Genomic DNA, 57,671 nt, shown 5'->3' on the forward strand with positions numbered 1-57,671 from the left:
CAACTTTTGTTCCGGAGAATGGGAAAAAAAGACGACAAACAAAAAAGTTCGCCCGACGCCGCAGGCGCGGGGAGTGTCCCCCCCCCCCCCCGGCGGCCCCCCCCTTCTCCGTGTGCGGGTCCCGGATCAGGACTTGACGCGGACTTCCTTGCGGAGCTTGGCGGTGAGGGCGGCGGCGTCCTCGGGGGCGCCACCCGTGCCCGTGAGAGCGGAGGCCATGTCGAGCGGAACCACGAAGCCCACGGTGCTGTGGTCCGCCCAGACGCAGATGGTCATGGTGAACGCCGGCGTCGACGAGGCGGCGTCGGCCTCGCTCTTGGCCTGCTGGCACTTGAGGACGGCGCCGTCGAGCTCGGCGGGCTCGTAGGACTTCGGCTCGCCGACCAGGGCCGGCTCGCCCTTCTTGCCCTTGTCCTTGTCGGCCTCGGTCTTGATGGTGGCGAAGACGGTGTCGATGACCTTCTCGGGGTCGTCGATCTCCCCGTAGAGGCCGCTGAAGGAGAGGACCTTGCCCGCGAGGGGGTTGGACTTGTTCTCCACCTGGTAGGAGGCGTTGACCTTCTGGGCGTTCTTGACGCCGTTCTTCTCGGCCTCCTTCAGGGTGTCCTTGTCGGACGATCCACCCTTGTCGGGAGCCTTCTTGTACTCGCTGAGCACCGTCTCCGGGGTGATCAGCTTGTGCGGACCGTCGTCCGCGACGGAGGAGCCGCCACCGCCGAGCACGAAGTACGCGCCCACGCCGATCGCCGCGACCACCGCGACCGCGCCGATGATCCAGCCCGCCTTCGACTTCTTCGGGGCCGGCGGGTGGGGGACGTAGCCGCCGGGGCCCTGGGGGGCGCCGTACGGGGGCTGCTGGCCGTAGGGGCCGGGCTGCTGGGGCTGCTGCTGCGGGTAGCCGTAGGGGGGCTGCTGCGGCGGGACGCCCTGCGGAGCCTGCTGGGGGTAGCCGTAACCGGGCTGCGCGCCGTACGGTCCCGGCTGCTGCGGCTGCTGCCCGTACGGTCCCGGCTGCTGGCCGTAGGGCCCGGGCTGCTGCGGCTGCTGGCCGTACGGGCCCGGCTGGTTGTAGCTCATCGACAGGTTCCCCTCACAGGATGTTTATGCCTACCGAACATCCTGGCGGAACCGCAGGGGCGTCAGTGCGGCGGGGGCCACACCGTTACCGAACCAAAGCGTTTCAGGACAGCACTGCGACACCCCTAAACTGGCCCCGTGACCGAGAACACTCAGCAGCAGACAGCGCCCACCACCGAACTGCCGACCACGTACGCGCCGGCCGAGGTAGAGGGGCCGCTGTACGAGCGCTGGGTGGAGCGCGGGTACTTCGAGGCTGACGCGAAGAGCGAGAAGCCCGCGTACACGATCGTCATCCCGCCGCCGAACGTCACGGGCGCCCTGCACCTGGGCCACGCCTTCCAGGTGACGCTCATGGACGCCCTCACGCGCCGCAAGCGCATGCAGGGCTTCGAGACGCTCTGGCTGCCCGGCATGGACCACGCCGGCATCGCCACCCAGAACAAGGTGGAGCAGCAGCTCGCCGAGGAGGGCAAGTCCCGCCACGACCTGGGCCGGGACGAGTTCGTCGACCGCGTCTGGCAGTGGAAGGGCGAGTACGGCGGCCGGATCCTCGGCCAGTTGCGCCGTCTCGGTGCCGGTCTCGACTGGTCGCGCGAGCGCTTCACCATGGACGAGGGTCTCTCCAAGGCCGTCCAGAAGATCTTCAAGGACCTCTACGAGGACGGTCTGATCTACCGCGCCGAGCGCATCATCAACTGGTGCCCGCGCTGCCTGACGGCCATCTCCGACATCGAGGTCGAGTACCAGGAGGACGCCGGCGAGCTGGTCTCCATCCGATACGGCGAGGGCGACGACTCGCTGGTCGTCGCGACGACCCGCGCCGAGACGATGCTCGGAGACACGGCCGTCGCCGTGCACCCCGAGGACGAGCGGTACAAGCACCTGGTCGGCAAGCAGATCAAGCTGCCGCTGACCGACCGTACGATCCCGGTCGTCGCCGACGAGCACGTCGACCCCGAGTTCGGCACCGGCGCCGTCAAGGTGACCCCGGCGCACGACCCGAACGACTTCGAGATCGGCCGCCGCCACGAGCTGCCCTCGCTCACCGTCATGGACGAGCACGGCATCATCACCGTCCACGGCCCGTTCCTCGGCCTGGACCGCTTCGAGGCCCGCTCGGCGATCGTCGGCGCACTCAAGGAGCAGGGCCGGATCGTCGCCGAGAAGCGCCCGTACATGCACTCCGTCGGGCACTGCTCGCGCTGCAAGACGACCGTCGAGCCGCGTCTTTCGATGCAGTGGTGGGTCAAGGTCGGCCCGCTGGCGCAGGCCGCCGGTGACGCCGTCCGCGACGGCTCCGTCGAGATCCACCCGAAGGAGCTCTCCAAGCGCTACTTCGACTGGGTCGACAACATGCACGACTGGTGCATCTCGCGCCAGCTGTGGTGGGGCCACCGCATCCCGATCTGGTACGGCCCCGAGGGCCAGGTCGTCTGCGTCGGACCGGACGAGGAGGCGCCCGGCACCGAGGCCGAGGGCTGGACCCAGGACCCCGACGTCCTGGACACCTGGTTCTCGTCCGGCCTGTGGCCGTTCTCCACGCTCGGCTGGCCGGAGAAGACCCCGGACCTGGCGAAGTTCTACTCGACCGACGTCCTGCTCACCGGCCACGACATCATCTTCTTCTGGGTCGCCCGAATGATGATGTTCGGCCTGTATGCGATGGACGGCGAGGTCCCGTTCAAGACCGTCGCCCTCACCGGTCTCGTCCGCGACGAGTTCGGCAAGAAGATGTCGAAGTCGAACCCGAACGCGGTCGACCCGCTGGACTGGATGGACGCGTACGGCTCCGACGCCGTCCGCTTCACCCTGGCCAAGGGCGCCACCCCGGGCGCGGACGTCCCGATCGGCGAGGACTGGGTCCAGGCGTCCCGGAACTTCGCCAACAAGATCTGGAACGCGACCCGTTTCGCGATGATGAACGGCGCCACGATCGAGGGCCCGCTGCCGGACGCCTCCGAGATGTCGGCGACCGACCGCTGGATCCTGTCCCGCCTCAACGAGACGGTCGCCCAGGTCGACGCGTACTACGACGACTTCCAGTTCGCCAAGCTCAGCGAGTCGCTCTACCACTTCGCGTGGGACGAGGTCTTCGCCTGGTACGTCGAGCTGTCGAAGACGACGTTCTTCGCGGGCGGCGAGGGCGCCAAGGTCTCCGGCCGGGTCCTCGGCGAGGTCCTGGACGTCATGCTGCGGCTGCTGCACCCGATCGTCCCGTTCGTCACCGACACCCTGTGGACCACCCTCACCGGCGGTGAGTCCCTGGTGATCGCCGACTGGCCGAAGGACAGCGGCTTCCGCGACAAGGCCGCCGAGCAGGAGATCGAGCTCGTCCAGCGGGTCGTCACCGAGGTCCGCCGCTTCCGCAAGGAGCAGGGCCTCCAGGACGCCCAGAAGGTGCCGGCCCGCCTCACCGTCGACGGCACCCCGCTCGTCGCGCACGAGGCCGCCATCCGCCAGATTCTGCGCCTCCAGCCGGAGGGCGAGGGCTTCGCCGCCACCGCCTCCCTGCCGGTCGTCGGCGCCACGGTCGCGCTCGACCTGTCGGGCACGATCGACGTGGCCGCGGAGCGCAAGCGTCTCGCGAAGGACCTCGCGGCCGCGGAGAAGGAGAAGGCCCAGGCGAACGGAAAGCTCGGCAACGAGGCGTTCCTGGCCAAGGCCCCGGACAACGTGGTCGACAAGATCCGCGGCCGCCTCGCCAAGGCGGACGAGGACATCGCCCGCATCGAGGCCCAGCTGGCGAACCTGCCGCAGGCCTAGTACGGCATGACGTAGGGGCCCGGAACCGTGACACGGTTCCGGGCCCCTACGCGTACGCCCGCCGGTACGCCTTCCCGGGGGAGCTGTCGCGAGCAGTGCGGCGGCGAGCGACAGTTGCTCCGGTGATGCGTCGTGCACGGTTCCGAGTGAAACAGGAATAGGGACGAAGTGCCCGATCTCACAACAGACGGGACTTCAGGTCCGCGTCGTCGGGACGAAAGACCTTGGATGATGGAAGGCATGCTCCGCCTCCCCACCGTCCCCGCGCTCCGCCGATGCGTGGACCGGTGGGCGGGCTCGCCCCGCGCCCTCGACGTCGTCGCCGCGCTCAGCGCCTTCGGCCTCATGTGCCTGGACGTGCCGGGGCTCGCCCGCGCGGACAACTCCCTGACCGGCGTCACCGCCACCCTGGTCCTCGCGGCCGGGGCCGCCACCCTGGTGCTCCGGCGCCGGCTGCCCTGGGTGCCGTACCTGGTGGCGCTCGCCCTGATGGGCTGGCTGCACGAGCTGACCATGATCCAGTTCGCGCTGTACTCGATCGGCCGGTACCGGGGGCGCCGCGCCGCCGTCCTCGCCACCCTGCTGTACGTCGGTGTCGCCTACGGCCTCTTCCTGACACCCGGCTGGCCCGCACGGCACGGCGACACCCTGAGCGACTTCCTGAGCCTGGTCGTCCCGATCGGTGTCCTCGCGGCGGGCGTCGGCATCGCCGCGTACCGGCAGGACCTCGTCCGCGCCCTGGAGGTCCAGCGGCGCGAGGCCGCCGCCCGGCAGGCCGTCCAGGAGGAGCGGATCTCCGTCGGCCGGGACGTGCACGACCTGGTCGGCCGCGAGCTGACCGTGCTCGCGGTGCGGGCCGAGGTCCTCGCCGTGCGGGCCAGGGGCGAGGCCCACCGGAAGGACTTCGAGGAGCTCGCGGACACCGCGCGGCGCGCCCACCTCATGCTCAACGAGACGATCGTGCGCCGCGCCGACCGGGACGCGGCCACCCCCGGTCTCGAAGGGCTCGCCGAGCTCGCCGCGGAGAGCGAACGGATGGGCAGCCCCGTCGAGCTGACGGTCGCCGAGGAGGCGAAGGCCCTCTCGCCGCTGCGGCAGGCGGCCGTGCACCGGGTGGTGCGGGAGTGCCTGACGAACGCCGCGAAGCACGCCCCCGGGCTGCCCGTGACGGTCGTGATCACGGTGGAGGGCCCCGATCTGCGCATCGAGGTCCGCAACCCGCTGCCGACGACCCCGCCGGACCCGGCCCCGGTCTCGACCGGCACCGGGCTCTTCTCGATGGAGGAGCGGGTCACCAGCATGGGCGGCACCCTGAAGGCCCGCCGGGAGGGTGGCGGCTACGAGGTGACGGCACTGCTGCCTACGGGCCTCGCCACCCGCTGACGCGTCCGGCGCGCCGTCCCCGCCTTTCCCGCCGCCCGCCGCCGCCCGAAAGGGCCGGGTCCGTGGTCCTGTCGGTCGTGGTGTCGGAACCCGTCCGTAGACTGGGCCCGTGAGTGAGCCGAGCGACCAGAGCGACGACCAGTTCGACGACATCGTCGACACCGAGACCCAGCGCGACCCCGACCTGGCGGTGATCGAGGCCGGCAGCCGCACCCTGCGCACCCAGGGCGGCCGGCCCCAGGGCGACCCGGTGCCGAGCCGCCCCGAGGACCCGGAGCTCGACAAGGCGCTGCGCGAGGTCGAGACCGAGCTGTCCACCCGCTGGGGCGAGACCAAGCTGGAGCCCTCGGTCACCCGGATCGCGGCCCTGATGGACGTCCTCGGCGAGCCGCAGCGCGCGTACCCCTCGATCCACATCACCGGCACCAACGGCAAGACGTCGACGGCCCGCATGATCGAGGCCCTGCTCGGCGCCTTCGAGCTGCGCACCGGGCGGTACACCTCGCCGCACGTGCAGACCATCACCGAGCGCATCAGCCTGGACGGCGCCCCGATCTCCGCCGAGCGGTTCGTCGAGACGTACCAGGACATCAAGCCGTACGTGGAGCTGGTCGACGCCCGGGAGGAGTACCGGCTCTCCTTCTTCGAGGTCCTCACCGGAATGGCGTACGCGGCCTTCGCCGACGCCCCGGTCGACGTGGCCGTCGTCGAGGTCGGCATGGGCGGCACCTGGGACGCGACGAACGTCGTCGACGGCTCCGTCGCCGTCGTCACCCCCATCGACCTGGACCACACGGACCGGCTCGGCTCGACGACCGCCGAGATCGCCGGCGAGAAGTCCGGGATCATCAAGCAGGGCGCGACCGTGATCCTGGCCCAGCAGCCGGTGGACGCGGCGCAGGTCCTGCTGAAGAAGGCCGTCGAGGCGGACGCCACCGTGGCCCGCGAGGGCATGGAGTTCGGCATCGTGGCCCGCGAGGTCGCGGTCGGCGGCCAGCTCCTCACCCTGCGCGGCCTGGGCGGCGAGTACGACAACATCTTCCTGCCGCTGCACGGCGCCTACCAGGCGCACAACGCGGCGGTGGCGCTGGCGGCGGTCGAGGCCTTCTTCGGGATCGGCTCGGAGCACGCGCGGACCCTGGACCTCGACACGGTCCGGCAGGCCTTCGCCCAGGTGGCCTCGCCCGGCCGTCTGGAGATCGTCCGCTCGTCCCCGACGGTGATCCTGGACGCCGCGCACAACCCGCACGGCGCGCGGGCGACGGCGGAGGGCGTAGCGGAGGCCTTCGGCTTCTCGCGGCTCGTCGGCGTGGTCTCCACGAGCGGCGACAAGGACGCCAGGGGCCTCCTGGAGGCCTTCGAGCCGATCTTCGCGGAGGTCGTCGTCACGGCGAACTCCAACCCGCGGGCCACGGACGTGGACGAGCTCGCCGCCGTCGCGGTCGAGGTCTTCGGCGAGGACCGGGTCGTCGTGGAGCCGCGGCTGCCCGACGCCCTGGAGGCGGCCGTCACCCTCGCGGAGGAAGAGGCCGAGTACGGCGGCGCGGGTGTCCTCGTGACCGGTTCGATCTTCACGGTCGGCGACGCCCGGCTGCTGCTGCGAAGGGGCTGAACCCGATGCGTACGCTCTGTTCCTCGACCCTCATCGGCGAGTTCTTCGTGATCGGCTTCGCCGGTCTCGTCGCGATGAAGGACGACAGTCTCGCGATGTCCACCGTCTGGTGGGTCTGCGGTGTCGCGATGGTCGTCTCGGTGCTGCTCTGTGGGATGGTCACCCGCCCCGGCGGTGTGCAGCTCGGCTGGGCCCTGCAGATCGGTCTGATTCTCAGCGGCTTCGTCGTGCCGACGATGTTCTTCCTCGGGGCGGTTTTCGCCGGTCTGTGGTGGGCCTCTGTTCACTATGGGCGACGGATCGACGACATCAAGGCACGGTGGGCCGAGGCCCAGGCCGCCGGGGCCTCGGCAGGGCCTGACGCTGCGTAATCGAGGGGCGTGCGGGGCCTGTAGCCTCGGAGGTCCCGCACACCGCTTTTCCGAAGGAGTTCCCCCGTGAGCCAGCGCACGCTCGTCCTGCTCAAGCCCGACGCCGTCCGCCGTGGCCTGGTCGGCGAGATCATCGGCCGTATCGAGCGCAAGGCCGGCTGGACCCTGGCGGCCCTGGAGCTGCGCGAGCTGGACCAGGAGACCCTGGAGCAGCACTACGGCGAGCACAAGGGCAAGCCCTTCTACGAGCCGCTGATGGGCTTCATGTCCTCCGGCCCCGTCGTCGCGCTCGTCGTCGAGGGCGAGCGGGTCATCGAGGGTGTCCGCCAGCTGGCCGGTCCGACCGACCCGATCGCCGCCGCGCCCGGTTCGATCCGCGGCGACTTCGGCACCATCGTCCGGGAGAACCTGATCCACGCCTCCGACTCGGAGGAGTCGGCCCTGCGCGAGCTGAAGATCTTCTTCCCCGGTCTGGTCTGAGCCGACCCGACGTCGCTGACTCGGCGTCAGCCGAACGCAGCAGCAGCCTGTGGGGCGACCGAAGGAATTCGGTCGCCCCCAGGCATATGAACGCCGATCCCGGGAACGGATCGCCGCGTCCTACCGTCACCTGTACAGAGGTGGACCACCGCGCGGTATCCGGGCGGGCGGCACTACGATGGAAAACTCCACGCCGCACCACCTTCAGCCACCCATTTCAGCCACCGTTTCGCCTGCCTGAGAAGCCGTCAACGCTCGCTGGGGAAGGCCCGAAGCATCCTCATGGGAAACAAGGGGAACTCAATGTCGTTCATCGGCCGTGACATGGCTATCGACCTCGGGACTGCCAACACGCTGGTGTACGTCAGGGGGCGTGGCATCGTCCTCAACGAGCCGTCCGTCGTCGCGATCAACACCAACACCGGCGGCATCCTCGCGGTGGGCGCCGAGGCGAAGAAGATGATCGGCCGGACCCCCGGCAACATCGTCGCCGTCCGGCCCCTGAAGGACGGCGTGATCGCCGACTTCGAGATCACCGAGCGGATGCTCCGCTACTTCATCCTCAAGATCCACAAGCGCCGCTACCTGGCCCGCCCCCGGGTCGTCGTCTGCGTGCCCTCCGGTATCACCGGAGTGGAGCGCCGCGCCGTCATCGAGGCCTCGACGCAAGCAGGTGCCCGCCAGGTGCACATCATCGAGGAGCCCATGGCGGCGGCCATCGGCTCGGGCCTCCCGGTCCACGAGGCCACCGGCAACATGGTCGTGGACATCGGCGGCGGCACCACCGAGGTCGCCGTCATCTCCCTCGGCGGAATCGTCACGGCACAGTCGATCCGGGTCGCCGGCGACGAGTTGGACAACGCGATCATCCAGCACATCAAGAAGGAGTACTCGCTCCTCCTCGGTGAGCGGACCGCCGAGCAGATCAAGATCACCATCGGCTCCGCGTACGACCTCGACAAGGACGAGCACACCGAGATCCGCGGTCGCGACCTCGTCTCCGGTCTGCCGAAGACCGTGGTCATCTCGGCCGCCGAGGTCCGCAAGGCCATCGAGGAGCCGGTGAACGCCATCGTCGACGCGGTGAAGACCACCCTCGACAAGTGCCCGCCCGAGCTCTCCGGTGACGTCATGGACCGCGGCATCGTTCTCACGGGTGGCGGCGCCCTGCTCCGCGGCCTCGACGAGCGCCTCCGCCGCGAGACCGGAATGCCGATCCACATCGCCGAGGACCCGCTGGACTCGGTGGCGCTCGGCTCCGGCAAGTGCGTGGAGGAGTTCGAGGCCCTCCAGCAGGTCCTGGACGCCCAGCCGCGCCGCTAGCACCACCCGTACGGCCCACGCGAGCACCACCGCACGGCCGTACGACCGCACAGTCGAACAACCGAACCACGAGGAAAGGCACGGCCGCCGCACGTGAGGGACACACGAGAGAGCCGGCTGCTCCTGGTGCTGCTGATCGCCATCGCGTTCGCACTGATCACGGTGGACATCCGCGGCGGCCAGGAGTCACCCGTCGACGGTGCCCGGCAGGCCGCAGCGGCGGTCTTCGGTCCGGTCGAGAACGGTGTGGCGGCCGCCGTCGACCCCATCGGCAACGCCATAGGCGCGGTCAGGGACTCCGGCGAGCGGCACACCCGGATCGCCGCTCTGGAGAAGGAGAACGCCGAGCTCAAGGCGGAGCTCGGCAGCGACGACCGCAACCGCAACCGGCTGCGCGAACTCGACTCCATCCTGAAGACCGCCGGCGCCGGGCAGTACGGCATCAAGGGCGCGCAGGTCATCGCCATAGGAGCGGCCCAGGGCTTCTCCTGGACCGTCACCGTCGACGTGGGCGCGCGCGACGGCATCAAGCGGGACATGACCGTGCTGAACGGCTCCGGGCTGGTCGGCCGCGTCACCACCGTCGGCCCGTCGACCTCCACGGTGCTGCTCGCCAACGACCCCGACTTCACCGTCGGCACGCGCATGGAGAAGTCCGACGAACTCGGCTTCGCCACCGGCCAGGGCGACCGGCCGCTGCTCGTACAGCTCCTCAACGGCAAGGCCAAGGTGAAGCCCGGCGACCGGCTCGTCACCTTCGGCTCGCGCGCCGACAAGCCCTTCGTACCGGGCGTCCCGGTCGGCGAGGTCGTCCGCGTCGACCCCGCGGGCGGCGGCCTGACCCGCAACATCTACGTCCGCCCGTACGTCGGCTTCACCAAGCTCGACATCGTCGGCGTCGTCGTCCAGGCCCCCCGCGCCGACCCGCGCGACATGGTCCTGCCGCAGAAGCCCAAGCCCGCGCCGACCGTGACGGTCACGGTGACACCACCGCCACCGGACGGACAGCAGGCCGCCGACGGACAGCGGAATCAGCAGGGCCGGAACCAGCAGGGCCAGGACCAGGGGGACGTGACACCGTGAAGTTCAACCGGATCCTCCTCTCCGCCACCCTGATCGTGGTGGCCCTGGTCGTACAGGTCTCCGTGCTCGCCCGGCTCCAGCTGCCCGGCGCCGTCCCCGACCTGGTCCTGCTCACCGTGGTCGGCCTGGCCCTGGTGTACGGACCGGTCAGCGGCTCGCTCATCGGCTTCAGCGCCGGCCTCCTCGCCGACCTGGCCCCGCCCGCCGACCACGCCGCAGGCCGCTACGCCCTCGTGCTCTGCGTCATCGGCTACCTCGTCGGCCTGGCCCGCCCGGAGAACGGCCGGCTGACCTCGGCGGTCGGCCCGATGGCCGTCGTCGTCGCGGCCGCCGTCGGCTCCACCCTGCTGTACGCGGGCGTGGGCGCACTCGTCGGCGACACCGCCGCCCGCCATGTCGGCCTGGGCTTCCTGCTCTTCACCGCGGCCGTGTACGACCTGCTCCTCGCGCCCTTCACGGTGCCGCTCATCATGGCGCTGGCACGTCGCGCGGAGAACGACCCGCTCGCCGACGCGGGCGGCGGCAACAGCGCCGACGTCGCCTCCGGCTGGCTCTCCTCCGGCACCGGCCTGAGGATCGGCAACCAGCGGGGCGGCCTTCGGGTGAAGACCGCCCGGAGCCGCGCCTCACGGGCCGGACGCATCAAGGGAGTCAAGCGACTGTGACCGAGGGGGCACCGGCGGTATGAGCAACATCCCCGAGACAGGGCGGACCCCGCGGGTCCAGATCCGGCTCGTCGTCATCCAGATCCTCGTCTTCTCACTGCTGCTGACCCTGGGGGGCCGGCTCTGGTACCTCCAGATCCGCAACGGCAAGGAGTACACGGACGAGGCGAAGAACAACCACGTCCAGCAGGTCGTGCAGCCCGCCGTGCGCGGCTCCGTCCTCGACGCCCGCGGCGTCCCGCTCGCGGACAACGAGACCCGGCTCGTGGTCTCCGCGTCCCGCACCGAGATGATGAAGATGAAGGACCGCGGCAAGACGGTCCTGACCCGGCTCGCCGACGTCCTCGACATGAAGCCCGACGACGTCATCAACAAGATCCGGCTCTGCGACTCCAAGACCCCGAAGCCCTGCTGGAACGGTTCGCCCTACCAGCCGATCCCGGTCACGGACGAGGCCACCACCCAGCAGGCCCTCCAGATCCGCGAACGCGCCGAGGACTTCCCCGGCATCACTGCCGAACCCACCGCCGTACGCCGCTACCCGGCGCCCGGCAAGTCCCGCACCTCGCAGGTCCTCGGCTACCTCTCGCCCGTCACCGACGGCGAGATCGAGAAGGCCAAGGACACCGACTCGCCGTTCCTCCGCTCCGACCAGATCGGCCGCTCCGGCCTGGAGCGCACGTACGACAAGGAACTGCGCGGCAAGGCCGGCGTCACCCGCTACGAGGTCGACAACCTCGGCCGGGTCATCGGCCAGGCCCAGAACGACCCCGCGGTCCCCGGCTCCAACGTCGTCACCTCCATCGACGCCCGCGTGCAGGCGGTCGCCGAGTGGGAGCTGCACAACGCGATGGTCGAGGCCCGCAAGGTGCACGACAAGAACACCAGCGAGAACTACAAGGCCGACTCCGGCGCCGTCGTGGTCATGGAGAACAAGACCGGCCGCATCGTCGCCATGGCCTCCCAGCCCGACTACGACCCCAACGCCTGGGTCGGCGGCATCTCCGCCAAGGACTACGCGGCCCTCACCGGCAAGGGCTCCAACTTCCCGCTCCTCAACCGGGCCATCCAGGGCCAGGCCGCCCCCGGCTCGATCTTCAAGGTCATCCCGACGACCGCCGCCGTCAACGCCGGATACGACTTCAACGGGCGCTACCCGTGCCCCTCCTCGTACTCCATCGGCAACCAGGTCTTCAAGAACTTCGAGTCCCAGGGCCACGGCTCCATCACCCTCGGCCAGGCCCTCGAGGTCTCCTGCGACACCGTCTACTACGCCCTCTCCCACCAGCAGTGGCAGAAGGACGGCGGGATGAAGCCGAAGAAGGACGCCAAGGACTGGTTCTACAAGACGGCCCACCAGTTCGGCCTCGGCGCCGAGACCGGCATCGACCTCCCCAACGAGGTCACCGGCCGGGTCCCCGACCGGAAGTGGAAGCAGGACTTCTGGGCGGACAACAAGGACTACTGGTGCCGCATCGGCAAGAGGGGCGGCACGTACGTCCAGCAGCTCTCGTACGAGAACTGCCTCGAAGGCAACCTGATGCGCGCCGGTGACTCCGTCAACTACTCCATCGGGCAGGGCGACACCCTCGTCACCCCCATCCAGATGGCCACCATCTACGCGGCCATCGCCAACGGCGGCACCCTCTGGAACCCCACCGTCGGCAAGGCGATCATCAGCCCCGACGGCAAGAAGGTCACCGAGATCAAGCCCAAGGCGCACGGCAGGCTCCCCATGGACACCAAGACGCAGTCCTTGATAGAGGAGGCCCTCGCGGGAGTCGCCACCCGCGGTACGGCCGCCTGGCGTTTCGGCGGCTGGCCGCAGGACAAGATCCCGATGCACGCCAAGACGGGAACCGCCGAGGTCTACGGCAAGCAGACGACCTCCTGGTTCGCCACGTACACCAAGGACTACGCGATCGTCATGACGATCGCCCAGGGTGGTACGGGCTCCGGTGCCTCCGGCCCCGCCGTCCGCAACATCTACGACGCCCTCTACGGACTCGACGACGCCGGCAACCAGGACCTCAAGCGGGCCCTGCTGCCGCAGCCGCAGAAGGCCCTCCCGAAGATCGAGGCCGACGGCTCCATCGACGCCCCGAAGATCAAGCCGTACGACCCGGAGGTCGGGAAGGTCGACCCCGACGCGCCCCTGAACACGCCGGACGACACGCAGCAGCCCGACCCGGCCGACCCGGACCGGGCCGACCCCGACAAGCCCGACCAGCAGGAACTCGCGGGCCCGCCCGCCGCCTGGCGGAGGGACTGAACCCATGACCGCACCCCACGGCTTCTCCGTCTCCCGGTACGCCCCCGAGCGCGGCACGCTCGCCAAACTGGCCGCCCGCGACTCGGTGGTCCGCCGGCTCGACTGGCCGATACTGCTCTCCGCGCTCGCGCTCTCCTTCATCGGAGCGCTGCTCGTCTGGTCCGCCACCCGCGGCCGCACCGAGCTCAACAACGGCGACCCGTACTACTTCCTCTTCCGGCACGTGCTCAACACCGGCATCGGCGTCGCCCTGATGATCGGCACGATCTGGCTCGGCCACCGCACCCTGCGCGGTGCGGTCCCGGTCCTCTACGGACTCTCGATCGTGCTGATCCTCGCCGTCCTCACCCCGCTCGGCGCCACCATCAACGGCGCCCACGCGTGGATCGTCGTCGGCGGCGGCTTCTCGCTCCAGCCCAGCGAGTTCGTGAAGATCACGATCATCCTGGTGATGGCGATGCTGCTGGCCGCGAAGGTCGACGCCGGCGACCAGATCCACCCCGACCACCGCACCGTCGCCAAGGCCCTCACCCTGGCCGCGCTCCCCATGGGCATCGTCATGCTGATGCCCGACCTCGGCTCGGTCATGGTCATGGCCGTCATCGTGCTCGGCGTGCTGCTCGCCTCCGGCGCCTCCAACCGCTGGGTCCTCGGACTGATCGGCGCCGGCGTCGGCGGCGCCGTCCTCGTCACCGCGCTCGGCATGCTCGACGAGTACCAGATCAACCGCTTCGCGGCCTTCGCCAACCCCGACCTCGACCCGGCCGGCGTCGGCTACAACACCAACCAGGCCCGGATCGCGATCGGCTCCGGCGGCCTCCTCGGATCCGGACTCTTCAAGGGCTCACAGACCACCGGCCAGTTCGTGCCCGAGCAGCAGACCGACTTCGTCTTCACGGTCGCGGGGGAGGAGCTGGGCTTCGTCGGCGCCGGCCTGATCCTGCTGCTCCTCGGCGTCGTCCTCTGGCGGGCCTGCCGGATCGCCCGCGAGACCACCGAGCTCTACGGCACGGTCGTCGCGGCCGGGATCATCGCCTGGTTCGCCTTCCAGTCCTTCGAGAACATCGGCATGACGCTCGGCATCATGCCGGTCGCCGGCCTGCCGCTGCCGTTCGTCTCGTACGGCGGCTCGTCGATGTTCGCGGTGTGGGTGGCGATCGGACTGCTCCAGTCCATCAGGGTCCAGCGGCCCATGACGGCCTAGAGGACAGCCGGCCGATCCCCCAGGGGATTTCCGGACAGGCTGATGGGCGTACTCCCGCGGAGTTCACTTCCCGTCTAGATTCGATTCATGGCGGACACGAAGCGCGAGATCGAGCGGAAGTACGAAGCCACCTCCCGGACCGGCCTCCCGGACCTGACCCGGGCGGCCGGGGTCGCCTCGGTCACCGACGAGGGCGTCACCGAACTCGACGCCGTCTACTACGACACACCCGACCTCAGGCTCGCCGCCGACGACCTCACCCTGCGCCGCCGCACCGGCGGCGCGGACGCCGGCTGGCACCTGAAGTTCCCCGTCGCCCCCGGCATCCGCGACGAGATCAGAGCCCCGCTCTCGGACACGCTCCCGCGGTCCCTGGCGGGGCTCCTGCGGTCCCGCGTCCGGGACGCCGAGGTCGTCCCCGTCGTCCGCCTCCGCTCCTCCCGTGACGTCCGCCACCTCCGCGCCGACGACGGCACCCTCCTCGCCGAACTCTCCGTGGACACCGTCCACGCCGAGGGCCTCACACGCGGGGGAGAGGCCGCCTGGACCGAGATCGAGGTCGAACTCGCCGACGACACCGACCCCGCCGTCCTCGACGCCGTCGAGAAGCGCCTCAGGAAGGCCGGCATCCGGCCCTCGGACTCCCCGTCGAAACTGTCGCGCGCGCTCGCCGAGACGGGCGTGGAACCCGAGGCGCCCGCGGCACCGCCGGAGCAGCCCGGTGCACCCGGCACCGCCGGAGCCGCCGTCCTCGCCTACGTACGGGAACAGGTCGAGGCGATCGTCACGTACGACCCCGCCGTACGCCGCGACCTGCCCGACGCCGTCCACCAGCTGCGCGTCGCCTGCCGCCGACTGCGCAGCGCCTTCAAGACGTATCGGAAGGTCCTGGACCGCGAGGCCACCGACCCGATCGGCGAGGAACTGAAGTGGCTCGCCGGAGAGCTCGGCGTCGCCCGCGACCAGGAGGTCCTCGATGCCCGCCTGCGCGCCCGCCTCGGTGAACTGCCCCGCACCCTGGTCCTCGGACCGGTCCGGGCCCGGCTGCGCCGCCGTGACGCCGCCCATGGCAGGAACGCCCGCCGCCAGGCCCTCGCCGCCCTCGACTCCGCCCGCCACCTCGCCCTGCTCGGAGCCCTCGACGCGCTCCTCGCCGACCCGCCGCTGAGCAAGGACGCCGCCGGCGACGCCCGGACCGTCCTCGCCCGCGCCGTCCGCAAGGACCACGACCGCCTCGCCGGCCGGATCGGCCGCGCCCTCACCCTCGAACCCCAGGACGCACGCGACCTCGCCCTCCACGAGGCCCGCAAGGCCGCCAAACGCGCCCGCTACGCGGCCGAGGCCGCCCGCCCCACCCTCGGGAAGCCCGCGAAACGGCTGGCGAAACGCGTGAAGGCCGTCCAGACCCTGCTCGGCGAGCACCAGGACGCCGTCGTCGCCAGGGGCACCCTGCGGGAGCTCGCGATCGTGGCCCACGGGGCCGGCGAATCGGCCTTCACCTGGGGACTTCTGTACGGACACGAGGAAGCCGCGGCGGCGGCCGCCGAGCGGGCGCTCCCCGAGGTGTGGGCCAGGGCCTCGGCCCCGGAACTCACGGCGTCCCTGACCCACTGAGCACCGGGGTACGCTTGAGAGTCGCCCCCCTGCCAGCTCACGAAGGTTCGAGATGTCTGCTGCCGAGTCTGTCTTCCCGCAGCTCGAAGCTCTGCTCCCGCACGTGCAGAAGCCGATTCAGTACGTCGGTGGAGAGCTGAACTCCACGGTCAAGCCGTGGGAGTCCGCCGATGTCCGCTGGGCGCTGATGTACCCGGACGCGTACGAGGTCGGTCTGCCCAACCAGGGCGTCATGATCCTGTACGAGGTGCTCAACGAGCGCGAGGGCGTCCTCGCGGAGCGCACCTACAGCGTCTGGCCGGACCTCGAGGAGCTGATGCGGGAGCACCAGGTCCCGCAGTTCACGGTCGACAGCCACCGCCCCGTCGGCGCGTTCGACGTCTTCGGCCTGAGCTTCTCCACGGAGCTCGGCTACACGAACATGCTCACCGCCCTCGACCTGGCCGGCATTCCGCTGGAGTCGAAGGACCGGACCGTCGACCACCCGATCGTGCTTGCGGGCGGCCACGCGGCCTTCAACCCCGAGCCGATCGCGGACTTCATCGACGCGGCGATCATCGGCGACGGCGAGCAGGCCGTCCTCGACATGACCGAGATCATCCGCGCCTGGAAGGCCGAGGGCCGGCCGGGCGGCCGCGAGGAGGTCCTCTTCCGCCTCGCGAAGACCGGCTCGGTGTACATCCCGCGCTTCTACGACGTCGAGTACCTGCCGGACGGCCGCATCGGCCGTGTCGTGCCCAACAGGTCCGGCGTGCCGTGGCGTGTCTCCAAGCACACCGTCATGGACCTCGACGAGTGGCCCTACCCCAAGCAGCCCCTCGTGCCGCTCGCGGAGACCGTCCACGAGCGCATGTCCGTCGAGATCTTCCGCGGCTGCACCCGCGGCTGCCGCTTCTGCCAGGCCGGCATGATCACGCGCCCCGTGCGGGAGCGAAGCATCACCGGCATCGGCGAGATGGTCGAGAAGGGTCTCAAGGCGACGGGCTTCGAGGAGGTCGGCCTCCTCTCGCTGTCGTCCGCGGACCACTCCGAGATCGGCGAGATCGCCAAGGGCCTCGCCGACCGGTACACGGAGGACAAGGTGGGCCTGTCCCTCCCGTCCACCCGTGTCGACGCCTTCAACGTGGACCTGGCCAACGAGCTGACCAGGAACGGGCGCCGCTCCGGTCTCACCTTCGCCCCCGAGGGCGGCTCCGAGCGCATGCGTAAGGTCATCAACAAGATGGTCTCGGAGGAGGACCTCATCCGGACCGTCTCCACCGCGTACGGCAACGGCTGGCGCCAGGTGAAGCTGTACTTCATGTGCGGCCTGCCGACGGAGACCGACGAGGACGTCCTCCAGATCGCCGACATGGCGATGAACGTGATCGCCGAGGGCCGCAAGGTCTCCGGCCAGAACGACATCCGCTGCACCGTCTCCATCGGCGGTTTCGTCCCCAAGCCGCACACCCCGTTCCAGTGGGCCCCGCAGCTGTCGGCAGAGGAGACGGACGAGCGGCTGCGCAAGCTCCGCGACAAGATCCGCGGCGACAAGAAGTACGGCCGCTCGATCGGCTTCCGCTACCACGACGGCAAGCCCGGCATCGTCGAGGGCCTCCTCTCCCGCGGCGACCGCCGCATCGGCGCCGTCATCCGCGCGGTCTACGAGGACGGCGGCCGCTTCGACGGCTGGCGCGAGCACTTCTCGTACGACCGCTGGATGGCCTGCGCCGAGAAGACGCTGCCGGAGATGGGCGTCGACGTCGCCTGGTACACGACCCGCGAGCGCACCTACGAGGAGGTCCTGCCCTGGGACCACCTGGACTCCGGTCTCGACAAGGACTGGCTCTGGGAGGACTGGCAGGACTCGCTCGACGAGACCGAGGTCGAGGACTGCCGCTGGACCCCGTGCTTCGACTGCGGCGTCTGCCCGCAGATGGACACCCACATCCAGATCGGCCCCACCGGCAAGAAGCTGCTGCCGCTGTCGGTCGTGAAGTAGCCCACGGAAGAACCCGCCGGGTTCCGCGCCGAAGACGGTGCGGAACCCACGAAGAGGCGCCCGGAGCGAATCCGCTCCGGGCGCCTCTTCGTGCGTCGGGCCGCCGTCCTACCGGTCGGCGCGTGCCGTGGCGAGCTCGTCCTCGTCCGCCCGCCGCGGCGGGACCGGTGCGGCGGCCTCGGCCACCCGCGGCGACGGGGCCGGGGTGCGCTCGGCGACGGGCACCACGGCCGGCCGCAGCCGCTCCTCGCCGAGGAAGACCCGGCGGACGACCCGCTCGGCGGCGAAGCCGTCGTCCCAGGAGCAGAAGCGCTCCCGGAAGGCCTGCCGCAGGGCGGCGGCCGGCTCGGCCTCCCAGGCGCCGCCGCGGAAGGCCTCGATCAGCTCGTCCTCGGTGGTGGTGATCACACCGGGAGTGTCACCGGGCTCACCGGAGAGCAGGTCGAAGGTCACACCGCGGCACGTCCGGTACATCTCCCAGTCGTCGGCGTACGTCACGATCGGCCGGTCGAGGTTGGCGTAGTCGAACATGATCGACGAGTAGTCGGTGATCAGGGCGTCCGACGCGAGGCAGAGCTCCTCCACCGACGGGTACCGCGACACGTCGATCAGCGCGCCCCGCTCGGCCAGGGCGTTCAGCTCCGGGTCGCCGCCGTAGAAGTAGTGGGCACGGACCAGCAGGACGAAGTCCGGACCGAGTTCACGGGCGAAGCGCGCGAAGTCGAGGCGCGGGACGAAGGCGTCCTTCTGGTGGTCGCGCACGGTGGGGGCGTACAGGATCGCCTTCTTGCCGTGCCCGATGCCGAGTTCGCCGCGGATCCGGCGGACGTCCGCGGCGGTGGCGCGGTAGTAGACGTCGTTGCGGGGGTAGCCGGTGTTCAGGGTCTGGAAGGCGGCCGGGTAGACCCGCTCCCAGTGCTCGGTGGAGTGCAGGTTCGACGAGACGCTCCAGTCCCAGCGGTCCACCCGCTCCAGGAGCTTGTCGAAGTCCATGCTGCGGGCGACGGCCGGGTACTGCTGCTGGTCGAGGCCCATCCGCTTGAGCGGAGTGCCGTGATGGGTCTGCAGGTGCACCTGGCCGGGGCGCTTGATCACGGAGTCCGGGAAGTTCACGTTGTTGACCAGGTACTTGGCCCGGGCCAGCGCCTTCCAGTAGCCGAAGGTGGCCGGGGCGATCCGGGTCAGACCGGCCGGCGTGCCGGCCGCGTACGCCTGGTTCACGACCCACACGCCGCGCATGCCGGGCGCGAGCTTCTTGGCGGCCTCGTGCACCGCGAGCGGGTTGCAGCCGGGGGTGCGGCCCCAGTACGCCGAGTAGACGGCGAGGTTCTCGTCCAGCGGGAGGCGGCGCTGCACACCGTAGTAGGCGCGCAGGGCCTTGCGGCCGCCCCAGCGCTTGGTCCGGCCGAGGGCGCCGAAGGCCGTCTCGCGGGTGCCGTTGACCGTCTTGAGGGCCTCGAAGGCGGCGTACGAACCGGTCCGCAGCACCTTGAACTTCAGGCCGAGCATGCCGGGCGGCGGGGTGAAGCCCGCGGGCTCGTTCCGGCGGTAGGTCTTGCCGGCCTGCTTCAGGTAGGCGCGCCGATGGCTGCGGGGTATTCGGAAGCCGCGGGCGAAGGTGAAGAGGAAGTGGGCGACCATCCGCTCGAAGACGAGCCTGCGGTACGCGTCGAGGCCGGGTCGGCCCTCGAGGTAGTCGAAGACCCGCTGGTACTGCTCGAAGATCACGAAGTGCTTGCGCGGGGAGCTGCTGCGCATCGAGCTGCCCTGGCGGCGCTGGCGGTACTCGACGACCACGTACTCCAGGCCCGCGACCCGCTGGGCGGCGGCCATGGTCGTGTAGACCATGAGCGCGTCCTCGTACAGACCGTCGGTGAACGTGTAGCCCTCGCCGGTGAAGAAGTCGCGGCGGTAGACGCGGTTCCACACCACGGCGAAGATCCGCAGCAGTTCGAGCTCGTCGACGGGGCGGACCACCCGGTCGCGGATGGCGGCCAGGTACGGGCCGGTCTTGCTGGTCTCGACGCTGCCGTCCACATGGGTGCGGACGTGGTCGAACAGCAGGATCTCGGGGTCCTGGGACGCGTCGAGGCGGTCGGCCATGGCCTGCAGGGAGCCGGGACGGATCGAGTCGTCGCCGTCGATGAAGAGCAGGTAGTCGCCGCGGGCGTGCTCGACGCCGGTGTTGCGGGCGGCACCGATGCCGCCGTTCGCCGCGCGGTGGACGGCGCGGACCCGCGGGTCGCGGGCGGCGAACTCGTCGATGATCGCGCCGCTGCTGTCCAGGGAGCAGTCGTCGACGGCGATGACCTCGAAGTTCTCGTAGCCCTGTGATGTCACCGACTCGAGGCACTCACGGATGTAGCCCTCGACCCCGTAGACAGGGATGATCACGCTGAATCTGGGGGTAGCTGCAGCCGCCATGCCTTGTTGTCTCCTCAGTCGAACCGCTCAGATGAAGTATGACAGGAGCGATTCCGCGCCCCCGAGGCCGCGGGCGACGACCGCGGCGCCGTTCCCGCCCACGTCACCGCCGTTTCAGCCTCTGGGGGACCCTCTGCCCGATCGGTGATATGGCGACGAGGGGGTGATCCCGGACACAACGGCAGGAAAACGCCTGTGGTACGGATCGTCTATTCTGGAGTGCTGCGGCGGCCGGGGGGTCGCCGCAGAGTCGTATAGGCCGAGCGGAACCAGGTCTTGCCGAGGGCTGGGCGGGTTTTTCCCGGAGGGCGGAGACGCCCTCGTCGGTCCGCAGGAAAACCGAAGAGCACGCCCCGTCACCCCTCAGGCGCTCGAGCTTGTCGAGCGGGTCTGAAACGGAAAGGAACGCAGAACTACATGGCACCCCGGCTCAGCGTCATCGTCCCGATCTACAACGTGGCGCAGTACCTGCCCGCCTGCCTCAACTCGTTGGCCGTGCAGACCTTCCAGGACCTGGAAGTTCTCATGATCGACGACGGCTCCACCGACGAGTCCCACTCGATAGCGGCGGAGTACGCGGCAAAGGACGCCCGTTTCCGGCTCATACGCAAGGAGAACGCCGGCCTGGGTGCCGCCCGTAACACGGGTCTCGACAGCCTGGCCCCGCAGAGCGAGTTCCTGGCGTTCGTCGACAGCGACGACATGATCCCGCCGGACGCCTACCGGATGATGATCAGCAGCCTGGACGAGACCGGCTCCTCCTTCGCCACCGGCAACGTCGAGCACATCAACTCGACCAAGGTGTGGCAGTCCCCGATGCACCGGTTCCTTTCCCGGGGCGCGGTCAAGCGCACGCACGTCAGCAAGAAGCGCCAGCTCCTCACGGACCGGATCGCCTGCAACAAGGTGTTCCGGCGTGACTTCTGGGAGCAGCACGCGCTGCGCTTCCCCGAGGGCGTGCTGTACGAGGACACCCCGGTCATCGTGCCGGCCCAGTACCTCGCCGAGTCCGTCGACATCATCAGCCAGGCCACGTACTACTGGCGCCTGCGCGAGGGCGAGGCCAGCCCCTCGATCACCCAGCGCCGCAACGAGCCCAAGGCCGCCCGGGACCGGGCGGCCGCCGTGGAGTCCGTGAGCCGCTTCTTCGCCGCGCAGAAGGAGCCCGTCGCCGACTCGCTGAAGCGTGAGTACGACCACACCGTGCTCACCGGCGACCTGCGCATCTTCCTCAACGTGCTGCCCGACGGCGACGAGGAGTACCGCGCCGAGTTCCTGCGCGTGGCCAACAAGTACCTCGACCAGGTCGACATCAAGGCCCTCGACCGGCTGCCCACCGCGCTGCGCGTCAAGTGGCTGCTCGTCCGCAAGCACGCCATGGCCGAGATCCTGGAGTTCATCGAGGCGGAGCGGCTCGGCGAGCCCGTCGAGCTCGGCGGTGTCATCCGCAAGTACGCCAAGTACCCCTCGCTCGAGTCCCACGCGAACCTGCTGCCCAAGAAGTTCCTGCGGGTCGACAAGGACCTCCAGCTCCGCTCCCCGCTGAAGGAGCTCTCCTGGGAGAACGGCAAGCTGCGGCTGGCCGGTCACGCGTGGATCGACCGCGTCGACCAGACGGGCAAGCGCAGTGTCGTCAAGCTCCTGCAGCTGAAGAAGGACGGCACCCAGCGCCGCATGCTGCTGCCGCTGGCCAACCTCTTCAACCCCGAGGCCACCACCGGCTCCGGCCACAAGGGGCGCGGTCACAGCTTCGACTGGGCCGGCTGGGAGACGGTCATCGACCCGGCCAAGTTCCGCAAGGGCGACCAGTGGCAGGAAGGCCTCTGGCACGTCGGCATGCGCGTGCTGTCCGGCGGTCTCGTGCGCTCCCGTTCCGTGCACTCGTACGGCTCCGACCGCCTGACGTACCCGCCCTACCAGTGGCTCGACGACGACTACCGGATGGTCCCGGAGATGCGGCGCGCGGCGCTCAAGCTGCGCATCGAGAAGGTCCCGGTCCTGATCAGCGGCTTCGAGCGGTCCGGTGACGACATCCTCGTCGAGGGCGACCTCCGCGAGACCGTCGCCCCGGGCGCCGAGATATCCCTGCGCGTCGCCAACCAGAACAGCGGCGAGGTGCTCCTCTACCCGGTGGAGCTCCTCCCGGCCGTCGGCGGCCGTACGCCGCTGCGGATCCGCGTTCCCCTGCGGGACGTCGCCCTGCTGCCGGAGCACCTGGACACCGCCGCGGCCCGCGCCGCCGGTGGCGCCGACCCGGCGAAGCTGATGCGCCGCAACTGGAGCACGCAGATCCAGATCGACGAGCCGGAGAAGGACCCGCGGAAGATGCGGGTCGTCGTCCGGGACGGTCTCGCGGACCTCCAGATCCGGCTGCCCGAGACCTTCGGCGAGGAGGCCTCGCTGAACGAGGTGGCCGTCCTCTCCGGTGCCAACGGCTACCTGAAGTTCTCCGGCCGCCCGCTGCGCGCCACGATCACCGAGGTCTCCGAGGCCGACGGCACGTTCACGATCCGCGGCACGGCCTCCGTCGAGCTGTCGGGCCACCACCTGGTCGTCAGCGCCAAGAACCGCTTCGACGAGAAGACGGTCCCGCTGACCGCCCTCCCGGACGGCGGCTTCGAGGCGACGTTCCGTCCCTCCACGATGTCGGGTGCCGACGGCAGGCTGCCGCTGAAGGCCGGCCGCTGGGTGTTCCGCCTGGACGGTGGGGAGGACGAGCCGTCGATCCCGCTCGTCGTGGACCGCCTCGCCGCGACCCAGTTCCCGCTGGAGGGCACGCACAACGGCCGTGAGTACCAGCTCGAGGTCCACTGGCAGGACCACCCGCAGCTCAACTGCATGACCGACCTCACGGCCATGGAGAAGGGCGCGAACCGCCAGTACCAGCTGCGCCAGGAGGTCTACGAGGCCGGCCGCGAGCTGCCGCTGCGCGACTCGGTGCTGTACATCAGCTACAACGGCAAGCAGTACTCGGACAGCCCGCGCGCCGTCCACGAGGAGCTGCTGCGCCGCGGCGCGGACGTCGAGCACCTGTGGCTGGTCCGGGACGGCCAGGTCGAGCTCCCCGACACGGTCAAGGCCGTCAAGTTCCAGGGCCGGGACTGGTACGAGGCGCTGGCGCGCTCGCGCTACATCGTCACCAACGCCCACCTCCCGCACTGGATCAAGCGGCGCGAGGGCCAGGTGATCGTGCAGGCCTGGCACGGCACGATGCTGAAGAAGATCGGCCTGGACATCGATGCGCCGAAGTTCGACCCGAACTACCACGAGCGGCTGGTCCAGGAGGCGGCGAACTGGAACATCCTCGTCTCGTCGAACCGTTTCAGCACCCCCATCCTGAAGCGCGCCATGGGCTACAACGGGCTGATCGCCGAGACGGGTTACCCGCGCAACGACTACCTCTACGCCGAGGACCGCGACGAGCGGGCCCGTGAGGTGAGGGAGAAGCTGGGGCTGCCCGAGGGCAAGAAGGTCGTGCTGTACGCGCCGACCTGGCGCGACGACCTCTCGCACAGCCGCGGTCAGTTCAAGTTCGACCTGCGGGTCGACCTCGAGGACGCCCGCCGCCGGCTCGGGGACGACCACGTCTTCCTCATCCGTCGCCACTCCAACATCGTGGACAGCATCCCCGGTGCCGGGAACGGCTTCGTCTTCGACGTCTCCGAGTACCCCGACATCGCGGACCTGTACGTGGCAGCCGACATCATGATCACGGACTACTCCTCGGTCATGTTCGACTACGCGCACCTGCGTCGTCCGATGCTGTTCTTCACGTACGACCTGGAGCACTACCGGGACAAGCTGCGTGGGTTCTACTTCGACTTCGAGAACGACGCCCCGGGCCCGCTGGTCGACAACTCGAACGACCTGCTCCAGGCCATCCGTGAGATCGACGAGGTGGCGGTCGAGTACCGGGAGAAGTACGACGAGTTCCACCACCAGTTCTGCGACCTGGACGACGGCCACGCGGCCGGCCGTCTCGCCGACCTGATGTTCAAGATCGCCGAGGACGGCGCGCCGCTGTAGGCGGTGCCCCGAGGCATCGGAAAGAGCCCCGGTCCGCAGGTCTCCCTGCGGGCCGGGGCTCTTCCGTGTGCCCGGACCGGCTAGCGGTCGCCGGTCACTTCTTGTCGATGATCTTCAGCGAGAGCTGGCCGTTGCTCGCGAAGTACGGGCGCAGCTCGTGCTTGACGCCACCGGCGACGGCGGCGGGGACGCTCGCGGACAGCCGGTTGCGCCAGCCGCTCTTCGCCTTGGTGTCGGCGGCGACCGCGACCGGGGTGCCGGAGCTGCTCACCACCGGGTACGGGTAGGTGAAGACGCTCATCGGGGTGAGCACGTCGGTGGCCAGCTTGCAGACGCGGATCCGGGCGGAGCCACGGTCCGGCAGCAGCCAGAAGTCCCAGATGTCCTCGGTACCGGACTGGTGGAGGCGGGCGGCGGCGGCGTTGTCCAGGGTCGCCGTGAAGCGTCCGTCGGCGCCGGGCTTCACCGGAACGGTGAAGTTCTTGTCGGCCTCCTTGCGGTGGACGGCCTCGAGCACGCTGCCCTTGCCGGGCTCGGCGCCCCAGGCCGCGGCGTCGATGACGATCGAGGTGGCGCGGGCGTGCACGGCCGAGACCTCGACGTGCTGGGCGCGCACCCGGCTCTGCACCCGCAGGGTGCCGTCCGTGTGGTCGTGCGGCAGCAGCAGGGAGAGGGCGGGGCCCTCGGCGCGGGGCAGCTTCAGCGACAGGATCTGGAGGGTGTCGCAGCCGGACGACCGCAGCGGCATGTCGAAGCCGGCGGCGCGGATCGCCAGCTCCCAGTCACCCTCGACGAGCGTGCCGAGCGCGGGGACGAGCGCCTCGCCGCCGGTGAAGGGGAGGACGACCTCGTCGGCCTTCTTGCGGATGTCCTTGCAGACCAGCTTCGCGTCGCTGCCGGCGGGCAGCCCCTCGACCTTCACCCGGACGTCGCCCTGCGGGGTGACGACGGCGGCGGCCGTGCGGGGGATGGCCCGGCGGGCCCGCATGGTCTCCACGAGCTGCTCGAAGCGGGCGACGGTCTCGGCCTCCTGGAAGCGGACGACGTTGGCCACCGCGGCGGCCGCCATCTTCCTGCGGAGATCCTCGTCGGCGATCAGCTTCTCGATGTGCTCGGCGAGCGCCTTCTTGTCGCCGAGCGGCACGACGTAGCCGTCCTCGCCCTGCGTGATGATGTTGCGCGGGCCGTGCGGGGCGTCGTAGGCGACCACCGGCAGGCCGGCCGCCATCGCCTCGACGGTGACGTTGCCGAAGGCCTCCAGGCGGGAGGGGAGGACGAACACGGACGCCTTGGCGAACTCCGGGGTGACCGGGGTGGCCGGGCCCATCAGGAAGACCTGGTTGTTGCTGTCCAGGTCGTTGATCTTCTTGCGCAGCTTGCCGTGCTCGGGGCCGGAGCCGTAGATCCGCAGGCTCCAGTCCGGGTGACGCGGCGCCACGGTGGAGAAGGCCTCGATGAGGTCGTCGAAGCCCTTGTGCGGCTTGAGCAGGCCGGCCGTGACGACGATCTTGTTGTCGCCGGTGGACATCTGGCCCTCGTGGGCCGGGATGCAGTTGGGCATCGGGGAGAGCAGGTGGCTCACGCCGGGGACGACCCCGGAGATGGTCCGGCACTCGTCCGGCGTCGGCGCGGTGATCGCGTCCATCTTCGGGTACGCGTCCTTGAAGAGGGCGTCCCGGATGTGCGGGCCGTACTGCGCGGGCCGCGAGTGCTCCATGGCGACCTTGAGGAAGTCGCGGTCCGCGTAGGCCAGCATGATGGTGATCTTGGGGTTGTTGCTGACCACGACGTCGGCGTCGGTCGTGGCCAGGTACTCCATCAGCCGCCGCTCGGCGAGCCGGCTGATCCACGGCTTCTTGTCCGTGGGCTCGTTCGGGTAGATGTGCGGGAACGTCTCGATCATCGGATCGTCGCCGTCGTACGTGTGGGAGTGCTTCCGCATGTCGCTGAGCGCGAGGGTCTTCACCCGGGGGTCGAGCGGGAAGAACGCCTGGTCACGGTTGCGGCGGAGGGAGACGAGCTCTACCTCGTGGTGGTCCGCGAGCGCCTTGGCGAGGTTGTGGATCGCGCTGACCACGCCTCCGATGTGGCAGCGATCGACCAGAAGAAAGGATATTTTCATACCAAGCCTCAGCGTGTCGGGGGGTAGACGGGACGAACGTACAGACTCAGGCTACGGGGACACCCCCGCAGGCGGTGCCTGTCAGTCCGGTTACGGCGGCGCCCACCGTAGCGCCACACGGGCGAACCCCGGATGGACCCGGCCGAAACCGCCGCTGGGCGTGACGCGTCTCCAGGCACATGCACCCCGACAAAACAGCCCGTCCACCGGAGCCCGAGGGCTGTCTGACGGCAGCCGTCAGGATTCCCGTACGGATCGTGGTGCTGGTCCTCGTCGTTCCCCTGCGCCTGGCCTGGGACGTCCTCGTCCTGTGCGGCGCGTTCCTGGGCAGGATGCTCCGCCCGGTCGGCCGGGCCCTCGGCCGGTTCCGCGACACGGTGCTCGCCCCCGTGGGCCGCGCCGTCGCCCGGGTGGCCGAGGGCGTCGCCACCGCGTTCCTGTGGCTGCTCGGGACACTGCTCAGGACCGTCTTCTACTGGCCCTGGCTCGGGCTCTGGCGGTACGTGGTCGTCCCGGTCGCCGTCCACGGGATCGCGGCTCCGACGGCCTGGCTGTACCGGACCGTCCTCGCCCCGCTCGCCCGCGGCCTCGCCCGCGGCACGGCCTGGCTGTACGCCCACCTGCTCGCCCCGCTCGGACGGGGTACCGGACGGGTGCTGCGGGCGGTGCTCGTGTGGCCGTGGACAGCCGTCTGGCGGTACGGGGTGGTGCCCGTCGCGACCTGGGCGTACCGCTGGGTCCTCACCCCGCTCAGCCACGGCCTCTCCTGGCTCGGCCGGGGCCTCGGGCAGGCCGTCCTGCTGCTCGGCAAGGGCTTCGCGCTGCTCGGACGCGGCCTCGTCCAGCTCTTCAGGGGCCTCGGGTGGCTGCTGCGGATCCTCCTCGTCGCCCCCGTCGTGTTCCTGTACCGCCACGTCCTCACCCCCGTCGGACGAGTCCTCGCGGTGATCGGCCGCGAGCTCGCCGACGCGCTCGCGGTCGCCTGGCGCGTCGCCGGACATGTCTCCCGGGCGGTCGGCCGCGCTCTGAGACGGCTCGCACTGAACCTGATCGGCCGACCCGCGGCCTGGTTCTACCGCAGCGTCTGCACCCCGGTCGGGCACCTCGTGCGCGACGCCGTCTGGCGCCCGGCGAAGAAGGTCGCCCTCGACGCGGGCCGGGCGGTCTCCGCCGCCCTCGCCTCGGCCGGCGCGACCGTGACCGCCGCCCTCGCCTCGGCCCGCGCGACCGTGACCGCCGCCCGCCGCGAGGCGCGGCGCGCCCTCTTCGGCGGTCCCCGGGAGACCGAGCCCGTGCCCGGTATCCCCGGTCGGGCGCGTAACCTGGGAGGTGCTGCATCACGACAGACCGTTCCCGGCGCGGCGGCCGAGTCCGAGATCTCCCTGCACAAGGGGGGATGAGCCGGCTGCCCCCGAGAGAGCCCCCGTACATTCGAGGGCGGCGCGCCCCCCGCGCCCGCTCCGCACCGAGGAGAAGAACCACTGGGCAAGCGACAGCCCGAAGGCCCGCCGCCCGCACCGGCGGTGCAGCGCATCCGACTGCGCTACACCAAGCGCGGCCGCCTCCGGTTCACCAGCCACCGTGACTTCCAGCGCGCTTTCGAGCGTGCGCTGCGCCGTGCCGAGGTGCCCATGGCGTACTCGGCCGGCTTCACCCCGCACCCCAAGGTGTCGTACGCCAACGCCGCCCCGACGGGCACGGGCTCCGAGGCCGAGTACCTGGAGATCGCCCTCACCGAGGCGCGCGACCCGGAGACCCTGCGGGCCCTGCTCGACGAGTCCCTCCCGGCCGGCCTCGACATCACGGACGCCGTCGAGGCCCGGACCTCGGGGCTCGCCGACCGGCTCACCGCCTCCATCTGGGAGCTGCGCCTCGAAGGCGTCACCGTCGAGGACGTGGAGAAGGCCACCGAGGCGTTTCTCGCGGCCGAGACCGTGGAAGTACAGCGCAAGACCAAGAACGGCGTCCGCACCTTCGACGCACGCTCCGCGGTCACCGAGCTGACGGCAACCACTCCCCAGGGCGATCCCCAGGGTGATAGGCCGCTGGACAGCGCCTGTGCGATACTGCGGCTGGTTGTTCGGCACGTGACACCTGCCGTTCGACCCGACGACGTCCTGTCCGGTCTCCGAGCTGTGGCCGACCTGGCGCCGCCGGTCCCCGCTGCGGTGACCAGGCTGGCGCAGGGGCTCTTCGACGAGGAGTCCGGCACGGTGACCGACCCGCTCGCGCCCGACCGCGAGGCAGTCACGGCCGCACCTACCACGGCCGCCGCGACCGCCTCTGCGACGGCGCCGGGTGCCGGCATCGCGTAGGGAGCGGTCGTTGTAGCGCCGCCCTGGTACTCGGGAGCCACCTGGGTCGGGCAGCGCACTGACCAGGAGACTTTCGCCAGGCCGTCCGCACAGTGCGGACGGAACCGGCGAGCCAGACATAGAGCTCCCGTGCGGCGCCCGCGCCCCGGACGGCGGCACCGCGCCCCAGGCGCGACCGTGCCGCCGGACCGGACCAAGACGCGGCGCCCGGGAGCGTGACGGGAGAACCCCGCATGCTCGAGTCCAACGAAGACACCAACGCCCCCGGTGACAAGCTGCCGCCGCGCCGCAGGCGCCGCGCCGCTTCCCGCCCCGCCGGTCCGCCGGTGACGGGCACGACCGCCGAGACCGCAGAGACCACAGCGGCCCCGACGGCCACCGAGACCGCGGCCGTGGAGGCCGCCCCGGCCGAGACCGAGGCCGCACCCGCGCCGCGTACCCGCCGCCGGGCCACCCGCAAGGCCACCGCACCGGCCGCGGAGACCGCGGCACCCGCCGTGGAGACTCCGGAGCCGGCCGTGGAGACCCCTGCCGCCGAGGCCGCCGCCCCTGAGGCCGCCGCACCCGAGGCCGTCGAGGAGGCCCCCGGGGCCGCCCCGGCCCGCCCGCGTCGCCGCGCCACCCGCAAGGCCACCTCGCCGGTGACCTCCCCGGTCGCCGCCGAGGCCCCCGAGGAGACCGCCGCGGTCACGCCGGCCGAGCCCGTCGCCGAGGAGGCCCCCGAGGCCGCTCCGCCGGCCCGCGCCCGTCGCCGCGCCACCCGTAAGGCCACCGCCCCGGCCGGCGCCCCCGCCGCCGCCGAGGAGACAGCGGTCGTGGCGCCCGTCGCCGAACCGGTCGTCGAGACCGCCCCGGCCGCCGAGGTCGCGGAGGAGGCCGCCGCGCCCGCCCCGCGTACCCGCCGCCGTGCCACCCGTAAGGTCACCTCGCCCGAGGCGGCCACCGAGGCCCCCGCCGGCACCGAGGCCCCCGCCGGCACCGAGGCCGCCGCCACCGGCGAGTCGCTGCCGACGGCCGCCGTCGCGCAGATCACCGCCGACGAGGCCGAGGTCACCGCCGCCGAGACCGCCGCCACCCGTGGCCGCGGCCGCCGCCGCGCGACCTCCCCGCAGTTCACCTCCGAGCCCGCCCCGGCCCGCGAGTCGCGCCGTGCCGCGCGCCCCTCCGTCGCGGTCTTCCAGGCGCCGGTCTTCACCGAGCCGATGTTCCAGACCCCGGAGACCGCCGCCGCGGCCGCTGCCGCCGCCCCGGTGGAGCCGGAGGACGACGAGACGGTCGAGGAGATCGAGCTCGTCGAGGCCGAGGCCGAGGTGGAGCCCGAGGTCGAGGAGACCCCCGAGCCCGCCGAGCGCCCCGAGGGCTCCCGCCGTCGCCGTCGCCGCCGTGGCGAGCCCGTCGCCGTCGAGCCCGTCCCGGCCACCGTCGCCGACGAGCCCGAGGTCGAGGCCGCCGCCGACGAGGTCGAGGAGGCCGAGGAGACCGACGAGTACGAGGACCGCCCGTCCCGTCGCCGCCGCCGTGGCGGCCGTCGCCGTCGTCGCGGTGAGCTCACCGAGGCCGAGGACTCCGACGAGGGCGAGGAGCCGCGCTCCGAAGACTCCGACGAGACCGAGGACTCCGAGGAAGGCGAGGAGGAGCACGACGAGGCCGAGGCCTACGGCGGCGGCTCCAGCAGCTCCCGCCGCCGCCGTCGTCGCCGCCGGCGCAGCGGTGACGCCTCCGCCGACGTCGAGGGCACCGACGACGAGGGTGTCCGTACCGTCGTCAAGGTCCGCGAGCCCCGCCCGGCCCGTGAGAAGGCCGAGCCCGGCACCGGCGCCGACGAGGTCCAGTCCATCAAGGGCTCGACCCGCCTGGAGGCCAAGAAGCAGCGCCGCCGCGAGGGCCGCGAGCAGGGCCGCCGACGCGTCCCGATCATCACCGAGGCCGAGTTCCTCGCCCGCCGCGAGGCCGTCGAGCGCGTCATGGTCGTTCGCCAGAGCGGCGAGCGCACCCAGATCGGCGTCCTCGAGGACAACGTGCTCGTCGAGCACTACGTCAACAAGGAGCAGGCCACCTCGTACGTCGGCAACGTCTACCTGGGCAAGGTCCAGAACGTGCTGCCGTCCATGGAGGCCGCCTTCGTCGACATCGGCAAGGGCCGCAACGCCGTCCTGTACGCCGGTGAGGTCAACTTCGAGGCGCTCGGCATGGGCCACGGCCCGCGCCGCATCGAGACCGCCCTCAAGTCCGGCCAGTCGGTCCTCGTCCAGGTGACGAAGGACCCGATCGGCCACAAGGGTGCCCGTCTGACCAGCCAGGTCTCGCTGCCCGGCCGTTACCTCGTGTACGTCCCCGAGGGCTCGATGACCGGCATCAGCCGCAAGCTCCCGGACACCGAGCGCGCCCGCCTCAAGACCATCCTCAAGAAGATCGTCCCCGAGGACGCGGGCGTCATCGTGCGCACCGCCGCCGAGGGCGCGAGCGAGGACGAGCTGCGCCGCGACGTCGAGCGGCTGCAGGCGCAGTGGGAGGACATCCAGAAGAAGGCGAAGAGCGGCAACGCCCCGACGCTGCTCTACGGCGAGCCGGACATGACCGTCCGTGTCGTCCGCGACATCTTCAACGAGGACTTCTCCAAGGTCATCGTCAGCGGTGACGAGGCGTGGGAGACCATCCACGGCTACGTGCACCACGTCGCCCCGGACCTGACCGACCGCCTGTCCAAGTGGACGAGCGAGGTCGACGTCTTCGCGACGTACCGGATCGACGAGCAGCTCATGAAGGCGCTCGACCGCAAGGTCTGGCTGCCCAGCGGCGGCTCGCTGGTGATCGACAAGACCGAGGCGATGATCGTCGTCGACGTCAACACCGGCAAGTTCACCGGCCAGGGCGGCAACCTCGAAGAGACCGTGACGAGGAACAACCTCGAAGCGGCCGAGGAGATCGTGCGTCAGCTCCGGCTGCGCGACCTCGGCGGCATCGTCGTCATCGACTTCATCGACATGGTCCTGGAGTCCAACCGCGACCTGGTGCTGCGCCGCCTCCTGGAGTGCCTGGGCCGGGACCGGACCAAGCACCAGGTGGCCGAGGTCACCTCGCTCGGCCTGGTGCAGATGACCCGCAAGCGGGTCGGCCAGGGCCTCCTGGAGTCCTTCTCCGAGACCTGCGTCCACTGCAACGGCCGCGGTGTCATCGTCCACATGGAGCAGCCGAGCACCGCCGGTGGCGGTGGCGGCGGCAAGCGCTCGAAGAAGCGCGGCCGCGGAGGCGCCGAGCACGTCCACGAGCACGAGCACGCCGAGGTCACCGAGCCCACCGAGACGGACGGCGAGACCGCCGAGGTCGAGACCGAGGCCGAGGTCGCCGCCGAGCTGTCCGCCCCGGTGGCCCTGCCCGAGCCGATCGCCGCGGACGAGGAGCTGTACGGCTCCATCGCCGAGGCGGAGGCCGCCGCGACGCGCGGTCGTGGCCGTCGCCGTGCGACCCGCCGCGTGACCGCGCCGGCCACCGCGCGGCCGGTCGTGGAGACCGAGGCCGTCGAGTACGAGTCGAAGCCGAAGGCCGAGCCGAAGCCGGAGCCCGTGGCGGCGCCGGAGCCGGTCGTCGAGCCGGAGCCCGTCGTGGCCCCGGTCGCCGAGGCCGTCATCGAGCCGGTCGCCGAGCCGGTGGTCGAGGAGACCGCCGCCCCGGCCCCGCGCGGCCGTCGTCGTGCCACCCGCCGGGCGACCTCCCCGGTCGTCTCGACCACGGAGCCGGCCGCCGCGCCGACCGTCGTCGAGCCGGTCGTCGAGACCGCCCCGGAGCCGGAGCCCGTCGTGGCGCCGGTCAGCGAGCCCGTCGCCGAGGAGGCCCCCGTGGCCGCCCCGCCGCGGGCCCGCCGCCGGGTGGTCCGCAAGGCCACCGCTCCCGCCGGTTCGCCCTCGGGCGCCGAGGAGGCGGCCGTCGTCGTGGTGACCGCGGACCCGGCCGAGGCCACCGAGACGGCTCCGCAGGCCGCCGAGGCCGAGGTCGAGCCCGCCCCCGTCAAGAAGACGGCGGCGCGCAAGACCGCGGCGAAGAAGACCACGGCCAAGAAGGTCGCCACCAAGAAGACGGCGGCGACCAAGAAGACCGCGGCGAAGAAGACCACCACCAAGAAGGCCCCGGCCAAGAAGGCGGCGGAGAAGACCGCCGCCCCGGCCCAGGACTGACCGGTGGGTACGGGCCGCCGCTCCGCGTGTCGGGGCGGCGGCCCGTACCGAACGGGCGAATTTGACCCTCCGAGGTCGCCGCCCGTAACCTAGACCGTCGGCGTGTCTATCGATGCGTCGCGCCTCTGAGCAACTCCCTCCCGCTCGTCGGGAGAGGCCGCTCGTCCGATTCCGGAACGCCGCGGGCCCTCGGGTCCGTGTGAGTGGCTGGCTTCAGAGGTTTCGATCCCGAGTGAGAGAGAGATCCGCGTGTACGCCATCGTGCGCAGCGGTGGTCGCCAGCACAAGGTTGCTGTCGGCGACATCGTTGAGGTTGACAAGATTTCCACTGCCAAGGTTGGCGACACGGTCGAGCTCTCGACCCTGCTCGTTGTCGACGGCGACGCCGTGACCAGCGACCCGTGGGTCCTGGCCGGCATCAAGGTCACGGCCGAGGTCGTGGACCACCACAAGGGCGCCAAGATCGACATCCTGCGCTACAAGAACAAGACCGGCTACCGCCGTCGCCAGGGTCACCGCCAGCAGTACACGGCGATCAAGGTCACCGGTATCCCCGCGGCTGCGAAGTAAGAGGGACTGAGACATGGCACACAAGAAGGGCGCATCGTCCACCCGGAACGGGCGCGACTCCAATGCCCAGCGGCTCGGCGTGAAGCGCTTCGGCGGTCAGGTCGTCAACGCGGGTGAGATCCTGATCCGCCAGCGTGGCACCCACTTCCACCCGGGCTCCGGCGTCGGCCGTGGCGGCGACGACACGCTGTTCGCCCTGCAGGCCGGTTCGGTGCAGTTCGGCACCCACCGTGGCCGCAAGGTCGTGAACATCGTTCCGGTCGCCTGATCGGTTCATTTTGCGGAGGCGGACCTCACTTCCCGGTCGGGAAGCGGGTCCGCCTTTCGCGTGTTACTAGATAGACATTCCGCACGTATTCAGATGGAGGCACAACCATGACCACCTTCGTGGACCGCGTCGAGCTGCATGTCGCCGCGGGTAACGGAGGCCACGGCTGCGCCTCCGTTCACCGGGAGAAGTTCAAGCCGCTCGGCGGACCCGACGGCGGAAACGGTGGCCGTGGCGGCGATGTGACCCTGGTCGTCGACCAGGCGGTCACGACGCTCCTCGACTACCACCACTCGCCGCACCGCAAGGCGACCAACGGTCAGCCCGGCGCCGGCGACAACCGCTCCGGCAAGGACGGCCAGGACCTCGTCCTGAGCGTGCCCGACGGCACGGTCATCCTCGACAAGGAGGGCAACGTCCTCGCCGACCTCGTCGGCCAGGGCACCACCTTCGTCGCGGGCCAGGGCGGCCGCGGCGGCCTCGGCAACGCCGCGCTGTCCTCCGCGCGCCGCAAGGCCCCCGGCTTCGCGCTCCTCGGCGAGCCCGGCGAGGCGCGGGACATCGTCCTGGAGCTGAAGACCGTCGCCGACGTGGCGCTCGTCGGCTACCCGAGCGCCGGCAAGTCCTCGCTCATCTCGGTCCTGTCGGCCGCCAAGCCGAAGATCGCGGACTACCCCTTCACCACCCTGGTCCCCAACCTGGGCGTCGTGACGGCCGGCTCGACCGTCTACACGATCGCCGACGTCCCGGGCCTCATCCCGGGCGCCAGCCAGGGCCGCGGCCTGGGTCTGGAGTTCCTCCGTCACGTCGAGCGCTGCTCGGTCCTCGTGCACGTGCTGGACACCGCGACGCTGGAGTCCGACCGCGACCCGGTCACCGACCTCGACATCATCGAGGAGGAGCTGCGGCAGTACGGCGGTCTCGAGGACCGGCCCCGCATCGTCGTCCTCAACAAGGTCGACATCCCCGACGGCCAGGACCTCGCGGACATGATCCGCCCGGACCTGGAGGAGCGCGGCTACCAGGTGTTCGAGGTCTCCGCCGTGGCCCGGCTCGGCCTCAAGGAGCTCTCCTTCGCCCTCGCCGGCATCGTCGGCGAGGCGCGCGCGGCCAAGCCGCAGGAGGAGGCGACCCGTGTCGTCATCCGCCCGAAGGCCGTCGACGACGCGGGCTTCACGGTCGTGTACGACGAGGCCGAGGAGGTCTACCGGGTGCGCGGCGAGAAGCCGGAGCGCTGGGTCCGCCAGACCGACTTCAACAACGACGAGGCCGTGGGCTACCTGGCCGACCGCCTCAACCGCCTCGGCGTCGAGGACCGGCTGATGAAGGCCGGCGCCCGCGCGGGCGACGGCGTCGCGATCGGCTCCCTGGAGAACGCGGTCGTCTTCGACTGGGAGCCCTCGATGATGGCCGGCGCCGAGATGCTCGGCCGCCGAGGCGAGGACCACCGTCTCGAGGCCCCGCGTCCGGCTGCGCAGCGCCGCCGGGACCGCGAGGCGGAGCGGGACGACCCGCAGCGCGAGTTCGACGAGTTCGACCCGTTCTAGCGGGACCGGCCGGAGAGGGTCGCCGGACGGAGTCCGGCGCAGTCGTCCGATGCCGGTGAGGCCCCTCGGGGCCGAGCCGTGCGAGGGCGGCGGTGGCGGGTTCTGCCCACCGTCTCGAGGCTCCGCGTCCGGCTGCGCAGCGCCGCCGGGACCGCGAGGCGGAGCGGGACGACCCGCAGCGCGAGTTCGACGAGTTCGACCCGTTCCAGCGGGACCGGCCGGAGCGCGGCGACGCGCAGTGCGCGTGCGACCCGTTCCGGCCGGGGCGGGGGGTGGGGCGGCCTCGTGTCGTCCCGTCGGCCCCGCCCTCCGGTGCGTCAACCGAATGGCCTCTCTCACCCGTCCTGTTGGACGGGTCGGGCAGAGGCCGTTCGGGTGTCCGGGGGACCGTAGCATCCTCGATGTGAGCAGCATCACGTCCACTGAGGTGGCAGGAAAGCTCGGCGTCGTCGTCATCGCGCACAACGACGAGGCGCTGGTGGGTGACGCGATCCGGTCCGTGCTCGACCAGGGACCCGTCGTCGCCGAGGTCGTGGCCGTCGACGACGGATCGAGCGACGGTACGGCCCGGGTCCTCGACGAACTGGCCGCGCTGCACCCCCGGCTGCGGGTCGTCCACCGCACGGTCAACAGCGGCGGTTGCGGCACCCCCCGCAACGACGGCTTCCGGGCCGTCACCGCGCCCATCGTGATATTCCTCGACAGCGACGACGTCCTGCCGGAGGGCGCCGCCGAGACCCTGGTCGCGGCGGCCGAGCGTCATCACGCCCCCGTCGCGGTCGGTGCCTGCGTACGGCGCGAGCTGCCCGAGGGGCGCGACGTGCGCTGGCAGCCCGCGCTCTATCGCGAGCCCGCCGTCCTGGAGACCGCGGACGCCCTCCTGCCGCTCGTCCACGACACGCTCTGCGTCAACAAGGTCTACGACCGCGCGTTCCTCGCCGAGCACGGCATCCTCTTCCCCGACGGCCGCTGCGTGTACGAGGACTTCCTCTTCACCGCGCGCGTCCTGGCCGCCGCGCCGCGCGTCGCGGTCGTCCCCGACACCGTCTACATCTGGCATGTGCGCCGTGCCACCGCCCGGCTGTCGATCTCCCTCGACCGGGACGGCATCGCCAACTGGCAGGCCCGGATCTCCGCCCACCGCACCGCCGTGGAGACCTTCGAGGCGGCCGGCCGCAAGGAACTCGCCTCCGCCTGCCGCACCAAGTTCCTCGAACACGACCTGCGCCTGTACGCCCGTGACCTGCGGTCGCACGACATCGCCTACCGCACCGCGTGGTGGGAGCTCACCCGCGCGTACCTCGGGACCTTCGGGGAGGGGGAGATCGCCGCGGCGGTCCCGCCCGCCCGCTGGACCGCCCGGTTCGTGCTGGCCGCCGAGGAGCCCCGGGACCTGGAGCGGCTCTCCCGGCTCACCGCCGATCCGGCCAGGCTGCTGCCGCCCCACGCCCTGAGCGGGGAGGTCGCGGTCTGGTCCGAGGACCTCCCGGTGGAGCTGGACGGCCTGGACACGCTGCCGCTCGACGGCCTCCCGCTGCTCGTCGACGGCGACCTGCGCGCCGGGGCGACCGGTGGCGCGGGCGCGGGTGTCGGCGGCCAACTGCGGTTCACCGTCCGCGACCTGTACGGCCGGGTGAGCGCCGCCGTTCCCCGTACCGCGCGGATCGACTTCCTGCCCCGGGGCGGCGACATCCCCGTCCGTACCGAGCGGGCCGACCTGGCCGAAGGGGCCGCAGGCTGGTCGGGCCGGGTCCCCGCCGGTCTCACCGGCCTGGCCCGTGAGGGCCGCCGCCGGGGGAACCGGGGCGTCCAGCTCTGGGACGTCCGGGCCACGGTGACGTGCGCGGACGGCGCCGTCTTCACGACGGCGCTGCGACTCCCGGCGGAACGGCAGCGTCGGTCGCTCGTGCCGAGCAGCCGGTACGGTGTACTGCTGGTGCGGCAGTACACGACGGCGAACGGATCGCTGGCGGTGCGGCTCGCACCGGGTGTCCGTGACGGGCTCCGGGCGATCGGGGCAAAACTCCGCAGGATCTCCCGCAGCTCTCATTGAAAGGGGTTTGGGGCAGTGACTTATCTGATCACCGGCGGCGCCGGATACATCGGCTCCCATGTCGTCCGTGCCATGACGCAGGCCGGCGAGCGGGTCGTCGTCCTCGACGACCTGTCCACGGGATACGAGGAGCGGGTGCCGGAGGGCGTCCCCCTGGTGGTCGGCTCCACGCTCGACCGTGACGTCCTCGACCGCACGATCGCCGAGCACGGCGTGACCGGCGTCGTGCACCTCGCCGCGAAGAAGCAGGTCGGCGAGTCCGTCGAGCTGCCGCTGCACTACTACCGCGAGAACGTCATCGGCCTCACGGTCCTCCTGGAGGCCGCGGCCGCCGCCGGCGTGCGCAACTTCCTCTTCTCGTCCTCCGCCTCCGTCTACGGCATGCCGGACGTCGACCTCGTCACCGAGGAGACCCCCTGCCTGCCGCTGAGCCCGTACGGCGAGACCAAGCTGGTCGGCGAGTGGCTCGTGCGTGCCGCCGGCGCGGCGCACGGCATCTCCACGGCGTGCCTGCGCTACTTCAACGTGGCCGGTGCGGCGACCCCCGAGCTGGCCGACACCGGTGTGTTCAACCTGGTCCCGATGGTCTTCGAGCGCCTGGACGCGGGGGAGGCCCCGCGGATCTTCGGCGACGACTACGCGACGCCCGACGGCACCTGCATCCGTGACTACATCCACGTCGAGGACCTGGCCGACGCGCACCTCGCCGCCGCGCGCAAGCTCGCGGAGTGGGCCGAGGCGGGCGAGCCGCGTGACCTGACGGTCAACATCGGCCGCGGCGAGGGCGTCTCCGTCACGGAGATGGTCGAGCTGATCAACGAGATCACCGGTCACACCACCGAGCCGCTCGTCACCCCGCGCCGCCCCGGCGACCCCGCCCGGGTCGTCGCCGCCGCGGACCGCATCGAGTCGGAGCTGGGCTGGAAGGCCCGCTACGACGTGCGCGACATGATCACCTCGGCCTGGGCCGGCTGGGTCGCGCGCCGCGGCGCTTCGGTCTGACCGCCTGACGGAGCGCTACGGGGCACTGCGGTGCCGTACGGGGAAGGGCCGGGGAGTACGACTCCCCGGCCCTTCCCCGTGTACGGCGACGTGTGCGGCGACGTCGACGCGTACGGCGGTCCCGCGCCCGTCCTCAGCGCTCCAGGAAGGCGAACAGCGCCTCCCAGCGATCCGTGATCCGGTCGGCGGAGTACCGCTTCACGTTCTCGAAGGCCGCGTCGCCCATACGGTTCCGCAGCTCCTCGTCGGTGATCAGCGTGCTGATGCGGCCGCCGAGCTCCACGGTGTTGCCGAGCCGGGCGAGCAGACCGTCCTCGCCGTCCCGGATGATCTCGCGCACCCCCGGCGCGCAGTCGAACGCGGCGCAGGGCACCCCGGCCGCCATCGCCTCCAGGAGGGTGATCGGAAAGCCCTCGGCACGCGAGGCCTGGGCGAAGACCGAGGCCCGGGAGAGCGCCCCGAGGACGTCGTTGGTACGCCCCATCCACTCGACGGAGCCGTCGAGACCGAGGGCGGTCGTGCGGTGCCGCAGCGACTCCTCCTCGTCCCCGGCGCCGTAGATCCGCAGCGTCCACTCGGGGTGGCGGTGCGCGATCTCGGCCCAGCTGTCGAGCAGTATGTCCACGCCCTTCTCGTGCGAGAGGCGGCCGACGGAGACGACGGCCTTCTCGGTGCGCGGCACCGGCGCCGAGGGCATGAAGGGCAGGGCGTTGGGCATGTGGCCGACGTTGTCCATGCCGGCCCGGATCCAGCGGTCCGCGTCGCCGGGGGTGAGGACGAGCAGCCGGTCGACGTCCCGGTAGTAGCGCTTCACCCGGGCGAGCCGGGAGGCGGCCGCGCTCGCGGCGTACGACTCGTGGCTCATGCCGATGACGACGAGGCCCTTGGTGTCGGCGAGCGACACCCATTCCATCGCCCACACCTGGGTGACGATCACCACGGCCCCGGGCCGGGCGGCGGCGAACAGGGCCGTCATCCGCTCGGCCCGCTCCCGCATCCCGGCGGCGCGGACCGCGTGCCGTCGGCGCTCTGCGGCGTTGAGCCGGCCCTTGAGGCCGCGCAGCGAGCGGACCTGCGGCGGGTGCGCGTCGTACAGCGTGGTGGTCGGGTACGGCAGGGGCTCGGGGAAGTCGTGCCCGCGTCCCTCGGGAGCCGGCCGGATCCCGATGACGTGCACCCGGTGGCCCCGGTCGGTGAACGCCCCGGCCATCTGGTGCGTCCAGGTCGTCACCCCGCCCATCTCGTCCACGCTGTTGGAGACGATGAAGATGTCACGGCCGCCGTCGGCGGGGGACGCGGGCGTCCCCTGGGTCTCGTTGGTCACTTCCCGCTCCCGGTGAAGAAGGTGGTGACGATCCGGCGGGCCGCGTCGCCCCGGTCGTACTCGCTGAAGTCCGCGTTGAACCGCTGCCGCGCCGCCGCGTACTTGGCATCGGCCTCGTCCGGCAGGTTGGCGATCACTCCGAAGAGCTCGTCCTCCGTGGCCACCACGGGACCGGGGGCGTGTTCCTTCAGGTCGAAGTAGGTGCCCCGGTTCTCGTTGGCGTACTCGTCGTAGTCGTACGCGAAGAAGACCATCGGGCGGTCCAGCAGCCCGTAGTCGAACATCACGGACGAGTAGTCGGTGATCAGCCCGTCGGCGAGGGCGAGCAGCGGGGTGACGTCGTGGAGGCGGGACACGTCGACGACCCGTCCCCGGACCGACGGCGGCAGCGACACGCTGTTCAGGTAGTGCGTCCTGATCAGCAGCGTGTAGGTGTCGCCGAAGCGGTCGGCGAACGCCTCGATGTCGAAGGGGGCCTCGAAGGCACGGACCTTGCCGCCGGGCGCCGCGCGGAACGTCGGCGCGTACAGCAGGATCTTCTTCTCCGGGTCGATGCCCAGCTCGGCCGCGAGCGGTCCGCGCTCCCGGCGGCCCGTCCTCGCCTCCTCGCGCCGCGCCTCGGCGAGGCCGTCGTTGCGCGGGTAGCCGAGGGGCAGCAGCGTCTCGTCGCGGAGCCGGAAGGCCCGTGCGAGGGTGCGCCGGTCGTGCTCGCCGCGGATCAGGAAGTGGTCGAAGCGGTCCAGGGCCTGCTGGAAGGAGACCTGGGCGGCGAGGCCGCGCGACTTGGTGTGGGGCTCGTCGAAGCCCATCCGCTTGAGGGCCGTGCCGTGCCAGGTCTGGATGTACGTGGTCCCCGGGCGCTTGGTGAGCCGCAGCGGGAAGCCCTGGTTGTCGATCCAGAACTCGGCCTGGGCGAGCGCCCGCAGATAGGGCCAGCTCCACCGCTTCACCAGGGTGGCGTCCTCGGGGAAGCCGGTCGGCTTCGCCCCCGAGTACGACCAGACGGCCCCGAAGGCGACGCCCTGGCGGCGCATCTCCTCGTAGATCGCCCGGGGGCTGTCGCTGTACTGCTTGCCGAGGTGGCTCTCGAAGACCACCAGGCCCTTGCGGATCGGCAGCCGGCTGTAGACCTCGTGGTAGACGCGCAGTTTGGTCTCGCCCGAGTTCAGGTCCTTCTTCGCCCTGAGCAGGCGGCGCAGGCTCGTCTTCGCCAGCCGGGCGGTGCGCCCGTGCATGGCCCCCTCGATCATCGCCGTGGTGCGCAGGGCGGCCCTGCCCTCGGCGGTGAGGACGTAGGACAGATTGCCCTTCCTGGTGACCTCGGGCGCGAACCGGTCGGACACCAGCTTGGTCAGCCGGGGGCGGATCCGCAGGCTGTCGGCCTCGTCGACGGGGGCGCCGCCGACGGACACCCGGGTCCGCAGGTCCTGGCCGTCGACCGTGAGGATCAGCCGGACGTCCCAGACGGCGTCGATGATGCCGAGCGGGCGGACCGTGCGGGCGATGTCCGCCTCGCCCTCCCACTCGATCCAGGCGCCGGCGTGCCGGAGCGTGGTGACCGGGATGCGGGCGGTCCTGCCGCCGACGCTGCGGCGGGCGGAGAACTCGAGGACCGCGCCGAGCTCGGCGTCCGGGCGGATCCGGCCCAGCGGGTTGACGATCCGTCCTGCGAGGCTGACGACCCCCGCCCTGCTGGAGTACGAGGTCAGCCGGTTGCCCAGGGCGAGCGAGGTCAGCGGTTTCGCGTCGTAGCGGGACGAGGTGACGTCCAGGATCTGACGGCCCTGCTCGGTGTCCAGGTGCTCGGCGCACCAGTAGACCTGCCCGTCCCGCTCGGCGAGCGGGGTGGTGAGCCGGCCCGGGTTGGTGAGCGCGTCGGTGGCCGGGAGGAGGTTGGGCCAGTCCTCCTTGCTGAGCAGGTAGGCGCAGATGGCGTGCATGCGCTGCACCTCCTCGTACGCCCGGGGGTCGATCTCGGCGAGGTAGCCGTTGGCCAGCCGGGCGAACTCGCGCCGGTAGTCGTCGCCGAGCAGCGGCAGGTCGCGCAGGTGGAGGACGAGATCGTGCTTGAGGAACTTGATGTCCTTGCGGTACTTGAGCTCGTCGTAGCCCCTGCTCTCCAGGAGGGCGTCCACCCGCCGGTGGATCTCCATGCGGTGCACGAAGTTGGCGATCTCGTGGCGCCGGTTGCTGATCGACTTGGCGGCGGCGCTCTCCTGCACGTTCCAGTGGTAGACGTGGTTCGGGATGAGCGTGATCCGGCGCGCGGCGACATAGGCCTGGGCCGAGAAGAGCAGGTCCTCGTAGTGGATGCCGACCGGGAACTCCAGGCCCTGTTCGAGGAGGAACGCGCGCCGGTAGCACTTGTTCGTCGACAGGGTGTCGAACACCAGCAGGTCGGACAGCTCGGTGATCGACTCGATCGTCCGGGTCCGGGAGTAGAGCCAGGGATACCACTCGGTGGTCTTCTTGTGGCGGCTGTCGAGGTGGACACGGACGCACAGGCCGGAGACCAGGTCGGAGCCGGTGCTCTCGGCGGCGTCGAGCATGTTGCGGCAGGCGTTGCGCTCCAGCACGTCGTCGCTGTCGAGGAACATGACGTACGTGCCGGTGGCTTGCCGGATGCCGTGGTTGCGAGGGGCGCCGCAGCCGCCGCTGTTCTTCGGCAGCTGGAACGCCCGGACCCGGTCCGGGTTCTCGGCGGCGAGAGCCTGGGCGACCGTGAAGGTGTCGTCCTTGCTGCAGTCGTCGACGATGACGACCTCGACGCCGTGCAGGGTCTGCTCCAGCACCGACCGGACGGCCGTCGGCAGACGCTCTGCGTCGTTGTAGGCGATGACGACCACGGAGACGTCAGGCACGTGCACCTCGATTCACTTGTCGTTCGTCCACTCCTCCTCAAACTACCTGGTGTTCACCATCCGTTACGCAATGTCACCCTTCGCAGGGGTGTTCGGTCAGGATCGGTTGATCCGGTCCACGCCGTAGTACCCGGCCGTACACCGGGCGGCCCAGTCCTTCTCGTACACCGTCGTGAAGAAGGGTTCGGCGAGTCGGCCGATGTGCAGCGGGCGGTACGTGACCTCGCTGCGGCCGGCCGCCACCTCCGCCCTGATCCGGGCGTCCTGCCGGTCCCATGCCAGGCTGCGCGCCACCGTCTGCGTGGTCAGCGTCCGCACCTCGGGCACCAGGGCCACCGTGCTCGCCACGGCGACGGCGCCGGTGGCGACCAGGGCCGCGAGCCGGGCGGCGCGGACACCGGGGGGTGACGACGGTGCCCCGTGCTCGGGTCCGTCCCCGGCGGACGCCGTCGACGGCGCGGCGAGCCCGCGCCCCAGGCGGTACCCCAGCCAGGCCCCGTAGCCGCAGAGAGCCAGCAGGAACGGCACGACGAAACTTGTCCACGTGCGCGCGTACGTCCAGCCGGTCGCCCCGTAACCGCTGCGCAGTCCGTACGCGGCGACCAGGCTCCCGAGCACGATCAGCGGCAGGGGCAGCACCAGGACGGCGACCCGAAACGTTCCGCCCGAGGCCCGGCCGCTCCCGGCGTCCTCGCCGTCCGCCCCCGTCGCCCCGCCGTCCGGCCGGCGGGCCGAGAGGGCCACCGCCAGGCCCAGGAGCACCCCGGCGGCGAGAGCGCCGACGTACGCCCACTGCCCGCCGATCGTCTCCCAGATCCGGTACCAGTCGCGGACCGTCTCCCCGGCCCCGGACAGGGTCAGCGGCTCCTTCGGCTGCTGGGTGCGCCGCCAGCGGGCGCCCGGGGAGGTGGTGAGCAGCACCAGACCGATCACGAGGCCCAGACACCAGGCCGCGCACCAGGTCGACGCGAACCGGTCGCGCGTCCGGCCGAACCGGGGCAGGCAGAGCACGCCCGCCGCCGCGGCGATCAGCCCGGACATCGCGACGAAGGGCTCGCTGAGCATGCCGGCCGCCGTACCGAGGACGGCCGCGGCGCCGACGGCGGTGCCCCGCGCCCAGCGCCGGCGACTGCGGGCCGCCCACACGGCCGACAGGACCGCCCAGACGCCGAGGATGCTCGGGAACGTGTGGGAGATGGTGGCCGGAGCCCAGAGCAGCGCCTGGTACGGGCGGGTCCCCGCGAAGAACAGCAGCGCTTCGAGCACCAGGACCGCCGCCGCGGCCGCCGCCGCGGGGAACGGCAGACGGAGCGCCCGCAGCGTGGCGCGGGCGAGGAGGAACAGTCCCGAGCCGAGCGCGACCACGAGGAACGCGGGCAGCAGTTTCGGCCCCCGCATGTCGTCGGAGTAGAGCAGCCCGGTCAGGAGGGCGTTGGTGACGCGTCCGTTCTGGGTCAGGTAGAAGTCCGACGTGATGCCGAGGACCCCCAGGTCCCGGGTCTTCCACAGGGCGCACCAGTCGTCCGACGTGGGACGTACGTACAGACCGAGGAAGGCGCCGACCGAGAGCAGCGCGCCCGCTCCGGTGGCGATGACCAGCGTGATCCAGGGGAGTACCTGCCGGAGTCCGCGCGCCGGGTCGGTGTTCTCTTCGTCGTCGTCCGACATCCGTGCGTCACCGAGGTCCGACAGGGTCGTTCTACTCACGGGGCATTGCTCCAGGGGGCCGAGTTCCGTGGCACGAGGGCGCCGCCTCCGTGGCGTCGCCAAGGTATCGGCACAACGGGTCTCTATGAGTGACAAAAGACAAAAAATGCCACGTATATCAATATCCGCCCCGCATGCTTTGCCGCATGGACGACATGCCGACCGGGGGCGGCCACCCGGGCGACGCCGGACGGTCACCGCCGCTTCGTACCGTGGCCGCGCTGCTCGAAGGCGAGTTCGGTGGCGGTCCCTCAGGACGTACTCTTGCCCATCCCTCTGGAGTGACCGTTCATGACCAGGCTTTCCGTCGTCGTCCCCTGCTTCAACGAGGAGGACGTCGTCGAACGCTTCGACGCGCGGATGCGCCAGGTGCTCGACACGCTCCCCGTCGGTTACGAGATCTGCTACGTCGACGACGGCAGCTCCGACGGAACGCTGGGCAAGCTGCGCGAGATCGCAGCCCGGCACCCGCACCGCACCCAGTACGCATCCTTCAGCCGTAACTTCGGCAAGGAGGCCGCCATGCTCGCCGGCCTGCGCAAGTCCACCGGTGACGCCGTGGTCATCATGGACGCCGACCTCCAGCACCCGCCCGAGCTCCTCGCACGCATGCTGGACCTGCACCACCAGGGCCACGACCAGGTCATCGCGCGCCGGACCCGCGAAGGCGACAAGAAGCTCCGCTCGGCGCTCAGCCGGGTGTACTACCGGGCGGTCAACCGCTGGGTCGACGTGGAACTCACCGACGGCGTGGGCGACTTCCGCCTGCTGTCCCGCCCCGCCGTCGACGCGCTGCTCTCGCTGCCCGAGTACAACCGCTTCTCCAAGGGCCTCTTCTCCTGGATCGGCTTCGACACCGTCACCTTCGACTACCAGAACGCCGCACGCGAAGGCGGTGAGACGAAGTGGAAGTTCAGCTCCCTGATCAACTACGGCATGGACGGGCTGATCTCCTTCAACAACCGCCCGCTGCGCATCGCCCTCTGGCTCGGCATGACCCTGACCGGCCTCGCCGCCCTCTACGCGGCCTGGGTCGTCGTCGCCGCCCTCACCCAGGGCGTCACCGCCCCCGGGTACGTCACCCTGGTCGCGATCGTCGCGGGACTCGGCGGCGTGCAGATGGTGATGCTGGGGCTGATCGGCGAGTACATCGGCCGTATCTACTACGAGACGAAGCGCCGGCCGCACTTCCTCGTCAAGGAGACCCACCGCTCCTTCGGCCGCGGCGCGTCCGAGCGCGCCGCCGAGCGGATCCGCGTCGTGGCCACCGAGGGAGAGCACTGATGGGAGCCGGGTCCGCCAGGACGCGGCCTCCCACGACACGGCGCGGGCGGCTCGCCGAGATCTTCCGCTTCGCGCTCGTCGGCGGCGTCAACACCGGCACCTTCTTCGGCTGTTACCTGCTGCTCCACCCGTGGATGCCGTACTTCGCCGCGTACTCCCTCGCCTTCGTCCTCAGCATGATCGGCTCCTTCTTCCTCAACACGTACTTCACCTACCGCACCCGGCCGACCTGGAAGAAGTTCGCCCTCTTCCCGCTCACCAACGTCACCAACTACCTGGTGCAGAGCGTCGGTCTGTACGCGCTCGTCACCTGGGCCGGAATGGACGACAGAATCGCGCCACTCGTCGCGGCCGTCGTCGCCATCCCCTTCACCTACCTCATCTCCCAGCGGATCCTCGTCCCCCGGAACAAGGGACAGGGCACCGACGGCTCCGGTCCAGGGAGCGAAACGGACGAGCGGCAGCCCTCCCGGCTCGCGTAGATTGCCTGGCAGCCGCGGCGGGGACACGCGGCGCGTGGGACAGCCGAGTGAGGACGACGCAGGTGGCGGCACAGGTGACGACGCAGATGACCGGAGAGACGGACGACGCGAGGCGATATGTGACGGAGGCACGCAGGATCGTCATCAAGGTCGGCTCCTCCTCCCTCACCACCGCCTCCGGAGGCCTCGACGCCGATCGCGTCGACGCCCTCGTCGACGTCCTCGCCAAGGTCCGCAGCGGCGGCGAGAAGGAGATCGTCCTCGTCTCCTCCGGCGCGATCGCCGCGGGCCTCGCCCCGCTCGGCCTCACCCGCCGTCCCAAGGACCTCGCCCGGCAGCAGGCCGCCGCCAGCGTCGGCCAGGGCCTCCTCGTCGCCCGGTACACCGCCTCCTTCGCCCGCTACGGCGTCCGCGTCGGCCAGGTCCTCCTCACCATCGACGACACCAGCAGGCGCGCGCACTACCGCAACGCCTACCGGACCCTCGACCAGCTCCTCGCGATGGGCGCGCTGCCGGTCGTCAACGAGAACGACACCGTCGCCACCGACGAGATCCGCTTCGGCGACAACGACCGGCTCGCCGCCCTCGTCGCCCATCTCGTCCGTGCCGACCTGCTCGTCCTGCTCTCCGACGTCGACGGCCTCTACGACGGGGACCCGTCCAAGCCCGGCACGTCGAGGATCGCCCAGGTCGCGGGCCCCGACGACATCGCCCATGTGGAGATCGGCTCCGCAGGGAAGGCGGGCGTCGGCACCGGCGGCATGGTCACCAAGGTCGAAGCCGCCCGGATCGCCGCCGCCGCCGGCATCCCCGTGGTCCTCACCTCCGCGAGCCGCGCCGCCGACGCCCTCGCCGGACGCGACACCGGTACGTACTTCCACCGCACCGGCCGCCGCTCCGCCGACCGGCTCCTGTGGCTGGCGCACGCCTCCACCCCGCAGGGTTCCCTGACCCTGGACGACGGAGCCGTAAGAGCCGTCGTCCAGGGCAAGAAGTCCCTGCTCGCGGCCGGTGTCGCGGGCATCGAGGGCGACTTCGTGGCCGGCGACCCGGTCGAACTGCGCGACACCGCCGGCCGGGCCGTCGCCCGCGGCCTCGTCAACTTCGACGCCAAGGAGCTGCCCCGGATGCTCGGGCGCTCCACCCCCGAGCTCGCCAGGGAACTCGGCCCCGAGTACGAGCGTGAGGTCGTCCACCGGGACGACCTGGTCGTCATCCGCTGACCCTCGCGCCCCTCCCGAAACGGCTGAAAGTGCGGCCATCCGGAAGGGACGTTTACCAAAACCGCCCCAAGTGCCGCCTCGGGCTGGTCAACTTTGTCTCGGGGGTAAGAGAGCAGGGCGGGGTACAGCACCACACGCATCACACAGGAGGCCGCCGGTGAGACGAGCGCGCCCAGGGGCACCGCCCCGAGGGACTGCCGAACGCGCCCTGACCAGTGTCGAGGCCGGAGCCGACTTCGACGAGGCACGGGACAGGTCCACGGACACCAAGACCGAGACCACCACCGAGACACGTGAGGTTCGCGAGGCGCGTGAGGCACGCGCCAAGGAACAGCCCGTGTCCAAACTCTGGCACATCACGCTCAGCGTGTCGGGTGTGGAGTCACCGCTGAAGGAGGTGCGCCGCGGGCTCGAACAACTGGCCCACGACCACCCCTTCCTGCTGACCAGCAGGTATGCCAACGACCACGCCGAGATCCGGTACTGGGAGGAGGCCCGCGACCTGCACGACGCCGCGGCCGTCGCCCTGCGCCTGTGGGGCGAGCACCGGCAGACCGCCAAGCTGCCGCCGTGGGAGATCGTCGGCCTCGAGGTCATCGACCGCGAGACCTACCACCAGCGGATCGCGGAGGGCTACGGCCCGCCGCCTGCCGCCCCGGTCGGCGTCCACCCGTACTGAACGGGGGCGCGTTCCGAGACGGCTCCCCGTGCGGGGCGTCTCGGAACGACCGGGGTACGTCTCGGAGTGCGGGATACGTGAGGGATGTCCGCAGGGGTGCCAGTACCCTGCGGGCATGACCTCGCTCACGCCCCTCGACAACCTGTCCCCGGTCACCCGGGCCGCCTACCGGGCCCGTGGCGCCGCCGCCGAAATCGCGCCACTCCCGCGTGCGACCAAGGACGACGCCCTGCTGGCGATCGCGGACGCCCTCGAAGTGCGCACCGCCGAGATCGTCGAGGCCAACGCCGAGGACATCGCCAAGGCCCGCGAAGCCGGGACCAGCGAGGCGATCATCGACCGGCTCACGCTCACCCCCGAGCGCGTCCGGGCCATCGCCGCCGACGTCCGCGACGTGGCCGCGCTGCCCGACCCCGTCGGCGAGGTCGTCCGCGGCTCGACCCTGCCCAACGGCATCGACCTGCGCCAGGTCCGCGTCCCGCTCGGCGTCGTCGGCATCATCTACGAGGCCCGCCCCAACGTCACCGTCGACGCCGCCGCCCTCTGTCTCAAGTCCGGCAACGCCGTCCTGCTCCGCGGCTCGTCCTCCGCCTACGCCTCCAACAGCGCCCTGGTCAAGGTCCTGCGCGACGCCGTCGGCGGCGCCGGACTGCCCGCGGACGCCATCCAGCTCGTCCCCGGCGAGTCCCGCGACTCGGTCCGTGAGCTGATGCGCGCCCGCGGCCTCGTCGACGTCCTCATCCCGCGCGGCGGAGCCTCCCTGATCCGGACGGTCGTCGAGGAGTCCACCGTCCCCGTCATCGAGACCGGCACCGGCAACTGCCACGTCTACGTCGACGCCCAGACCGACCTCGACATGGCCGTCGACATCCTGATCAACTCCAAGGCCCACCGGGTCAGCGTCTGCAACGCGGCCGAGACCCTCCTCGTCCACCAGGACGTCGCCGCGGCCTTCCTGCCCAGGGCCCTCGACGCGCTCGCCGACGCCGGCGTCACCGTCCACGCCGACGAGCGGGTCATCGCCTTCGCCGAGGGCTCCAAGGCCACCGTCGTACCGGCCACGCCGGAGGACTGGGAGACCGAGTACCTCTCGCACGACATCGCCGCCGCCGTCGTCGACTCCCTCGACAGGGCCGTCGATCACATCCGGACCTGGTCCTCCGGTCACACCGAGGCGATCGTGACCACCTCGCAGGCCGCGGCGCGCCGCTTCACCCAGCTGGTCGACTCCACCACGGTCGCCGTGAACGCCTCCACCCGGTTCACGGACGGCGGACAGTTCGGCTTCGGCGCGGAGATCGGCATCTCCACCCAGAAGCTGCACGCCAGGGGCCCCATGGGCCTTCCGGAGCTCACCTCGACCAAGTACATCGTCACCGGCGACGGTCACGTGCGGTAACCACTCCTTTCGGTACGGACGGATACGGGCAGGGAGGCTTCGCACTCTCCCTGCCCAAAACCACCTCGCGGGTCTACTCTGAATCCGTGCCGGACGACGTGGGGGGCACGCCGTTCCAGAACGGCGGGGACCCTGAGGACTCTGTCGACCGCGGAGGCGCCGACGAGGTCTACGCCGACGTGGTGTTCGACGAGGCCTTCGTGCGGGCCGCGACCGTCCACGAACCCACCGCCGTCGAGCGGCTCCTCGCCGCCGCCCAGGCCCGCGCGGAGGCCGAGTCGGCCCGCGCCCGCGCCGGTGGAGGATCGGGCGACGACGACCTCTACGAGGACTTCCACGACCACTCCGGCCTCACCTACGAGCCGGACGACGTCGGTGACGACGCCAGCCCCTACGGCCGCCACGGCGGCGCTCTGCGCCCCTACCGGGGCAGCGCCCGCTGGCACCGGCCCGTCGCCTGGGCCCTCGCCCTCCTCATGGGGGTCGGCATGGTGGCCCTCGCGTTCAGCGCCGTCTACCGGGGCGCGGCCGCCAACCGCCAGGACCAGGTCCCGCCGCCGGCCACGACCGGAGTCGACACGCCCAAGCCGAACCCGGCCCCGCCCGCCGCCCACGCGCCCGCGGCCCGCTCCGCGTCCCCCGAGTAGGCACGCTCCGCTTCCCCCGGGTTCACGGTCCGCCGCAGTGCCGGCGCGGTCCGTGGTGGTCCCGGATCACGGTCCGCCGCCGCGCCGGCGCGGTCCGTGTCCCCCAGGCGGCCGAGCCGCACGGCTCCGCGGCGGCGCACACACACCCCGACGGCGGAATTCTTCCGAACTTGTCGTGTACCTGGGCGTTTACCGAAGCCCCCGCGGACCTACCCTGAAGGTATGGCAGGGCGTGGCGACCCGCCTGAGGGGACACCCGAGGGTCTCCCCGGTGGTGAGGACGAGTACAGGTCCGTCGTCTTCGACGAGGCGTTCGTCCGTGCTGCCCACCTCCAGGAGTTCTCGGCCCGGGAACGGATGGACGAGCACACCGAGGCCGTCCGCAGCCGCCCCTCGTCCTGGGAGGGCCGGAGCGGTTCCCACCAGGCCCTCATGCTGGTCCTGCTGATCCTCCTCGCCTTCGGTACGGCCATCTATCTGGGCGTCCGCAACCCCTACCAGCCGCCCGCAGACCAGCGGGCCGAGCCGCTGCGGACCACCGTGGTCCCGCTGGCCCCCCAGAGCCCCGTCGTCGGCGGCGCGCCCGACCGGCTCTTCGACCACAGCCCGGTCGCCGAGTACCGCACGGGGGCCGCCGGCATCAACCTCCCCGTCGCGGGGCGCACCACCCACTTCGCCGAGAGCCAGGTCGTCGCCGCCCTGAGCATCGCCAAGGACTATCTGGTGGCCTCGTCCCTGGAACCCGATGTCCTGTCCGGGGCCACCGTGCGGCCCGCGCGGCTGCTGCTCGACCCCGACCAGCTGGAACAGTTCGACCGGAGCGTGGAGGCACCGGCCGACGACGGGCGCCACGCCCTCGCCGCCTGGCTGGTCCGCTTCGACCCGCGCCAGGCCGTCCTGGCGGACCCCGCGGCCCGTGTCCAGGGCACTCTCCGCTTCGAGGAGACCGGCCCCGACACCCTGGACGTCACCGCCGACCACACGTACACCTACGCCCTCCGCCCGGCCACCCAGGGCGCGGGACCGGTCGGTCAGGCCTCGCTCTTCACCGTCCACCGCGAGGTGCACTTCCGCTTCGACCGCGAGGACCTGCGCATGCACCGGGCCGAGCTGATGACCAGCACCGTCGAGGCGGGCCCACAGGCGTGCGGCGCGGACACCACCGGCTCCCTGAAGCCGCTCCTGGCCGGAGCGCGGGCCTCCGAGGCGGGCGGCGGACCGCCGGTCACCGACCCGTACGCCACGGGCCGGCCCGCCGCCCCCTCACTGTGCGGAGTGCTGGCGCCGGGCGCCCAGCCCTCGCTCTGAGGCCCGGAACGCCCGCTCCTCGCCAGGGGCCCCCGAGCGCCCGGTTCGGGCTTCCGGGCGTCCCCGAGCACGCGGTTCTCGCTACCGGGCGTCCCCGGTGCCGCTGTCCGGGTCGCTCTTGCCGTCCCCGGCGGTTCCGGTGGTTCCGTCGGTTCCCGTGGCGTCCGGCTTCTTCGGGGCCTGGCCGCCGCCGAAGGCGTTGCGCAGCTTCCCGCCCAGATCGCCCGCCAGGTCGCCGGCGCCACCGGCTATGTCGCCGACCAGCTTCATCAGCGGATCCTTGCTGGTCCGCACGGTGTCGGCATAGTGCCCCGCCGACTCGCGGAAGGAGTCCGTGACCGAGGTGTCCTTGTCCTCCGAGCGCTTCGGGTAGTGGCCGTCCATGATCCGCTGGAAGTCGCGGCTCTCCGACCACTTCCTCAGCTCCGCCGCCCGGACGGTGGTGAAGGGATGCGTGCGCGGCAGCACGTTGAGGATCTTGAGGACCGAGTCCCGCAGGTCCCCGGCCTTCTCGTACTCGTCGGCCTGGGCGAGGAACGCGTCCACGTTCATCTCGTGGAGGTGGTTGCCGCCCGCGATCTTCATCAGACCGCGCATCGAGGCCTGGACGTCCTGCCCGACGAGGAGCCCGGCCCGGTCGGCGGAGAGCTCCGACTTGCGGAACCACTCGCGCAGCGCCGTGACGATGGCCATGATCGCGACGTTCCCCAGCGGGATCCAGGCGATCTTGAGCGCCAGGCCGGTGAGGAAGAGCAGCACCGTGCGGTACACGGAGTGCCCGGACAGCGCGTGGCCGACCTCATGGCCGACGACCGCACGCATCTCCTCCTCGTCGAGGAGCTCCACCAGGCCGGTCGTGACGACGATGATCGGCTCGTCCAGGCCGATGCACATCGCGTTGGGCTTCGGGTCCTGCGTCACGTACATCGGCGGGACCTTCTCCAGGTCCAGGATGTAACAGGCGTCCCGCAGCATGTCGTTGAGATGGCTGAACTGCGCGTCGCTCACCCGGACGGAGTCCGAGAGGAAGAGCAGTCGAAGACTGCGCTCAGGCAGCAGTCCGCTGAGCGCCTTGAAGACCGTGTCGAAGCCGCTGAGCTTGCGCAGCGCCACCAGCGCCGAGCGGTCGGCCGGATGCTCGTAGGCCCGCGAGGAGATGCCGGGGAACCGCTTCCGCTGCCTGCTCGGCACGTTCCCCTGGTCGTTCTCGGTCATGGATGCCCCCTGTTCGTACGAGTCGATGCTCGTCCCCCTGACGAACCCCAGCCTAGGGGCTGGCGCTACGGTGTGCCGGGGCCTGTGGATAACTCGGGCACCAAGGACGACCGAGGAGCACGACCGACATGCCGGACACCGTCGACACCGCCGCCGCCCTGCTCGCGGCCGCCGCGCAGCAGGGGCCGGGTGACACGCTCCGCATCGTGCTGCTGGTCTCGATCGTGGGCGGCGCGCTGCTCGCCTGGTTCCTGCTGCGCGGCTACCGCACCGACGACTCGGGTGACGCCGGCACCGGCGAAGGCGCCGCCGGCGGCACCGGAGGCGGCCCGGGCGGCAACACGGACCGTGACGCGAGTGCCTGAGTCGGCGTGAGCCCGTCCGGACCGCCCGCATACGATGTGCGCGAAGTCTCCGCTCCCATCCCCGATCGATAGGTCTGCCGAAGATGAGCCTCCACAGCACCGCCGCCAACCTGGTCTCTCTCGCCGAGGGCGCCGAGCACGGCGGCAACCACGACAGCCTCAGCCCCTACCTCACCGGCTTCGGCGCCTTCGGCGCGCTGATGCTGCTGCTGTGGATCACCACGCGCTTCAACCGCGACCGCTGAACCGGCGACCCTGATCAGGCGTCCGCTGCCGTGCCAGTAGGCTCTGCACGCATGGGAGAGCAGGAAATGCCTACTGGCGGGCGCGGGAAGCGCCGACTCGGCGTGATGGGCGGAACCTTCGACCCGATCCACCACGGACACCTGGTGGCGGCCAGCGAGGTCGCCGCCCTGTTCCACCTGGACGAGGTCGTGTTCGTGCCGACCGGGCAGCCGTGGCAGAAGAGCGACCGGGCCGTGTCGGCGGCCGAGGACCGTTATCTGATGACGGTCATCGCGACGGCCTCCAACCCGCAGTTCTCGGTCAGCCGGATCGACATCGACCGCGGCGGCGCGACCTACACCATCGACACCCTGCGGGACCTGCGCTCCCTCAACAGCGACTCGGACCTCTTCTTCATCACCGGGGCCGACGCGCTGTCGCAGATCCTCACCTGGCGCGACGCCGAGGAACTCTTCTCGCTCGCGCACTTCATCGGCGTCACCCGGCCGGGCCACGACCTCACCGACGACGGACTGCCCAAGGGCGGCGTCTCGCTGGTCGAGGTGCCCGCGCTCGCCATCTCCTCCACCGACTGCCGGGCGAGGGTCGCACAGGGCGATCCCGTCTGGTACCTGGTTCCGGACGGCGTGGTGCGCTACATCGACAAGCGCCAGTTGTACCGCGGCGAGTGAGCTTCGGGGAGGGCCACCGGTGAACGATCAGCAGCATCCGTACGACCCGTACTATCCGCAGCCGCAGATCATCGGCTACGACGAGTACGGGCAGCCGGTGTACCAGCAGCCGCAGCAGGGCTACGGATACGACCCGTACGCCCAGCAGCAGTATCCGGAGCAGCAGCAGTACCAGGAGCAGCCCCCGCAGTACCAGGGGCAGTCCCAGCAGCAGCCTCAGCCGTCCCACGAGCCGCAGTACGACCCGTACGGACAGCAGGGCTACAGCTACCCCTCCTACGACACGGGGCAGCAGTGGGCCGCCCAGCCCGAAGCAGCCGCACCCGTCGCGCAGGCCGCTCCCGTACCCCCTGTGGCGCCGGCCGCGCCCGTCGCGGCGCCCGCCGGGGTCCCCGGCCAGCGCCCCGCCTCCGAGCGTCCCGCGCCGGCCAGGCGCGCCCCCGACGACGACCGTGAGTACCGCACCGAGCAGTTCTCGTTCATCGAGGAGCCGGACGAGGACTCCGAGGACGTCATCGACTGGCTGAAGTTCACCGAGAGCCGTTCCGAGCGGCGCGAGGAGGCCAGGCGCCGGGGCCGCAACCGGATCATCGCCCTCGTCGTCGTGCTCGTCCTCGCGGTCGTGGGCGGCGTCGGCTACCTCTGGTCCGCGGGGAAGCTCCCCGGGGCGCCCGAAGAGGAGCGGAAGGGGAACACCGCGACCGGTCCGCAGAAGCGCGACACGATCGTCGTCCACCTCCACAACACCACGGGAGGCGGGACCTCCACCGTCCTGCTCGTCAACAACACCACCACCGGCCAGGGCACCTCGGTCCTGATCCCCAACTCCGTCGTCGTCGCCGACGCCGAGGGCGCCGCGACCACCCTCGGCAAGTCGGTCGAGGACGACGGGTCCGGCGGGACCCGCGAGGCGATCGGCAACCTCCTGGGCGCCCCGATCACCGGCACCTGGCGCCTGGACACGCCGTATCTGGACACCCTCGTCGACCTCGTCAGCGGTATCGAGACGGACACCGACACCGACGTGCCCGACACGAAGAAGGGCGCCGTCGAACCGCTGGTCAGGAAGGGCGAGAAGCAGTCCCTGAACGGCCGCGCCGCCGTCGCCTACGCGACCTACCGGGCCCCCGGCGAGGCCGAGACCAAGCAGCTCCAGCGCTTCGGACAGGTCATGTACGGGGTGCTGCGCAAGATCTCGGACAACCCCGAGTCCGCCACGATGACCGTCGAGAGCCTCACCCAGATCTTCGACCCCTCGCTCTCCGAGAAGGACCTGGGCGCCGCGCTGGCCAAGCTCGCCGAGCACGCGAAGGTCGGCGACTACAAGACGGCCCTGCTCCCGGTGGGCCAGGACGGCGCGCTGACCGAGGGCGCGAGCGACAGTGTGGTGAAGGACATCCTGGGCGGAAAGGTCACCGCCCCCGAGGCGGGCGACGTGCCCCGGGTCTCGCTGCGGGACGGTTCCGGCAAGAAGGCGACCGAGGCGGCCCGGATCGTCCTGATCAACGGCGGCTACGCCTTCGTGGGCGGCGGCGACGCGGACACCCGGGAGAAGTCGCAGGTCGTCTACGGCGACGACCTCCAGAAGGCGACGGCGGTCGAGGTGGCCAAGACGCTGGGCCTTCCGGCCGGCTCGGTCACCAAGGGCAAGACCTCGGGAGCCGCCGCCGTGACCGTGATTCTGGGCCAGGACTACAAGGTGCCGGAGGCCTCGTAACGGCGCTCCGGAAAACGTTGGCGGGGCCGTCGGCGGTCCGTGAGACCCTGGAGGGGTACTGGACCGCCGACGAAAGCCTGCTTGTGACCGCCACGGATCGTTCCATCGAGCTCGTCAACGCCGCCGCTCAGGCGGCCGCCGACCGGCTCGCGCACGACATCATCGCGTACGACGTCAGCGATGTGCTGTCGATCACCGACGCCTTCCTGCTCGCCTCCGCGCCCAACGACCGCCAGGTCAAGTCGATCGTCGACGAGATCGAGGAGCGCCTCAACAAGGACCTCGGCGCCAAGCCGGTCCGCCGTGAGGGCGACCGCGACGCGCGCTGGATCCTCCTGGACTACGTCGACATCGTCGTCCACGTCCAGCACAGCGAGGAGCGTGTCTTCTACGCGCTCGAGCGCCTGTGGAAGGACTGCCCCGAGCTCGCGCTCCCCGAGGACGCGGCGAAGACCCGCGGCAAGGGTGCCGAGCACGCCGCCCTGACCGGCGTCGACCTCTCCGAGCACGCCGCCGGGCTGCCCGACGGACCGGACGGTGAGCTGAGCTGAGCACCACCAAGGGCGGCACTGGCCGCCGCATCGTTCTCTGGCGTCATGGCCAGACCTCCTGGAACCTGGAGCGCCGCTTCCAGGGCTCGACCGACATCGAGCTCACCGAGGCCGGCGTCGCCCAGGCGCGCCGGGCCGCCCGGCTGCTCGCCGCGCTGAAGCCGGACGCCATCGTGGCCTCGGACCTGAAGCGGGCGGCGGCCACCGCCGCCGAGCTGGCCGCTCTCACCGGTCACGCCGTCGGCCACGACTCCGCGCTGCGCGAGACGTACGCGGGGGAGTGGCAGGGGCTGACCCACGACGAGATCGTGGCGCGGTACGGCGAGCAGTACGCCGCGTGGAAGCGCGGCGAGCCCGTGCGCCGGGGCGGCGGCGAACTGGAGACCGAGGTGGCCGACCGGGCCGCCCCGGTGGTCCTGGAGCACGCCGACAAGCTTCCCGAGGACGGCACGCTCGTCGTGGTCAGCCACGGCGGCACGATCCGCACCACCATCGGCCGGCTCCTCGGCCTGGAGTCCCAGCACTGGGAGAGCCTCGGTGGCCTCTCGAACTGCTGCTGGTCGGTTCTCGGCGAGGGCGCGCGCGGCTGGCGTCTGATGGAGCACAACGCGGGCACGCTGCCCGAGCCGGTCCTCGGCGACGACGACTGAGCCCCACGACCGGCCTGCCGGACCCGGATTTCACTTTCCGGCAGGTCACAGGCTAAAGTTCTTCTTGTTCGCAGCGCAGAGCGCGAAGAACACGAGGGGCTATAGCTCAGTTGGTAGAGCGCCTGCATGGCATGCAGGAGGTCAGGAGTTCAATTCTCCTTAGCTCCACAGTCACCGGATCCCGTCCCCAGCAGGGGGCGGGATCCGTCGTTCCCGGGGTTCGTCGTCGTCCCGGGGTTCACCACCCCCGGTCCCGGTCGTCGTACGGGGTTCGTCGCTCCCGATTCCGGTCGCTCTACGGCGTTCGCCGTTCCGTCACCTCCCGCAGGGACGCGAGCCCGTGGCGACTCTCCTCGTCGTTCGGCGTGTAGGCCACGATCCGGCACTCCGGCATCCCGTTCACCGAGAGGGAGACCGAGGTCAGCCTGACCTCGCCGGTCCGCGGGTTGCGGAAGACCTTGACCCGTGTCCCCGGCGGGACCACGTCGCCGCTGCGCCACAGCCGGACGAACTCCGGGCTGGCCTCCGCGAGAGCCCGTACGAACTCCTCCCAGGCCGGCTCGCCGACATGGCGGCCGTACGCGCCCCGCAGCTGGGCCACCATCAGCGGAAGCTCCCGCTTCCGGTCGACCACCGGGCAGGTGGGCCCGGTGTCGCCGAACAGCGTCCACAGCACGTTGCGGATGCCGAACGGGCCCGTGTCCTGGTCGTCCCGGCCTGCCTGGAAGAAGAGCAGCTCGTACATGGCGTTGGTCGCCAGCACGTCGTACCGCGCGTTGTAGAGCACCGCCGGGTGCGGATCCAGGGCGTCCAGGATCCCCTGGATCTCCGGGCTCACCACCGCCACGTCCGAGCCCGACCGCTCCGGCGCGTACGGCACCTCGGCCAGGTGGTAGAGGTGCTCGCGCTCGGGCCGGTCGAGACGGAGCGTCCTTGCCACCGCGTCGAGCACCTGCGCCGAGGCGTTGATCGGGCGCCCCTGCTCCAGCCACGTGTACCAGGTGACGCCGAC

42 protein-coding genes and 1 tRNA gene (1 of these 43 running past the window's edge) are annotated in these 57,671 nt (G+C 71.1%); 35 read left to right on the forward strand and 8 right to left on the reverse strand.

Translation table 11 applies throughout. The features are described from left to right. Positions 1-126 precede the first annotated feature (126 nt). Positions 127-1,077 carry a hypothetical protein gene (locus ACZ4XX_RS14920; RefSeq protein ID WP_468508344.1) on the reverse strand — a complete coding sequence of 317 codons (951 nt, stop codon included), beginning with the start codon at positions 1,075-1,077 and terminating at the stop codon, positions 127-129. A 138-nt stretch (positions 1,078-1,215) separates the two neighbouring features. Here ACZ4XX_RS14920 and ACZ4XX_RS14925 point away from each other — a divergent pair, with 138 nt between their 5' ends. From ACZ4XX_RS14925 to ACZ4XX_RS14980, 12 genes are all read left to right on the forward strand, one after another. Beyond that, positions 1,216-3,843 carry a valine--tRNA ligase gene (locus ACZ4XX_RS14925; RefSeq protein ID WP_468508345.1) on the forward strand — a complete coding sequence of 876 codons (2,628 nt, stop codon included), beginning with the start codon at positions 1,216-1,218 and terminating at the stop codon, positions 3,841-3,843. A 240-nt stretch (positions 3,844-4,083) separates the two neighbouring features. Beyond that, complete coding sequence (locus tag ACZ4XX_RS14930; RefSeq protein ID WP_468508346.1) at positions 4,084-5,226, forward strand: sensor histidine kinase; 1,143 nt, start codon at positions 4,084-4,086, stop codon at positions 5,224-5,226. Positions 5,227-5,335: 109 nt separating this feature from the next. Then, positions 5,336-6,838 carry a bifunctional tetrahydrofolate synthase/dihydrofolate synthase gene (gene folC / locus ACZ4XX_RS14935; protein ID WP_468508347.1) on the forward strand — a complete coding sequence of 501 codons (1,503 nt, stop codon included), beginning with the start codon at positions 5,336-5,338 and terminating at the stop codon, positions 6,836-6,838. A gap of 5 nt (positions 6,839-6,843) precedes the next feature. Then, positions 6,844-7,209, forward strand: a complete 366-nt coding sequence (locus tag ACZ4XX_RS14940) for a DUF4233 domain-containing protein (RefSeq protein ID WP_468508348.1) — start codon at positions 6,844-6,846, stop codon at positions 7,207-7,209. A gap of 66 nt (positions 7,210-7,275) precedes the next feature. Further along, positions 7,276-7,689: a nucleoside-diphosphate kinase gene (gene ndk, locus ACZ4XX_RS14945; RefSeq protein WP_121830245.1), complete on the forward strand. Its 414-nt coding sequence runs from the start codon at positions 7,276-7,278 to the stop codon at positions 7,687-7,689. A 303-nt stretch (positions 7,690-7,992) separates the two neighbouring features. After that, a complete protein-coding gene (locus tag ACZ4XX_RS14950) occupies positions 7,993-9,012 on the forward strand; it encodes a rod shape-determining protein (RefSeq protein ID WP_030317599.1) in 1,020 nt (339 codons plus the stop codon). 93 nt (positions 9,013-9,105) lie between these two features. Continuing rightward, positions 9,106-10,095, forward strand: coding sequence for a rod shape-determining protein MreC (mreC, locus tag ACZ4XX_RS14955; protein ID WP_468508349.1), 990 nt, complete (start codon positions 9,106-9,108; stop codon positions 10,093-10,095). Then, positions 10,092-10,760, forward strand: a complete 669-nt coding sequence (mreD, locus tag ACZ4XX_RS14960; protein ID WP_468508350.1) for a rod shape-determining protein MreD — start codon at positions 10,092-10,094, stop codon at positions 10,758-10,760. The genes mreC and mreD overlap by 4 nt, the downstream gene beginning before the upstream one ends. Positions 10,761-10,779: 19 nt before the next feature. After that, positions 10,780-13,032, forward strand: coding sequence for a penicillin-binding protein 2 (mrdA, locus tag ACZ4XX_RS14965; protein WP_468508351.1), 2,253 nt, complete (start codon positions 10,780-10,782; stop codon positions 13,030-13,032). A 4-nt stretch (positions 13,033-13,036) separates the two neighbouring features. After that, positions 13,037-14,236 carry a rod shape-determining protein RodA gene (gene rodA, locus ACZ4XX_RS14970; RefSeq protein ID WP_468508352.1) on the forward strand — a complete coding sequence of 400 codons (1,200 nt, stop codon included), beginning with the start codon at positions 13,037-13,039 and terminating at the stop codon, positions 14,234-14,236. Between the two features lie 87 nt (positions 14,237-14,323). Continuing rightward, positions 14,324-15,850: a CYTH and CHAD domain-containing protein gene (locus tag ACZ4XX_RS14975; protein ID WP_468508353.1), complete on the forward strand. Its 1,527-nt coding sequence runs from the start codon at positions 14,324-14,326 to the stop codon at positions 15,848-15,850. 52 nt (positions 15,851-15,902) lie between these two features. Beyond that, entirely contained in the window at positions 15,903-17,831 is a 1,929-nt protein-coding gene (locus ACZ4XX_RS14980) for a TIGR03960 family B12-binding radical SAM protein (RefSeq protein ID WP_468508354.1), read from the forward strand. 108 nt (positions 17,832-17,939) lie between these two features. On the opposite strand, the gene ACZ4XX_RS14985 is transcribed toward ACZ4XX_RS14980, so the two are convergent. Then, entirely contained in the window at positions 17,940-20,255 is a 2,316-nt protein-coding gene (locus ACZ4XX_RS14985; protein WP_468508355.1) for a bifunctional glycosyltransferase/CDP-glycerol:glycerophosphate glycerophosphotransferase, read from the reverse strand. A gap of 417 nt (positions 20,256-20,672) precedes the next feature. Here ACZ4XX_RS14985 and ACZ4XX_RS14990 point away from each other — a divergent pair, with 417 nt between their 5' ends. Beyond that, positions 20,673-24,281, forward strand: a complete 3,609-nt coding sequence (locus ACZ4XX_RS14990; protein WP_468508356.1) for a bifunctional glycosyltransferase/CDP-glycerol:glycerophosphate glycerophosphotransferase — start codon at positions 20,673-20,675, stop codon at positions 24,279-24,281. Positions 24,282-24,375: 94 nt separating this feature from the next. Here the strand turns inward: ACZ4XX_RS14990 and ACZ4XX_RS14995 are convergent, their stop codons facing one another. Next, the gene (locus ACZ4XX_RS14995) at positions 24,376-26,358 is read right to left on the reverse strand and encodes a glycosyltransferase (RefSeq protein WP_468508357.1); all 1,983 of its coding nucleotides are present in this window, start codon (positions 26,356-26,358) and stop codon (positions 24,376-24,378) included. Between the two features lie 224 nt (positions 26,359-26,582). On the opposite strand from ACZ4XX_RS14995, the gene ACZ4XX_RS15000 reads away from it, so the two are divergent. The 8 genes from ACZ4XX_RS15000 (at position 26,583) to galE (ending at position 38,330) form a co-directional block, all read left to right on the forward strand. Next, entirely contained in the window at positions 26,583-27,803 is a 1,221-nt protein-coding gene (locus tag ACZ4XX_RS15000; protein WP_468508358.1) for a hypothetical protein, read from the forward strand. Positions 27,804-27,926: 123 nt separating this feature from the next. After that, a complete protein-coding gene (locus ACZ4XX_RS15005; protein ID WP_468508359.1) occupies positions 27,927-28,718 on the forward strand; it encodes a TIGR03936 family radical SAM-associated protein in 792 nt (263 codons plus the stop codon). 233 nt (positions 28,719-28,951) lie between these two features. Next, positions 28,952-32,890 carry an Rne/Rng family ribonuclease gene (locus ACZ4XX_RS15010; protein WP_468508360.1) on the forward strand — a complete coding sequence of 1,313 codons (3,939 nt, stop codon included), beginning with the start codon at positions 28,952-28,954 and terminating at the stop codon, positions 32,888-32,890. A 249-nt stretch (positions 32,891-33,139) separates the two neighbouring features. Continuing rightward, the gene (gene rplU, locus ACZ4XX_RS15015; protein WP_015033583.1) at positions 33,140-33,460 is read left to right on the forward strand and encodes a 50S ribosomal protein L21; all 321 of its coding nucleotides are present in this window, start codon (positions 33,140-33,142) and stop codon (positions 33,458-33,460) included. 13 nt (positions 33,461-33,473) lie between these two features. Then, entirely contained in the window at positions 33,474-33,728 is a 255-nt protein-coding gene (gene rpmA / locus ACZ4XX_RS15020; RefSeq protein WP_030317577.1) for a 50S ribosomal protein L27, read from the forward strand. A gap of 107 nt (positions 33,729-33,835) precedes the next feature. After that, entirely contained in the window at positions 33,836-35,275 is a 1,440-nt protein-coding gene (gene obgE / locus ACZ4XX_RS15025) for a GTPase ObgE (RefSeq protein WP_468508361.1), read from the forward strand. 403 nt (positions 35,276-35,678) lie between these two features. Continuing rightward, on the forward strand, positions 35,679-37,328 hold the full coding sequence (locus tag ACZ4XX_RS15030) for a glycosyltransferase family 2 protein (RefSeq protein ID WP_468508362.1): 1,650 nt from the start codon (positions 35,679-35,681) through the stop codon (positions 37,326-37,328). Positions 37,329-37,343: 15 nt separating this feature from the next. After that, positions 37,344-38,330 carry a UDP-glucose 4-epimerase GalE gene (galE, locus tag ACZ4XX_RS15035; protein ID WP_468508363.1) on the forward strand — a complete coding sequence of 329 codons (987 nt, stop codon included), beginning with the start codon at positions 37,344-37,346 and terminating at the stop codon, positions 38,328-38,330. Positions 38,331-38,463: 133 nt separating this feature from the next. Here galE and ACZ4XX_RS15040 read toward each other — a convergent pair whose 3' ends face one another. The 3 genes from ACZ4XX_RS15040 to ACZ4XX_RS15050 all read right to left on the reverse strand — a co-directional run bounded on the left by ACZ4XX_RS15040 (position 38,464) and on the right by ACZ4XX_RS15050 (position 44,222). Beyond that, a complete protein-coding gene (locus ACZ4XX_RS15040; protein ID WP_468508393.1) occupies positions 38,464-39,570 on the reverse strand; it encodes a glycosyltransferase in 1,107 nt (368 codons plus the stop codon). Between the two features lie 80 nt (positions 39,571-39,650). Further along, positions 39,651-42,521 (reverse strand): bifunctional glycosyltransferase/CDP-glycerol:glycerophosphate glycerophosphotransferase, encoded by a 2,871-nt coding sequence (locus ACZ4XX_RS15045; RefSeq protein WP_468508364.1) that lies wholly within the window; start codon positions 42,519-42,521, stop codon positions 39,651-39,653. A 90-nt stretch (positions 42,522-42,611) separates the two neighbouring features. Continuing rightward, on the reverse strand, positions 42,612-44,222 hold the full coding sequence (locus tag ACZ4XX_RS15050; RefSeq protein WP_468508365.1) for a DUF6056 family protein: 1,611 nt from the start codon (positions 44,220-44,222) through the stop codon (positions 42,612-42,614). A gap of 291 nt (positions 44,223-44,513) precedes the next feature. Here ACZ4XX_RS15050 and ACZ4XX_RS15055 point away from each other — a divergent pair, with 291 nt between their 5' ends. From ACZ4XX_RS15055 to ACZ4XX_RS15085, 7 genes are all read left to right on the forward strand, one after another. Further along, on the forward strand, positions 44,514-45,506 hold the full coding sequence (locus tag ACZ4XX_RS15055) for a glycosyltransferase family 2 protein (protein ID WP_468508366.1): 993 nt from the start codon (positions 44,514-44,516) through the stop codon (positions 45,504-45,506). Then, a complete protein-coding gene (locus ACZ4XX_RS15060; RefSeq protein WP_468508367.1) occupies positions 45,506-45,988 on the forward strand; it encodes a GtrA family protein in 483 nt (160 codons plus the stop codon). The genes ACZ4XX_RS15055 and ACZ4XX_RS15060 overlap by 1 nt, the downstream gene beginning before the upstream one ends. Positions 45,989-46,074: 86 nt before the next feature. Then, entirely contained in the window at positions 46,075-47,211 is a 1,137-nt protein-coding gene (gene proB / locus ACZ4XX_RS15065; RefSeq protein WP_468508368.1) for a glutamate 5-kinase, read from the forward strand. Between the two features lie 157 nt (positions 47,212-47,368). Next, on the forward strand, positions 47,369-47,890 hold the full coding sequence (locus ACZ4XX_RS15070) for a hypothetical protein (protein ID WP_187624528.1): 522 nt from the start codon (positions 47,369-47,371) through the stop codon (positions 47,888-47,890). Between the two features lie 115 nt (positions 47,891-48,005). Further along, positions 48,006-49,289, forward strand: coding sequence for a glutamate-5-semialdehyde dehydrogenase (locus ACZ4XX_RS15075; RefSeq protein ID WP_468508369.1), 1,284 nt, complete (start codon positions 48,006-48,008; stop codon positions 49,287-49,289). Between the two features lie 86 nt (positions 49,290-49,375). Continuing rightward, on the forward strand, positions 49,376-49,936 hold the full coding sequence (locus ACZ4XX_RS15080) for an SCO2584 family spore wall biosynthesis protein (protein WP_468508370.1): 561 nt from the start codon (positions 49,376-49,378) through the stop codon (positions 49,934-49,936). 222 nt (positions 49,937-50,158) lie between these two features. Further along, complete coding sequence (locus ACZ4XX_RS15085; protein WP_468508371.1) at positions 50,159-51,244, forward strand: SCO2583 family membrane protein; 1,086 nt, start codon at positions 50,159-50,161, stop codon at positions 51,242-51,244. Between the two features lie 81 nt (positions 51,245-51,325). Here the strand turns inward: ACZ4XX_RS15085 and ACZ4XX_RS15090 are convergent, their stop codons facing one another. Beyond that, complete coding sequence (locus tag ACZ4XX_RS15090; RefSeq protein WP_468508372.1) at positions 51,326-52,459, reverse strand: M48 family metallopeptidase; 1,134 nt, start codon at positions 52,457-52,459, stop codon at positions 51,326-51,328. Between the two features lie 128 nt (positions 52,460-52,587). On the opposite strand from ACZ4XX_RS15090, the gene ACZ4XX_RS15095 reads away from it, so the two are divergent. From ACZ4XX_RS15095 to ACZ4XX_RS15125, 7 genes are all read left to right on the forward strand, one after another. Continuing rightward, the gene (locus ACZ4XX_RS15095) at positions 52,588-52,824 is read left to right on the forward strand and encodes a hypothetical protein (protein WP_468508395.1); all 237 of its coding nucleotides are present in this window, start codon (positions 52,588-52,590) and stop codon (positions 52,822-52,824) included. An 83-nt stretch (positions 52,825-52,907) separates the two neighbouring features. After that, on the forward strand, positions 52,908-53,069 hold the full coding sequence (locus tag ACZ4XX_RS15100) for a hypothetical protein (protein WP_173861696.1): 162 nt from the start codon (positions 52,908-52,910) through the stop codon (positions 53,067-53,069). A gap of 51 nt (positions 53,070-53,120) precedes the next feature. Further along, entirely contained in the window at positions 53,121-53,741 is a 621-nt protein-coding gene (nadD, locus tag ACZ4XX_RS15105; protein ID WP_079042300.1) for a nicotinate-nucleotide adenylyltransferase, read from the forward strand. A 19-nt stretch (positions 53,742-53,760) separates the two neighbouring features. Then, the gene (locus ACZ4XX_RS15110) at positions 53,761-55,458 is read left to right on the forward strand and encodes an LCP family protein (protein WP_468508373.1); all 1,698 of its coding nucleotides are present in this window, start codon (positions 53,761-53,763) and stop codon (positions 55,456-55,458) included. A gap of 83 nt (positions 55,459-55,541) precedes the next feature. Next, complete coding sequence (gene rsfS, locus ACZ4XX_RS15115; protein WP_319309319.1) at positions 55,542-56,009, forward strand: ribosome silencing factor; 468 nt, start codon at positions 55,542-55,544, stop codon at positions 56,007-56,009. Beyond that, on the forward strand, positions 56,006-56,659 hold the full coding sequence (locus ACZ4XX_RS15120) for a histidine phosphatase family protein (protein ID WP_468508394.1): 654 nt from the start codon (positions 56,006-56,008) through the stop codon (positions 56,657-56,659). Before rsfS ends, ACZ4XX_RS15120 begins: the two co-directional genes overlap by 4 nt. 95 nt (positions 56,660-56,754) lie before the next feature. Next, positions 56,755-56,827 (forward strand) — tRNA-Ala (locus tag ACZ4XX_RS15125). Between the two features lie 127 nt (positions 56,828-56,954). Here the strand turns inward: ACZ4XX_RS15125 and ACZ4XX_RS15130 are convergent. Continuing rightward, positions 56,955-57,671, reverse strand: partial view of a helix-turn-helix transcriptional regulator gene (locus tag ACZ4XX_RS15130; protein WP_468508374.1) — the 3' portion only. The gene runs 168 nt beyond the window's last position; 717 of the gene's 885 nt are visible here — the last part of the coding sequence; its start codon lies beyond the right edge, outside the window; the stop codon is at positions 56,955-56,957.

The organism is Streptomyces sp. NPDC029956 (assembly GCF_055574655.1).

Bases quoted from the DNA above. Each gene is read 5' to 3' on its own strand.
- ACZ4XX_RS14920 (WP_468508344.1), bottom strand. From the start codon at position 1,077: ATGAGCTACAACCAGCCGGGCCCGTACGGCCAGCAGCCGCAGCAGCCC.
- ACZ4XX_RS14930 (WP_468508346.1), top strand. From the start codon at position 4,084: ATGCTCCGCCTCCCCACCGTCCCCGCGCTCCGCCGATGCGTGGACCGG.
- ACZ4XX_RS14940 (WP_468508348.1), top strand. From the start codon at position 6,844: ATGCGTACGCTCTGTTCCTCGACCCTCATCGGCGAGTTCTTCGTGATC.
- ACZ4XX_RS14950 (WP_030317599.1), top strand. From the start codon at position 7,993: ATGTCGTTCATCGGCCGTGACATGGCTATCGACCTCGGGACTGCCAAC.
- mrdA (WP_468508351.1), top strand. From the start codon at position 10,780: ATGAGCAACATCCCCGAGACAGGGCGGACCCCGCGGGTCCAGATCCGG.
- rodA (WP_468508352.1), top strand. From the start codon at position 13,037: ATGACCGCACCCCACGGCTTCTCCGTCTCCCGGTACGCCCCCGAGCGC.
- ACZ4XX_RS14975 (WP_468508353.1), top strand. From the start codon at position 14,324: ATGGCGGACACGAAGCGCGAGATCGAGCGGAAGTACGAAGCCACCTCC.
- ACZ4XX_RS14980 (WP_468508354.1), top strand. From the start codon at position 15,903: ATGTCTGCTGCCGAGTCTGTCTTCCCGCAGCTCGAAGCTCTGCTCCCG.
- ACZ4XX_RS14985 (WP_468508355.1), bottom strand. From the start codon at position 20,255: ATGGCGGCTGCAGCTACCCCCAGATTCAGCGTGATCATCCCTGTCTAC.
- ACZ4XX_RS14990 (WP_468508356.1), top strand. From the start codon at position 20,673: ATGGCACCCCGGCTCAGCGTCATCGTCCCGATCTACAACGTGGCGCAG.
- ACZ4XX_RS15000 (WP_468508358.1), top strand. From the start codon at position 26,583: ATGCACCCCGACAAAACAGCCCGTCCACCGGAGCCCGAGGGCTGTCTG.
- ACZ4XX_RS15010 (WP_468508360.1), top strand. From the start codon at position 28,952: ATGCTCGAGTCCAACGAAGACACCAACGCCCCCGGTGACAAGCTGCCG.
- rpmA (WP_030317577.1), top strand. From the start codon at position 33,474: ATGGCACACAAGAAGGGCGCATCGTCCACCCGGAACGGGCGCGACTCC.
- obgE (WP_468508361.1), top strand. From the start codon at position 33,836: ATGACCACCTTCGTGGACCGCGTCGAGCTGCATGTCGCCGCGGGTAAC.
- ACZ4XX_RS15040 (WP_468508393.1), bottom strand. From the start codon at position 39,570: ATGGGCGGGGTGACGACCTGGACGCACCAGATGGCCGGGGCGTTCACC.
- ACZ4XX_RS15055 (WP_468508366.1), top strand. From the start codon at position 44,514: ATGACCAGGCTTTCCGTCGTCGTCCCCTGCTTCAACGAGGAGGACGTC.
- ACZ4XX_RS15060 (WP_468508367.1), top strand. From the start codon at position 45,506: ATGGGAGCCGGGTCCGCCAGGACGCGGCCTCCCACGACACGGCGCGGG.
- proB (WP_468508368.1), top strand. From the start codon at position 46,075: ATGACCGGAGAGACGGACGACGCGAGGCGATATGTGACGGAGGCACGC.
- ACZ4XX_RS15075 (WP_468508369.1), top strand. From the start codon at position 48,006: ATGACCTCGCTCACGCCCCTCGACAACCTGTCCCCGGTCACCCGGGCC.
- ACZ4XX_RS15085 (WP_468508371.1), top strand. From the start codon at position 50,159: ATGGCAGGGCGTGGCGACCCGCCTGAGGGGACACCCGAGGGTCTCCCC.
- ACZ4XX_RS15090 (WP_468508372.1), bottom strand. From the start codon at position 52,459: ATGACCGAGAACGACCAGGGGAACGTGCCGAGCAGGCAGCGGAAGCGG.
- ACZ4XX_RS15095 (WP_468508395.1), top strand. From the start codon at position 52,588: ATGCCGGACACCGTCGACACCGCCGCCGCCCTGCTCGCGGCCGCCGCG.
- ACZ4XX_RS15100 (WP_173861696.1), top strand. From the start codon at position 52,908: ATGAGCCTCCACAGCACCGCCGCCAACCTGGTCTCTCTCGCCGAGGGC.
- nadD (WP_079042300.1), top strand. From the start codon at position 53,121: ATGGGAGAGCAGGAAATGCCTACTGGCGGGCGCGGGAAGCGCCGACTC.